Here is a 55508-nt window from a genome sequence, read left to right on the forward strand (position 1 = left end):
CGCAGCGAGAATCTTCTCGCGCGAGTTCGGTCTTTGGGCTTTCATGGCGCCTCCCATCGCAAGCTTAGGCCCAATTGACAAGACCGTCCAGACGGTACAGTAAGACCGCCACCATTGGAAATCGGGACCCGCAGTCGGTATGTGTCCCGATGTCCGTGCTACGCGCCGGATTTTCGACTGAGGGGACTTCCTTGTTCAAGCGCATACTCCGTATCTTTATCATTATTGTGGTCCTTGCCGTGCTCGTCATTGTGGTCGGCGGCATCGTCGGCTTCAACTTCCTGCGCGACAACGGCATCAAGCAGTATTTCGCCACCATGAAGCCGCCGGCGGCGACCGTGTCGACGACCATCGTCAAGCCGTCGAGCTGGACGCCCGGCGTCGAGGCGATCGGTACGGTGCGGGCCGTGCGCGGTGTCGACCTGACGGTCGAGACCGCCGGCATCGTCAAGGAAATCCCTTTCCATGCCAACCAGAAGGTGACGGCCAATGCGGTGCTGCTGCAACTCGACGACGCCGTCGAGCGCGCCGATCTGGATGCGCAGAAGGCGCAGGCGGCGCTCGATCAGACCACGCTGACCCGCGCCATCGAACTGACAAAGCGTGGTGTCGGCTCCGACTCGACGCTGGACACCGCGCGCGCGGCGGCGTCCGCTTCGGCGTCCCAGGTCACCAGGCTGCAGGCCGTGCTCGACCAGAAGCAGCTTACCGCGCCTTTCACCGGCACGGTCGGCATTCCGAAGATCGACCTCGGCCAGTACCTGTCGCCCGGCACCGCGGTGGTGACGCTGCAGGACCTCGACACGATGCGAGTCGACTTCTCGGTTCCCGAACAGCAGCTGCCGCTGCTCAAGATCGGCCAGACGGTCCGCCTGGGCCTTGGCGGCAGCGACAACATGCCCTTTGCCGGTGCCATTCGCGGCATCGACCCCAAGATCGACCCCTCCAGCCGGCTGGTGAACATCCGGGCGGAAGTCGCCAATCCCGACGGCAAGCTGACCCCCGGCCAGTTCGTACAGGTGCGCGTCGAACTGCCGGAGGAGCAGAACGTGCTGTCCCTGCCGCAGACGGCGCTGACCACCAGTCTCTATGGCGACTACATATTCGTGGTGCAGCCGGCGAAACCCGCCGGCGCTGCCCCGGCGCAGCCAGCCAAGCCGGAAGGAAAGCCAGCCGCGGCGGCCACCGACAAGCCGGCTGACGCCAAGCCTGCAGACGCTAAGCCTGCAGACGCAATGAAGCCGGCCGATGCCATGAAGCCGGCGGCTGATGCCACCAAGCCGGCAGACGCAGCCAAGCCAGCAGCGACCGATCCGGCCAAGCCGGCGGCGGAAGGCGACAAGCCCGTGTTGGTGCTGTCGCAGGTCTTCGTCAAGCCCGGCCGCCGCAATCAGGGCATGGTCGAGATCGTCGAAGGGCTGAAGGCCGGAGACGAGGTCGTCACCGCGGGCCAGAACCGCCTCTTCAACGGCATGACCGTCAACGTCGACAACACCATCGACCCGACCAAATCGGCGAACAAGCAGGCCGACCAGCAATGAGCTTTTCCGATCTCTTCATCCGCCGGCCCGTTCTTTCGACAGTCCTTGCCTGCATGATCCTGCTGCTCGGTTTCCAGGGCATCTTCAACCTGTCGATCCGGCAGTATCCGAAGGTCGACGAAACGGCGATCACCATCACGACGGCCTATCCGGGCGCCAGCGCCGACCTGATCCAGGGCTTCATTTCCGCCCCGATCGCGCGCGCCGTCGCCTCGACCGAGAACATCGACTACGTCACATCGTCCAGCCGTCCGTCCTCCAGCACCGTGACGGTGCAGATGAAGCTCGGCTCCAACCCTGACGTGGCGCTGACCGAAGTGCTGTCCAAGGTCCAGGGCGTGCGCGGCACCTTGCCGGACGCCTCCAAGGACCCGGTCATCGTCAAGGGTACGGGTCAGCAGTTCGCGATGATGTACATCTCGATGCAGAATCCGAACATGACCAAGGAGCAGCTGACCGAATATATCGAGCGCGTCATCAGGCCCCGCATGTCGACCGTCGAAGGCGTCGCCGATGTGCAGATCTTCGGCGCCCAGGAATACTCGATGCGCGTCTGGATCGACCCGGTCAGGCTTGCCGCGCGCGGCGTGACGGCAGCCGAAGTGCTGACGGCGATCAACAATTCCAACTTCCTGTCGGCGCCGGGCAACACCCAGAACGAATATGTTGTCTCTTCGATCACCGTGCGCTCGACGCTGCAGACACCGCAGGCCTTCGCCGAGCTGCCATTGCGCTCGACCGACGGCAATGTCGTGCGCCTGCGCGACGTGGCTCGTGTCGAACTGGCAGCCGCGAACACCGACACCAGGGTCTCCTTCAACGGCAAGCCGGGGACCTTCCTCGCCATCTTCCCGACCCCGGCGGCCAACCCGCTGACCACTGCGGCGGCGCTCACCAAGCTCGTCCCGCAGATCCAGGAAACGCTGCCCAAAGGCATGACGATCGAGGTCGTCTACGACGCGACCGGGCAGATCAGCGCCTCGATCGACGAGGTGTTCAAGACCATCGCCGAGGCGGTTGCCATCGTCGTCGTCGTCATCCTCCTGTTCCTCGGCTCGTTCCGCTCGGTGATGATGCCGATCATCACCATCCCGCTGTCGCTGATCGGCGTCTGCTTCCTTCTGTTCGCGGTGGGCTATTCGATCAACCTTCTGTCGCTGCTGGCCATGGTGCTGGCGATCGGTCTTGTCGTTGACGACGCCATCGTGGTGGTGGAAAACATCCATCGCCACATGGAAGAAGACAACATGCCGCCCATGCAGGCGGCCTTCAGCGGCATGCGTGAGATCGCGTCGGCCATCGTCGCCATGACCATGACGCTGGCGGCGGTGTTCGCGCCGCTGGCCTTCACCGGCGGCCTGACCGGCGCCCTGTTCCGCGAATTCGCGGTGACGCTTGCCGGGTCGGTGGTATTGTCGGGCGTCATTGCCATCACCATCACGCCGATGATGTCGGCGCGCCTGCTGAAGCCCGGCAATGCCGGTCGTTTCCAGCGTATCGTCGACGGCACCTTCTCGCGCGTCGAGCACGTCTATGAGCGCGCCGTCACCGGGTCTCTGAACTATCGCCCGCTGACGCTGCTCATCGTGCTGGCGCTTGTCGGCGTGACCGGCTTCATGTTCACCAAGACCTCGACGGAACTGGCGCCGGAAGAGGACCAGGGCTTCCTGCTCTCGCTCGTGACGGCGCCGCGCTATGCGACTTCCGATTACACCGAGACCTATGTCAACCAGATCCTGGGCCTGGTGAAGGATATTCCCGAAACCCGGGCGCAGTTCTCGGCCGTCGCGTTCGGCGGCACGACCAACAGCGCCTTCGTCGGTTTTGCCTTCAAGGATTGGGCGGAGCGGAAGCGCAATTCGAAGCAGCTGCAGGCCGACATCACGGCTCGCATCGCCAAGGTGGCGGGCGTCCAGGCGTTTGTCTTCGCGCCGCCGACGTTGCCGGGCTCCGGCGGTGGCTTGCCCATCTCCATGGTGGTGCGCTCGATCGGCGATTCCGCTCAGGTGTACGAGGAAGCCGAGAAGATCAAGAACAAGGCGCAAGCCTCGGGCCGCTTCATCGTCGTGCAGAATTCGATGGCCTATGACGCACCACAGGTAACGGTGACCATCGACCGCGACCGCGCCGCCGCGCTCAACCTGCCGATCGCCGATATCGGCCGGACGCTGACGCTTTTGGTCGGCGGCGCCGAAGTGGCGCAGTTTGACCGCGACTCCAACAGCTATGACATCATCCCGCAGGTGCCGCAGGAGTTCCGCGACAACCCCGAAAAGCTCGGCGAATACTTCGTGCGCAGCGTAACGGGCGAGATGGTGCCGCTGTCGGCCGTGGTGAAGATTTCGACCAATGCCTCGCCGGCGGCGATCGAGCAGTTCAACCAGTTGAACTCGTCGACGATCTCGGCGCTGCCATTGCCCGGCGTCACCACGGGCGACGGTTTGAAAGTCCTCGAGGACATTGCCAGGGAGAGCCTGCCCGATACCTTCTTCATCGACTATTCCGGCCAATCCCGGCAGGAGAAGGAACAGGGCAACACGATCCTGATTGCTTTCGGCGCGGCCGTCATCGTCATCTACCTGGTGCTGGCGGCGCAGTTTGAAAGCTTCCGCGATCCGCTGATCATCATGATGGCGGTGCCATTGTCGATCTTCGGCGCGATCGTGCCGCTCAATCTGGGCCTCGGCACGCTCAACATCTATACCCAGGTCGGCCTGATCACGCTGATCGGCCTGATCACCAAGCACGGCATCCTGCTGGTCGAATTCGCCAACCAGCAGCGCGAAATCCACGGCATGCGGCGGCGTGATGCCATCATCGCCTCGGCCAAGGTGCGCCTGCGGCCGATCCTGATGACGACGGCGGCGATGGCGCTGGGCGTGGTGCCGCTGATCGTTTCCAGCGGCGCCGGTGCCGCGGCCCGCTATTCGATGGGCCTGGTCATCTTCACCGGCATCCTGGTCGGCACCATGTTCACGCTCTTCGTCGTGCCCATGTTCTACACCTTCATCGCCAGCAAGGACCTGCCGAATCTGGCGGAAAAGCCGGATCCGAAGCTGATGCCGGCACTGCCGAGCTGAGGCGCAAGGCGCAAGAAACAAAAAGAGGCCGGGATTTTCCCGGCCTCTTTTTTTGGCGGTCGCTCCAGCAACTCCGGCACATGTCCGAATGCGGCAACCTGCCTGCTACTTGACGATGACGATGCTGGTGTTGGCTGGACCGAAGGTCTCGACGAGCTGGTAGAAATCGGCGGCATTGTCCGGATGCAGCCGTACGCAGCCATGCGAGGCCGGCTGGCCGAGACGCTTGATGGCATAGGTGGCGTGAACCGCGTAGCCGCCGCTGAAAAAGACCGAATGCGGCATCGGCGCGTTGTCGTACTTCTTCGAATACCACATCTCATGCATGCGCGTCGGCTTGAACGAGCCGGTCGGCGTGACATGCGCCCTGTCGCCGGTGGAAACCTTCCAGGCGAACGTCGGCCGGCCGTCGACCGAGACTTCCATGACCTGCTGCGACAGTGAAACGCGCGCCACGATGCTGTTGGCGGCACGAGCGGCGTTGGCGCCGAACAGAAGCGGGCTGCCCATGAGCGCCGCGGCGGTGATGTTGATTAGTTTTGCGGAAATGGTGGTGCGCATGACGTCCCTCTCTCTGCCGGCCGGCCGGCTCCAATTCGATGAGCGGCTTATCCATGCGGCATGTTTCGGAGGGATTTCGCGAAATGCTCGTTTGTGTTTCGAATTTGTTTCCTCTGGTTAACAAGCCGGCCCGCATCGTCGGCATTGCCCGCACCCCAAATAAGGGATCGAGAACGACGCACATAGGTATTCGCCCCGAAACGAAAGTTCGAACTCCCACCATATGAAAGGATCTAGGCCGGTTTCGAAACCAAACTGCAACAAAGCGCGGATTTGGCGGCATGATCCGGATACGGACCGGAGGCAAAAGTTGACGCAACGAAAACAGACGGCAACGACCATGGGAACGAAAACGAACACGCGGTCCTGGCTCTTCAGGATCAGCATCGCTGCGGCGACCATCGGCGGCGTCGGCACCATTGCCGGCGGGCAAGTGGCGAAGCGGGCGGCGATGAGTTCGAGTGAGATTTCGACCCTGCACGTCGCTCTGTTTTGCGCCACGGTCTGGATCGTTTCCAGCCTGCGCATCGCCCGGTTGAAGGCCCTCTGGCGGGTTGGCCTTCGGCTGCTGGCATTGCGCGGCCCCTCCGGCAACTTGCTGCCGAGAGGACCGAAGGCCCGCGCCGCGACGGGGGGCTCCGTGGGCGGCGCGGGCACTTCGGGAGTTTCCTGAAGCGACCCGCGACACAATCATCTTTTTGGGGAATTCCGATCATGAAAACAAGATTCGCAGCTTCCGTGCTTTCCGCGCTGCTCTACGCGCAGGGCCTGCTCGGCTTTGCCGCTCTCGCCAGCGTGCTCCTCAAGGAGCGCGCCCACGCAAGCGAGTTCGCCGCCGGCGGCGACATGGCCTCGGGCCCGTCATTGCTGGTGGTGCGCTGAACCTGGCGGGCATCGGCGCGGAAATGGAAAGTCCGATGCTGATCAGGGGAACCAGCTGGAAAAGACAGCCGTCAGTCGGCGAACTGCCGTGGCGGATCGAACCTGTAGCCGGCGCCGCGTATGGTGGTGATGGTCTCGGTGTCGAGCTTGCGGCGCAGCCGCACGATACGCGAGTCGATCGAGCGATCGAAGGCGTCGGCATTCTCGGCCGGCGCGGCGGCGATAATGTCGTCACGCGTCAGCACCTTGCGCGGGCTCGCCAGGAACAGCCTGAGCAGCGCCACCTGGCCGGGCGAGAGCTGCTCCTGCGTACCCGAGCGATGCATGACGATCGCCGATCTCAGATCGACGGTCGCGTTCTCCAGCACGATCAGTTCCTGGGTGCCCCTGCCGCGCCGCGAAAGCAGGCCGCCGACACGCGCGGCGAGTTCCCTGACATTGAGCGGACTTTCGACGACGTCGGCGGCGCCGAGTTCGAGCGCCAGCACCTTGTCGAGGAGATCGGCCGGCCGGCATATCAGGATGAAATCCGGTCCATGCTCGCCGCCCCCGCTTTGGCCGCCCCCACCTTGGCCGCCATAACGCCTGAGCAAATCCCGCCCTTCCGCCTGGCTGAGGCTGTCCCCGACGACGACGACATCGATGCCTCCGCCCGCCAGCAGCGATTCCGCCTCCCAGGGCTGCCGCGCCTGGCGCACGTCATGGCCGCGCCGCTCGAGATGGTCGGCAAGCTCGGTCGCCACGACGTCGGCGACGGAAACAAGCGCGATGACGGCTCGTGCGGCCATGTTTTCCAACCGTTCCCTGGCAACCGGATATGAGTGCTGGACATCATGTTTATACCCAATCTACTTTCCACTGAAAGTGGGAGCGAGAGCATCGTGCGGGCAAGAATTGTCATCGTCGAGGACGAGCCCGACCTGAGGGACGCGGTCGCCGAGTATCTCGGCGCCGCCGGCTATGACGTGGCGACCGCGGAAACCGCAGCCGCCGCGCGCAGCCTGATCGAGACGCAGCCCTTCCATCTGGCCATCCTCGACATCGCCATGCCGGGCGAGGATGGCCTGTCGCTCGGCCGCTGGCTGCGCTCGAAAATGCCGATCGGCATCATCTATGCGACCGCCGCCGGCACCGCGCTCGACCGCATCGTCGGGCTGGAGCTTGGCGCCGACGACTATATCGTCAAGCCGTATGAACTGCGCGAAGTGCTGGCCAGGGTGCGTAGCGTGCTGCGCCGTGTCCCGCAGCCGACGGAGCCGCAGGAAGGGAAAGCCAGGACCGACCGCCGCTCCGTCGCTTTCGGTTCCTTCCAGGCCGATCTCGACGGCAGGCTGGTCACCGGCGCCAACGGCACGGTGATCGACATGGCCAAGAGCGAGTTCGACGTGCTGGAGGTTTTCCTGACCCGCGCCAACCGGCTGCTGACCAGGGCCGCGATCTCCGAGGCGATCGGCTTCACCGAGGATCCGGAATCATCGCGCGCCGTCGATATCCGCATCATGCGGCTGCGCAAGAAGATCGAGACTGATCCGGCCAACCCGAAATTCCTGCGCACGGTGCGCGGCGAAGGCTATATCTTCTCGCTGCCGACCGGCGACGGCAACTGAGCGTCGGACCCACAGGGTTTGCACTCCGCAGCCGTCGCCAGCCGATCGAATTGACGTGACTCTGGAATGACGGCTGACAATGACGGGCGAGACAGCAAGCACGGATATGCAGGGCTTCAGGCAAGGCGCGGCCATGGCGGCCGTGCGTGTCGTGCGCCGGCTGCGCGAGGCCGGCGACTGGCAGCGCGAAATGGACGGCATACTGGCAACGCTGTGCGACGCCATGGAGTGCCAGCGCGGTATCCTGTTCCGCCTGCGCGAATTACCCGGCCAAGGTTTCGCCCAGTCGGTCGCCGCCTACTGGATCGACCCCGATTTCGGCGGCGAACTGGCCTCACCGACCGTCATCATGCAGTCGATCGTCAATTCGGATCCGCTGCTGGAGCGGCTGGCCGAGGATGAGCGACAGGGCAAGGTCTTCGCCGGGCACACGCGCGATCTCGAAGGGTTCCTGAGAGCCGATTTCGAAAAGCAGAACATCAAGTCGTTCCTGTCGGTATCCGTCTTCGCGCACGGCCATCTGTGGGGCACGCTCGCCGTCAATGATTGCGTCGAGGAGCGTGAATGGACCGACGAGGAAGAGGCGACGCTGCACATCATCGCGCTCGCCATCGGCGACGCCATCGAACACTCCCCCTCCGACGCCCACGCCAGCGAGGTGATCCGCCGCACCATGCTGCAGGCCTCGCTCGATGCCATCATCGTCATCGACGAGGCCGGGTCGATCATCGAATTCAATCCGGCCGCGGAAAAGATGTTCGGCTTCCAGCGCAGCGACATTCTCGGCAAGGACCTGCTCGACACCGTCGTTCCGGAATACTACCGCAAGGGTTATGCCTCGGGCGCCGACTACATGTCCGGCCGCGGAGCGCCGATGGTCGGCCAGCGGCTCGAGACGGTGACGCAGAATGCCGCCGGCGAGGTCTTCCCAATCGAGCTGACGGCGACCGAGATGCGGGTCGCCGACCGCCGGCTGATCTTCGGCTCCATCCGCGACTTGCGCGAGAGGCTGCGCGCCGAGGAGGAGATCAACCGGCAGCGCGAGAAGCTGCACCAGAACGAGAAGATGGCTGCGATGGGCTCGCTGCTCGCGGGCGTTTCGCACGAGCTCAACAACCCGCTGGCGGTTGTGGTCGCGCAATCGACGCTGCTGCATGAATTCGCCTCGGACCCGCAGACCAAGGTCCGTGCCGAAAAAGTGCGCGCCGCCGCCGAGCGCTGCGGGCGCATCGTCAAGAGCTTCCTGTCGATGGTCCGCCTCCATCCCGCGGCGCAGACCGAGACCGATCTCAACCAGATGATCCGCGCCGCTCTCGAGGTGACCGCCTACGGCGCGCGCTCGAGCGGCATCATCATCGACACCGATTTCGCGCCAGGTCCCCTGCTGGCCATGGCCGACGCCGACCACGTGACGCAGGTGGCGGCCAATTTCCTCATCAACAGCCAGCATGCCCTGGCTGGCATCGCCGGCGACCGGCTGATCAAGGTGCGGAGCTTCCGCGGCGACCGGGGCAATCCCTGCTTCTCGGTCGAGGACAACGGGCCCGGCATTCCCGAAGCCATCCGTTCGCGCATTTTCGAATCCTATTTCACCACCAAGCCGGTCGGTGTGGGCACCGGGATCGGCCTGTCGATTTCGAAATCCATCATCGAGCGGCACAACGGCAATGTCTGGTTCGAGGAAGTGCAGCCGAGAGGCGCGCGTTTCGTCGTCCAGTTGCCGGCCATCTCGGCGGGCATCGCCGCCGCTGGCGAAAGCCAGCCACGATCGAGCGGCCTGCGCCATGCCCTGATCATCGATGACGAGCCTGACGTCGCCGGTTCCTTGTCCGACATTCTCGAATTGATGGGCATCAAGTCGCGGATCGCGCCAGTGTGGGAATCGAGCGCCGCCACCTTGAGCGGCCACATGCCGCCGGACATCGTCTTTTCGGATCTGCGCATGCCCGGCACATCAGGCATTTCGATCTACCGCGAACTGCTCGCCGAGCGCCCCGACCTGGCGCGGCGCTTCGTGCTGGTCACCGGCGACCTCATCGGCGCGAAGGCGGAAATCGAAGCCTTGCCGGCGCAGCAGCGGCCACAGATCCTCGAAAAACCGTTCAGCACGCTGGATGTGCGTAGCGTGCTTTCGACCATTGCCGAGCAGGCCGCGTTGAAAGCTTAAAAAGAGGCCCCCGGCCGACATCGCGGCGGGAGCCGAAGGGAGCGCTGGAGGACGCTCGGGGAGGTCAGGGCATGATCCCCAAACGCGAACCGGCTTTCGGGATCATGCCAGGCAAATCCAGAGACAGAAATCAGAAGATGTTGGGCGTGCTGGTCAGCGGCGCGGCGTTGGCGATCATCCGGATCGCGCGGGCCTTGTGCGTTCCGGACTGCTCGGCAATGGCGCGCAAGCAATCCACGCTCTCGGCGCCCCAGGCCTGCCCCTTGCAGGCGAAATCGATCGCGGGCATCGGCAGGCGCGCCGTCGTGGTCGTGGTCGGCGCCCCATCGACGATGTTGGCGGGCGGGTTCAACGAAGCGAAGGCTGGGCCGACCGTCGGCGTGAACGCCATGCCGGCGAAGGCGCAAGCAGCCAACGCCATGAACATTGCCGTCGGGTGGTCGCTGGCACGCTGGCGAAGCGCCAGCTTCGGGCGGCGGTCAGCGCGCTCCGGAGCCTGAAAGCGGTTGCTGCTGGTGATCTGGACTTTCGCATGCATCATCATCCCCTTCGTTGATTTTTTTGCGATAAAACGAATTTAATCGCGCTTTGTAACGGTGCAAAGGTGACGAGAACCCGGCAATGTAACGGGATTGAAACATCGATACGGGCAAAAACGGTCAGAATCCGGCATCGACTATCTAGAGTCGAGATGGCGGTTGCCCTGCCTGCACCGCAGGCGGCCGACGCGAACGGCAGGGCTTTTTCTTGCCAGCGGAATACTTGTCCGAGGGGCGCGATTTGCAGCGTGAACGGGCGACGGGTGGAGGTTATGGAACTCTGGCTAACACCCGGATTTTCCGGGGTTTTCAAAGTCCGCGGCGCAGCAAGATTCCGCTGGAACCGGGGCTGACATTTTCGCCGCGAAACCTGCCAATTTCCACAAATCATTGCATTTCAACGCAAAATATGATTATATTGAATGCATATTCAATAAAAAGAAGAGACGTTTCATGAACCCGCACCTCCGTGACGTGGCAATCCCGAACGATTGGGACCGGCGGGGATTGCCAGGCTGGAGTTACCATTCCACCGCCCTTCTCGAACTGGAGAAGGAGCATGTCTTCCGCAATCATTGGCAGATCGCCGGGCATGTCTGCGACATACCTGGCGCTGGCGATTACCTCACCATGGATGTCATAGGCGAGCGCGCGCTGATCGTGCGCGGCAAGGACGGCGTCGTGCGCGGCTTCAACAACATGTGCCGCCACCGCGGCAGCCGCGTCGTGGCCGACAGCCAGGGCAATTGCAAGAACGCGCTGGTCTGCCCGTTCCATGGCTGGGTCTACAATCTCGACGGTACGCTGCGCGGCGCCGCCCGCCCGCGCTCCTTCCCCGATCTCGACAAGACCGAGTTCGGCTTGATGCCGCTCGATCTCGAAGTCTGGATGGGCTTCATCTTCATTCGCTTCCGCAATGGCGGGCCACAGCCTTCCGTCGCCGAACTGTTGAAGCCGATCGAACCCGAATTCGCGCATTACAAGGCCGCCGACATGGTGCCGTCCTGGGGTATCTGGACCCAGAAGACACCGGTCAACTGGAAGTCGGTGCGCGATGTCGACAATGAAGGCTATCATGTCGCCATGGCGCATCCGGCCCTGCAGGATCTCTACGGCGCCACCTATTTCGACGAGCCGTTCATCAACGGCGTCTCGCGCTCCTTCGCCACCTACAATCCGCATGCCGGCCGCCGCTGGAGCGTCAGGAACTACGTCAAGATCGCGCCGGAGCCGACGCACCTGCCGGACCACCTCAGGAAGGCCTGGGTCTATTACGGCATCTTCCCGAATGCCGTTCTGTCGGTGATGCCGGAATCGGTGCAGTTCTATCAGGAGTTTCCGCTGTCGACGGGTGAGACGCTGCTGCGTGGCGCCATCTATCGCTACCGCGACGAAAGTCGCGAGCAGGCAGCCGCCCGCTATCTCTCCTTCCGCATCGATCGTGACACCATGTCGGAAGATGTGCAGCTCTCGGTCTGGTCGAACGAATCCATGCTGTCCGAGGCCTTCGAGGGTTTCTACCTTTCCGACCTCGAATATGGCGTGCGCACCCACCACGACCATCTGCGCAAGCAGATTCCGGTGCTCGGCCTGGAAACAGCGCCGGAAGAAAAGGACATGTGGAACCTGAACGACGCGCTGCGGTCACGAGGGTAAGAACGCTGGTAATTGGCGAAGCCGCCGATGATAGCGCCCCTCTCCCCGTCTCTATACGGGAGAGGAGCCGGTCCACCCTCCGCAGCTGCAGCGCAGCTGCTGCGGAGGACGGGCAGGCAGGCAGGCAGGTGAGGGGCAGCGCCGGCTTGCGAGATTAGAAAATCATCTTGGAAGCAGATAACATGGCCAACCAGCAAGGCTGGCGCCGCCCCTCATCCGCCCTCCGGGCACCTTCTCCCCGTGAAACGGGGAGAAGGAGGAAACTCACCCCCGCCACACGCCCTCTTTCCTAAGATCATCCATGGTGCGCGAAATGCCTTCGCGCAAGATGCCGACCATGTCGTCGATCTGCTCTCGTGTAATGATCAGTGGCGGCGACATCACGCACATGTTGATCAGTGGCCGCACCAGCAGGCCAAGTTCGTGGCAGTGTGCATCGATGCGTTTGCCGACATCCTTGTCGAGCTGCAGTGGATCCCTGCTTTCGCGGTCGGCGACGCATTCGACGCAGCCCATCAGCCCCACGCCGCGCACTTCGCCGACCAGCGGCAGCTCTTCCAGCGTCTTCAGCTGCGCCTGGAAATAGGGCGCGACCTCGAGCGTATGGGCAAGCACGCTTTCCTCCAGCAGGTCGAGATTTTTCAGCGCCACCGCACAGCCGACGGGGTGGCTGGTGTAGGTCAGGCCATGGCCGAACATCGCATCGGGATGGTTGGAACGGCGCAATTCCTCCAGCAGCCGCTCGGAAATGATGACGCCGCCAAGCGGGAAATAGCCTGAGGTGATGCCCTTCGCGAAGGTGATCATGTCGGGGTCGATGCCGAACACGTCGCCCGAGGCAAAGACGTGGCCCAGGCGTCCAAAGCCCGTCACCACTTCGTCGGAGATATAGAGGATATCATTGTCGCGGCAGATCTCGCGGATGCGCCTGAGGTAGCCGTCGGGCGGAATGATGACGCCACCGGATGCTTGTATGGGTTCGCCGACGAACGCGCCTATTCTGTCGGCGCCGACGCGCGCGACCGTGTCGCGGAACTGGTCGACGAGGAGATCGGTGAAGGCGGCAAGGCTCATGCCTTGCGGGCGCCGGAACGGGTCGGGCGAGGAGAGCTTGACCACCAGTTCGTCGGCGCCGTCCATCCAGTCGCGGTCGCGCGGACGGCCATTGAGCGAGGCCGACAGATAGGTCGAGCCGTGATAGGCGCCGCCGCGGCTCAGGATCAGCTTCTTTTCCGGCCGGCCCCGCACATTGTTGTAGAACTGCATGAAACGCAGCGCCGTCTCGACGGCCGAGGAACCGCCGGTGGTGTAGAAGACGTGGCTGAGGTCGCCAGGCGCATGGCCGGCGATGCGTCTGGCTAGCTCCGCCGACGGCGCGTTCATCGTGTACCAGGGCGTGTTGTAGGACAGCGCCATCGCCTGGTCGTACATCACCCTGGCGAGTTCCTCGCGACGATGGCCGACATTGACGCACCACATGCCGGCAGGGCCGTCAATGAGCCGCTTGCCGGTATTGTCGGTGATGTAGATGCCATCGCCCTCGCCGATCAGCGCGCGTGCCTCGGTGCCGAGGGAACCGGCATAAGGCCAAGGCTGGATGAGATGACGCTTGGCCAGTTCGACCGCATCGTCGTCGCCAGGGCCAGCCGTTTCGCGTGCCTTCAGATCTCTCACAGCCGCCATCGTCGTCTCCACATCATCCCATCGAATTTGTCCGGGCATCAATCTGGTTCGCCACGGCGAAAATCGTCGCCCTGCTCACATGATTTTGAATGTCCGTTCAATCAATATTACAGAATTAGCGCTTGATTTCAATCCGCGGATGCGCGCATGATGAAAGAAAGCCGGCAAGGGGAACGAAAGCCGGCGCCAGTCCGATGGGATGCCGTATGGCGGGACAGTCCAGGCCAGCAACCGAGATCACACCCGGAGCCCTCCAATGACGGTGGCTGCGGAAGGGTCGCCCCCGTTGCGCATGACGCGGGTCAGACGAAATGCCCTTCTGCAATCAGAGCCCGTACAGGGCTTTGCCCTGATCAGCCCGACCTTCCTCTACGCGCTCATCCTGCTGGTCCTGCCGATCCTGGTGGTCATCGCCCACTCCTTCTGGACGCAGCACTACCTGACCATCGACCGCACCTTCACACTGGAAAACTACCGCGTCGCGCTGGCCGAGCCGATCTACCGCGATCTCCTATGGCGCTCGCTCTACATCTCGCTGACGGTCAGCCTGTTCACCGTCGTCCTCGCCTACCCGATCGCCTACTTCATTTCCTTCCATGGCGGTCGTCACAAGAGCCTGTGGCTGTTCCTCATCACCATCCCGTTCTGGACCAGCTATCTCTTGCGCGTGATGTCGTGGAAGGTCATCCTGGGCTATAATGGCGTCTTGAATTCCGGCCTGATGGGCCTCGGCATCATCGACGAACCGTCGACAGCCTTGCTCTACAATTCGAGCGCCGTCATCATCACGCTTACTCATGCCTGGGCGGCCTTCGCCATCCTGCCGATCTTCGTGTCCCTGGAGAAGGTCGACCGCACACTGGTCGAAGCCGCCACCGACCTTGGCGATGGTCCCTTGCGCTCGTTCCTGCGCGTGACCTTGCCGCTGTCGGCGCCGGGCGTCATTTCCGCGGCGTTGATCGTCATGATCCCGACGGTCGGCGACTATGTCACGCCAAAGCTCGTCGGCGGCAAGGACGGCGTCATGATCGCCAACGCCATCCAGGCGCAGTTCGGCAAGGCCGCCAACTGGCCGCTCGGTGCCGCACTTTCCGTCACCACCATGCTGATCGTCTCCCTGATGGCCGGCGCCACGGTGCTGGTCATCCGCACCTTGCAAAGGATGGCGCGATGAGGGCGCGGCGCTTCCTGCCGGGCGGCTGGCTGTCGGCCTATGCGTTCCTTTACATCGTCTTCCTCTATCTGCCCGTCATCTTCCTGCCGATCTTCTCGATCAACACGGCGGCGACGCCGAAATTCCCGCTGACCGGCTTCACCTTGCAATGGTACGAGGACCTGCCGCGCACGCCGGCGCTGCTCGACGCCGCCTGGAACAGCCTGATCGTCGGCGTCTCGGCTTCCTTGCTCGCCACCGTGCTCGGCATCCTCGCCGCCCGCTCGATCACCCGCTACCGCTATCCCGGCCGCCGCGCCATCAACGGTCTGATCATGGCCCCGCTCGTGTTGCCCGAAGTGATCGTTGCCATCTCCATGCTGCTGGTGATGCTGCAGCTTGGCTTGAGCCTGTCGCTGTTCACCGTCGTGCTCGGCCACGTCCTGATCTGCATTCCCTATTCGATGACGGTGCTGACTTCCGGGTTCGAGGGTTTCGACCGCAGCCTCGAGGAAGCCTCCGCCGATCTCGGCGAGAGCGCGTTCGGAACTTTCCGGCGCGTGACGTTGCCGATGGTGGCGCCGGCGATCATTTCCAGCCTGCTGGTCTGCTTCACCATCTCGCTGGACGAATTCATCATCGCCTTCTTCCTCACCGGCACCGAAGCGACGCTGCCGATCTACATCTGGGGCCAGTTGCGCTTCGCGTCGAAACTGCCCGGTGTGCTGGCGCTGGGCACGCTGCTGCTGGTTGCCTCTTTCCTGCTGATGACAATTGCCGAAATCCTGCGTCGCCGCGCGGCCAGACGCACCCAGAACGAGGGAGGCCTCTATGCCTGAGCAGCCGCGGATCGAGCGCCCTCACGCGGACAGGATCCAATCCGAAAGACCGATGATCGAGATCCGCAACGTCACGCGCAGCTACGGAGCGTTCAAGGCGCTGGACGACGCCTCCCTGACCATCAGGGAAGGCGAGTTCTTCTCGCTGCTTGGCCCGTCCGGCTGCGGCAAGACCACGCTTTTGCGCATGATCGCCGGCTTCGACAATCCGACCAGCGGTTCGATCGCGGTCGGCGGCCAGCCCATGGAAGGCATCGCGGCGAACCGCCGGCCGACCAACATGGTGTTCCAGAGCTACGCGATCTTCCCGCACCTCAATGTCGAGCAAAACGTCGCCTACGGGCTGAAGCGGCTGAAGCTGCAGGGCGGCGAGGAGAAGCGCCGGGTTGAGGAAGCACTGGCGCAGGTCTCGCTCACCGGCCTCGGCAAGCGGCTTGCCACCGAGCTTTCCGGCGGCCAGCGCCAGCGTGTCGCGCTTGCCCGCGCCCTGGTGATGCGGCCAAAAGTTCTGCTGCTCGACGAGCCGCTGTCGGCGCTTGACAAGAAGCTGCGTGAGCAGATGCAAGTCGAGTTGCGCCGCCTGCAGCAGGCGGTCGGCATCACCTTCGTATTGGTCACCCACGACCAGTACGAAGCGCTCGCCATGTCCGACCGTATCGCCGTGATGTTCGGCGGCAGGATCGCGCAGGTCGCCTCCCCCAAGGAGATCTACCAGCGCCCGGTCGACCGCCAGGTCGCCGACTTCCTTGGCGGCATGAATTTCGTCAAGGCAGAGATCGTCGAGGAGAACGGCGCCACGCTGATCGTCGACACGCTGGGATTCGGTCGCATCAAGACCGACAAGCCGAAGGCTTTCATTCGCAACGGCGGCGGCGCGACGCTCGGCATCAGGCCCGAGCGGCTGCGCGTACTATGGGACAATGCGACAGCCAAATTCGAGGTCGCCGGCAAGGTAGTCGAACGCCATTATTTCGGCGAGATCACCCATCTGATCGTCGAGATCCCCGGCCTGGAAAAGCCGCTGTCGGTGACAGAGACCAACGATTTCGGCGCCGACGATATCCCGGTCGGCACCTCGATCCGCCTCGCCTATGATCCCGAAGCCCTGGTCGCGATGGCCGACTGAACATCGGCGATGATCCTGCGCGCCGCGATGCGTCCGGCCACGATCGCGCCTTCGACATAGCCCGGGAATGACGGCGACAGTTCCGACGAAGCGAAATGCACCGGCGGCGCACCGGCAAGAATGGTGCGCTCGGCATCCCTCGCCGTCACATCGACGATCAGGTCGCTATAGGCACCGCCGCTCCAGCCGTCATGCGTCCAGTCGCGGTGGTTGAAATCGAGGCTATCCGCCGCTTCCGGACCGAGCGCCTCCACAAGCCTCGTCGTCACCTGCGCCCGGAGATCCGCCTCGCCGAGTTCGTGCCAGCGCAGCGCCAGCGGCCCGCCAACGAAGACGACAAGCGCCGCATGATCGGAATCCCTGCTGGCGTCACAGGCAAACAGCCCCGGCAGGTCCCGCCACATCACCATTCCGCTCAAATCCCGCTCGCGCCAGAACGGCTTGGGATAGCGCACCAGGATCTTGATCACCGCGCCGCTTTCCCAGGCGCCGAGCGCCGTTTCCAGGGCTGCCGGCAAAGCGGGCGTAAAATCGAGCTTCGCGGCTGTCGCCGGCGGCACGGCGACCAGAACTTCGCGCGCTTCGATCACGCCATTGCTCGAGACGACACGAACCCTTGGCGGACCGCATTCGATGCGGGTGACCGGTTCACCAAGCCTCACCCGGCCGCCGAGGTCCTCGGCCAGATCATCGGCCACCGACTGCATGGTCTCGCGCAGGGAATATTGCAGCTCCGGCACCTCGTTGGTGATGCGCCGGTCATTGTCGATCAGATACCAGAGTGGCACTTTTTCCAACGCCAGGCACCACAGGCCTTCGATCATCGACCGGAAGACCGTCTTTGCCTCGCCCGCGTCATCCTGCCTCTCCAGCCACTCGGCAACGGTCAATCCCGCAATGGCAGGATCGTAGGGCTCGATCCTGTTCATGCGTTCGCGGATTGCCATCGAGGCGTGATAGGTCCGCTCGGCCCGGCCGACCGACATTGACGGGTAGGTGATGAAATCACCCTCGACGTAAGTCTCGACGAAGGTCTTGCCGCGAGCCCGCGCCAGTTCCATCAGCTGCGGCATGTCCTCGCACAGGAACTGGCCACCGCTGTCGATGCGCTCGCCAAGCCCGTTTCGCTTGGCCTCGACGCGGCCGCCGACACGATCGCGGGCTTCCACCACCACGAAATCTACGCCGGCGCGCTTCAATTCAATCGCGGCCGACAGACCGGTGAAGCCGGCCCCGACGATGACGACGTCGGTCCTTTCGGTCTTGTCGTTCAATAGCCAGCCTTGATCTTCTCGAACTCGTCGATCATGCGCTTCTTCAGCTCCGGCGGTACCGGCTGCTGGAACAGGGTCTTGTCGAGGAACTTGTCGAGATTGTCGAAGCCGCGGTCGGCCAGCACCTTGTGGTCGATATCAGCCATCCCGGCGCCATTGCCGTGGCCGTAGCCGAAGGTCTTGACCAAATAGTCCGACACGCCGGGCGCATTGACGGCGCTGAGGAAATCATAGGCCTCGTCGAGCTTGCCTGGCGCATCCTTCATCAGCACATAGCCGCACACCCATGTTGAAATCCCTTCCTTGGTCTCGCGGTTCATGGCGATCGGCAGGCCCTGTCCCTTCAGCGTCACGAAGGTCTCGTTCCAGCCCCAGACGAGATCGACCTCGTTGCCGATAAAGGCCTGATTGAGGTCGGTGTCGTCGGTCCAGTAGAAACGGATGTTCTTGTGCACGTCGCGCAGGAAAGCGGAAGCCTGCTTGAACTGGTCGTCGGTCATCCTGGTCCAGTCCTTGAGACCGATGACCAGGCTCGCCAGCGCATAGGCGTCGTCGACATTGTCGCCGATGGTGACGCGGCCCTTGAACCGCGGATCGGCGAAAATCCTGAGCGACTGTGCCTGTTCGGCCGTCACCTTGTCGGTACGGTAGAGCAGCGAGGGGTTGCCCCAGTCGAATGGCATGAACCAAGCCTCGCCGTCGGCGGTGACCGCGAGATCCTTCATCGCCATGATCCCGGGATTGAGGTCCTTCCAGCCGGCGATCCTGGATGTGTCGAGCGGCTGCAGCATGCCGGCCTCGCGCCACTTCACCACGCTTTGCGAGCAGGGGTGCGCGATATCGGCTTTGAAGCCCGCCCGCATCTTCTCGAAGGCCTCATCCTCGTCGCCGAAAAAGGCGAAGGTCGGCTCGGCGCCGTATTTGCTCGTGTAGGCCGGGTGGAGCAGCGGATCCTCATAGCCCGACCAGTCGAACACCACGAGGTCGCCGCCGCCTTCGGCGAGTGCGTAAACCGCGCCGGCGCCGAGCGTGCAGGCAGTGGCGATGACGAGGCGGCGAAGCACGGATTTCATGGCGCGAAAAACTCCCCCATCGCGAAAGATGTCGGGAGGGAGGTTAGGCAAATTCACGCGCTTTGGCGAGCCCATCCGCCGCCGCAGCGGCGCACGGACGGGCTCGACAGGCAGAGACTTAATAGCCCGCCTTGATCTTCTCGAACTCGGCGATCATCTTGAGCTTGAGATCGGACGGCAGCGGCTGCTGGAACAGCGTCTTGTCGAGGAATTTCTGCACGTCGTCATAGCCCTTTTCCTTCAGGACGGCCTGATCGACGCCGGCCATGCCCTTGGCATTGGCCTGGCCGTAGCCCCAGTCCTTGACAAGCACCTTGGCGATCTCCGGATCGTTGACCGCATTGAGATAGTCATAGGCCTTGTCGGTATTGCCGGGCGCATCCTTGAACAGCACATAGCCGCAGACCCAGGTCGAGATGCCTTCGGCCGTGTCCTTCTTCGACTTGATCGGCACGCCGGCGGCGACCGACTGCACGGTCGCATCGTTCCAGGCCCAGGCGAGGTCGACTTCGCCGCCGCTCAGAAGCTGGACGACGTCGGTGGTGTCGGTCCAGTAGGAGCGGACATTCTTGTGCACCTGGCGCAGGAAGTCGGACGCCTGTTTGAACTGGTCGTCGGTCATCTTGGTCCAGTCCTTCAGGCCGATAGCGAGGCTCGCCAGCGCATAGGCATCATCGACATTGTCGCCGATCGACACCCGGCCCTTGAACTTCGGATCGGCAAACGCCTTCAGCGACTGCACGTCCTTCTCGTCGACCTTGGAGGAATTGTAGGTTAGCTGTGTGTTGCCCCAGTCCCAGGGCATGAACCAGGCTTTTCCGTCATCGGTCGTTGCGAGATTTTTCATCGCCATGATGCCGGGATTGAGGTCCTTCCAGCCCGTGATCCTGGAGGTGTCGAGCGGCTGCAGCAGGCCAGCCTCGCGCCACTTCGTCACGCTCTGCGAGCAGGGATGGCCTAGGTCGGCCTTGAAGCCGGAACGGACCTTCTCGAACGCCTCGTCCTCGTCACCGAAGAAGGCGAAGGTCGGCGAATCGCCGTTCTTCTCGACATATTTCGGGTGGAAGCCCGGGGCCTCATACCCGGACCAGTCGAACACGATCAGGTCCTTGTCGGCGGCGATCGCCAGTGCCGCGGCCGAAGCCGCCAGTGCACCAGTCAGCGCAAGCGTCAGTGTCAGGCGTCTTGCCAGTGTCTTCATTGCTGTTCCATCCTCTGCGGTTTTCTTATGGCTTCGTCTTTTCTTATGATTTTGTTGGCCCGGCCGCCTTCCGCGGGTAGTGCTTCGGGAAAGCCACCGACAGGAATTCGTTCGCCGCCTGCAAAGAGGTCTCGCGGGTCGTGTTCTCGGTCCCCATCATCAGCCGCAGCCAAAGCCCTTCCAGCATGGCGCTAAGCGCCAATGCCATGACCTGCGGCTCATAGCCGTAGCCGCCGCTCTGCTTGAGCGTCGCGCAGAGTTCGATGAAGATGTCCTGATAGACAATATCGCGGGCGCTGCTCAACGCCTGGTAGGTCGGCCGCGACTTGGCCTCGCCCCAGAAGGCGCACCAGGCGGCAAGCTTGCGCTTGTTGCAGATCGAGCGGTCGAAATCTGCCGCGACCAGCGCCTGAAGCTGGTCGGCAGGATCATCGCCCGCCTTCTGCAGGGCATTGCGCCAATGCGCCGAGTATTCGTCATACATGTACTGCAAGGTCGCGATGAGCAGCTTTTCCTTGCTCTCGAAATGGAAGTTGACGATGCCGCGCGACAGGCCGGCGCCATCGGCGACATCGGCCATCGTCGTTTCCGAATAGCCGCGCTTGGCCAGCGAATCGATCGTCGCCTCGATGAGCTGAAGCTGCCTGACCTCCTTCGAGGCCTTCCGCCCGCGCTTCTCGGATTCGGCTTTCCGCGCCGATTCAAGGAGCGCGTCCCTGGCGTCTGCCGTTTTCATGCGTGTGATGGTCTCCAGCATCGCCGGCTATCCCTCTGCATCCGGCTTCCACCCGCGAAGATGAGTGGGACGGTGCTCGCCACTGTCAAGCACCTTCTGCATGGCTTCCCAGGTTCGAATGTTCTTGTCGACGTAGGCCGCGCCCACCACCGCGGCAGCGGCCGGATAGAGCGGTCCCTTCAGCCTTTCGAGCTCCCCGCGCGCGACCTCGCGGTACCAGGGATTGCGGTCCCTGGCGCTGACATCGGCGAAACCCGCCCGGCGCATGGCCATGATGTAACGTGACGGCGAGGCCATGGCGAACGACAGCCCCTCGGCGGCGACATACGCCTTCATCTCGGCCGACGGTTCGCCGTCATGCGAGATCATCCAGTTGGAGGCGGCAAAGACCCCGCCCGGTTTCAGCACGCGGAAAATCTCGGCGAACAAGGCGTCCTTGTCACGTACATGCAACAGCGCGTCCTTGGAAAAGACGACATCGAAGGAGCGATCGGTAAAGGGCAGCGGCCCCGGCGGCCCTTGGATGAAGCTCGTCCTCTCCGCCAGCGCACGCGCCGTGGCACGCTGTCTGGCCGCCACGATCACCGGGTGTTCGACATCAAAACCGGTGGCGTGGGCAGCGCCATGCCGTTCGACCAGATGCTGCGCGATGCCGCCGGTGCCACAGCCGATATCGAGGACGGTCTTGCCCTTGAGAGAAAGACCCTCGACCACCCGGTCGACCTCTTCAGGCCCGCCCGGCGACAGGTAGCCATCGCCCCACAGCGCTTCGAGGAAGCGGATGGCAGTGTCGTCATATTCCGGCTCGGCTTCCACCGTTTCGATCATCAGCCCTCGGCCCCAATCGACGAATGCCTGTTTCGAACGCCGGCAAAGCGTAACCCAAGTTCAAAAAAACGCAATATCATTTGTTGAACATTCATTCAGTACGGGTGGACAGAACGGCTGGTGCCATGCCAAATTCCACGCATTCGGGAACAGATCACGCAAAAATGAAAAGCGGATCGCCTAAGCAATTCCAGGACAAGTGTGAGCGGTTTTCCGTCCGGAATTGCGCAAAACAGGGAAGACTGAGCCAAAATGAAAGCTTGGGATGCGGTCATCATCGGCGGAGGACACAACGGCCTGGTCAACGCCTGTTACCTGCAGCGCGCCGGTCTCGACGTGCTGGTGGTGGAGAAGAACGACTGGGTCGGCGGTGCCGCCACCAGTCGTGAGCTGACGCCTGGCTTCCTCTATTCCAACTGCTCGTATGTTTGCTCGCTGTTCCGCCCCGAGATCATGCGCGATCTCGAGCTGCCGCGCTTCGGCCTGCAGGTGATTTCCTATGAGGGCGGCGCGGTGTTCACCCGCGACGGCGACTATCTCGCCAACTACCGCGACCACGACGGGCACCGGCGCGAATTCGCCCGCTTCTCCAAAAAGGATGCCGAGGCCTATGACCGTTACTCTCGCGACGTGACGCGGCAGTGCCGCTTCATCCAGCCACTGTTGATGCGCACCGCGCCCGACCCCACCAGTCTCAAGCCGCGCGACCTTGGCGAGCTGCTCTATCTCGGCAAGAAATTCGCTGGTCTCTCCGCCGAGGAAATGGCGCTGACGTTGCGCTTCTGGACCATGTCGATCTCGGAATTCCTCGACGAATATTTCGAGACCGACGTCATCAAGGCGAATTTCGCGCTGTCCGGCATCATCGGCACGGCACTCGGGCCGATGTCGCCAGGCACGGCTTACGTCCTGCTCCACCACTATATGGGCGAGGTCGACGGTTCGGTCGGCGCCTGGGGTTATGCGCGCGGTGGCATGGGCGCGGTAACCAAGGCGCTGGCAGCCTCCTTCAAGGCGTCCGGCGGCACGATCCGCACCGGCGCCGAGGTCGACCATGTGCTGGTGAGCCGTGGCAAGGCCAAGGGCGTCGTGCTGGCCGGCGGCGAGGAGATTTACGGCAAGCTGGTCGTCTCCAATGCCGACGTGAAACGCACCTTCCTGAAGCTGGTCGAGGAGAAGGAACTGCCCGACATCTTCCTGCGCCGGGTCAAGAACTTCAAGATCCGTGGCTCCTCAGGCAAGGTCAACATAGCGCTCGATTCGTTGCCGGAATTCCCGGCGCTGCCTAAGGATTCGCCGGTCTATCGCGGCGACATGCATTTCACCGATTCGATGGAGCGCATGGAGCGCGCCTATGATGACTGGAAGGCCGGCCGCTGGTCCGCCGATCCGTTCCTCGACATGGTCATGCCGACGACGCTCGATCCGACCATGGCGCCGCCGGGGAAACATTTCATGAGCTGTTTTGTCCAATACGCGCCGCCCAGGATCGCTGGTCGCGAGTGGACGGACGCCGATCGCGACGGTTTTGCTGAAAGCGTGATTGCGCAGATATCAGAATACTCTCCGGGGTTCCGCGACCGCATCGTACACATGGAGGTGCGCACGCCGCGCGAAATCGAGGCCGAGGTCGGCCTCACCGAAGGCAACATCTTCCAGGGCGAACTCACCTTCGACCAGCTGCTGTTCAACCGCCCGGTGCCGGGCTACTCGCAGTATCGTTCACCGGTCGGTGGGCTCTATATGTGCGGCTCCTCGACCCATCCCGGCGGCGGCGTCATGGGGGCGCCCGGCCGCAACGCCGCCGCTGAAATTCTGCGCGATCTCGCAAAATCCACCTCGTATATGAGCCCGGCCCATGACGTCATTTGATGCGCCAAAATGGGATGTGCTTGTCGTTGGCGGCGGCCACAACGGGCTTGTCGCCGCGACCACGCTGGCGAAGGCCGGCCGCAAGGTACTGGTGCTGGAGGCCGGAGCCGAAGTCGGCGGCGCCGCGCGCACCGAGGAATTCGCGCCCGGCTTTCGCGTCTCGTCGGTCGCGCATGCGCTGAACCGGCTGCATCCCGATGTCATGAAGACGCTGGAGCTGGAAAGGCACGGGCTGCAAATCGCTCGCACCGACTTCATCCCGTCGGTCGCATTGTCTAAAGATGGACCGCCGCTTGTCCTGCATGGCGCCTATGGCGAGGTGCTGACCGGCGCCAGTTCGTCGCAACAGTCCGCCTGGAAGGAATTGCGCGCGCAACTGCTGCGCTATGCAGGCATCCTGAAACCCTTCCTCTCTCGACGCCCGCCCGATCTCGGCGGCATGTCGCTGTTCGAATGCGCGGCAATTGGCCAGACCGCGCTGGCGCTGAAGAAGCTCGGCAAGGAAGACATGCGCGACTTCCTGCGCGTGCTTTTGATGAACGTCGCCGACCTGCTTGACGAGCAGCTTACCGACGACAGGCTGAAGGGCCTGCTCGCCTTCGACGCAACCCTCGGCAGCCATCTTGGCCCGCGCTCGCCGACCTCGCTGCTCGGCCTTTACTATCGTCTGGCTGGAGAGATTGGCGGTGCGGCCGGAGCGCAATTGCTGCCGCAGGGCGGCATGGGCGCGGTGGTCGCCGCCATCCGCGCTGCTGCCGAAAGGGCTGGCGTCACGATCCGCACATCGGTGCCTGTCGCAAGGATCGTTGTCGAGAAGGGCCGCGCCGTCGGCGTCGTCCTCGACAATGGCGAGGAGCTTCGTGCCAGGACGATCGTCTCCGCCATCAACCCGGCGACCACCTTCCTCGATCTTGTCGGACCGCGCGCGATCGACACCGGCTTCATGCGCAAGGTCAGAAATATCCGCATGAAGGGCGATGCCGCCAAGCTCCATTTGGCGCTCGACCGGCCGCCGCAATTTGTCGGCGTCGATGCCGCCGGCAATAAGGGCCGGCTCGTCATTGCGCCCTCCCCCGACCATGTCGAGCGCGCCTTCAATCCATCCAAATATGGCGCGTTCTCGCCCGAGCCGGTGATGGAGATCACCCTGCCCAGCCTTGCGGACCCGTCGCTGGCGCCAGGCGGCGCCTGCGTGCTGTCGGCCGTGGTGCAATACGCGCCCTATCAGTTGAAAGAGGGTTGGGATGCCGGCAAGCCGAAATTCCTCGAGGCAATCATGGCTCAGTTGGAAGCCTACGCGGCTGGCATCGGCAAGACGGTGGTTCACGCCGAACTGCTCACCCCTGCCGACATCGAGAAGCGCTACCGCATGCCGGGCGGTCATTGGCACCATGGTGAATTGCAGGCCGATCAGATGCTGATCTCGCGCCCCGTCTCCGGCTGGTCGGGTTACGACACGCCACTCGACGGGCTGTTCCTGGCTGGCGCCGGTTCGCATCCCGGTGGCGGCGTCTCGGGTGCGCCCGGCTTGAACGCCGCGCGGCGCATCATCGCGATGAAAGGGTGACGTGATGCTTCAGCTTACCGACACCGCATTCTCCGGCGAAGGAACGCTGCCATGACCGGTCAGCTCGACAACGCGGCCCGCACCCTGGCGCAATCCCACTTCCGCACGCTGCGCCTCGGCACGCCGTTCCAGCCGCGCCTCGATGCGCTGGCCAAGACCCAGGACTGGTACAATTGGGCCGGCTACCGCGCACCACATTCGCTCTGGGACGAAGAACTCGAATATTTCGCCATCCGCAGCCAGGCGGCGCTGTTCGACATCTCGCCGATGACCAAATACTGGATCGAGGGACCGGATGCCGAAGCCTTCCTCGACCGTGTCACCTTGCGCGATGTCACCAGGCTCAGGCCCGGCCGCGTTCATTACACCGCCTGGTGTGACGACGAAGGTTTTGTGCTGGACGACGGCACGCTGTTTCGACTTTCGCCGACACGCTTTCGGCTGTGTTCGCAGGAACGGCATCTGCCGTGGCTGCTGGACAGTGCCCTTGGTTTCGACGTCATTGTCGAGGAAGAGACCGAGGCTGTCGCCGGGCTCGCCCTGCAGGGCCCAACCGCCTTCGCCGTGCTGCGCGATGCCGGTTTCACCGGTGTCGAGAAGCTGAAAATATTCGACCTTGCGGAGTTCCCGCATGACGGCGGCACGGTCATCATTTCACGCACCGGCTTTACCGGCGATCTCGGTTACGAGCTGTTCGTTCCGGCCGATAAGGCGCTGAGCCTGTGGGATCGGCTGACGACTGCGGGCGAACTGCGCGGCATCCGCGCCATCGGCTATACCGCGCTCAACCGTGCCCGGCTCGAGGCCGGGCTGATTGTCGCCAATGCCGATTTCACCACCGCCGAACACGCCATCCGCGCCGACCGCCGGCGCATGCCCGACGAGATCGGGCTCGGCTTCATGATCGATCTGGAGAAGGAGCATTTCAACGGCCGTCGCGCCATCCTCGAAGCGAGGGCGAAACGCAAGCTGCGCCATGTGTTGGTCGGGCTGGAGATCGAGGGCAACATCCCCGCCGAACACGCGATCGTCTACTACAGGAAGAGCCAGGAGGTCGGCCTGGTCAGCGCCGCCATGTGGTCGCCGATGGCCAAGCGCAACATCGCCATCGCCTCGCTGGCGCGGCCCTATGGTGATATTGTCGTGGAGGACCTCTGGGTCGAGATCTACGCCATGCGCGAGCTGCAGTACCAGAAGCTGATGAAACGGGCCAAGGTCGTGGCGCGACCCTTCATAAAGCTCGACCGCCGCACCGCCAACCCGCCGGCGGATTTTTGAGCATGGCCGAGGAAGCGGACAAGCAGCAGGAAGATGGCGAAGCCGCCGAACAGTGGCAACTGGTCAACACGCCGCTCGGCGAGAAATGGTCGGGCCGCACGCGTTATGCCGCCGCCATGTTCTTCTACAAGCAGGGCGAGATGAGCGCCGAGACGCTCGAAGTCTATCGCATCTGCGCGCGGTTGGATGCGGAAAACCCCTTGCCGATCATTCGCGATCGTGGCGTTGGCAAGGACTGGCTGAAGCGCATGGGCTTCGAATAAGCCACTTTAGACCGGTTCAGCGATTGGTGGAATCGCTGAACCGGTCTAACTCTTTGTTTTACGCAATTCCGGACGGAAAACCGCTACGCACTTTTCCTGGAACTGCTCTAACCTATCGTTCTTTCCAGCATGCTCAGCCAGTTGCGGTAGGCGATCTTTTCGATCAGCGCCCGGCCGAAACCGCGCGCCGCCAGCGCATCGATAAGTTTCGGCAGGCCGGCGACGTCGCCGATGACGGCCGGGATCATGGCGCCATCGAAATCCGAACCGAGACCGACGCCGTCCTCGCCCAAGGCCTGCAACAGGGAATCGATATGGCGCACCATGATGTCGAGGCTGGTGTCGGCATTCATGCGGCCGTCCTCGCGCAGGAAGCCGGTGGCGAAGTTGAGGCCGACCATGCCGCCGGTTTCGCGGATCGCCCCGAGCTGCCAGTCGGTCAGATTGCGCGAATGGCCGCAGATCTCGTGCACGTTGGAGTGGGTGGCGACCAGCGGTGCTTCGCTGAGCGCTGCAACATCGCGAAAGCCCTTCTCGTTGAGATGCGAGAGGTCGATCATGATCTTCAGTTCATTGCAGGCCTTGACCAGCGCCTTGCCGGCATCGGTCAGGCCAAGTCCCGTGTCGGGCGAGGACGGAAAGCGGAACGGCACGCCGTGGCCAAACGCATTCGGCCGGCTCCAGACGATGCCGAGCGAGCGCAGGCCCGCGGCATGCAGCACATCGAGCATGGTGAGTTCGGGATCGATCGCCTCGACGCCCTCGATGTGGAACACCGCGGCAATCGTGCCTTGCGCCATGGCGTTGCCCACATCGTCGGCACTGCGGCAGATCGCCAATGCGCCGGCGCGCTCCAGCCGAAACAGGATGGACGCCATGGCGATCGTCGAGTTGAGCGCATCGGCGCGCGGAACCTCGGGCGGCAGCGGCTCACTAGCGCTCGGCGCCGAAGGCACGGCGCTGCGCCGCGCTTTCTCGACCGGCGGCGGGAAGATGGCGAACATGCCTCCGGCGAATCCGCCGGCCCTGGCGCGCGGCAGGTCGATATGGCCGCCCGATTTCCCTTCGATGAACAGCTCTTCGACGTCGCTGTCCTTGGACTGATAGAGCCTCAGCAGCGTATCATTGTGGCCGTCGAAGACGGGGACGAGGTCGGATTCGGTCATCGGGGGGTCATTCGGTTCGTTCATCGGCGCGGGAGCGATATATCATACCCACTTAGGCAGGATGTGCCACCCGCGCAAATGACAAAGCCAGTCCAACCTATTGCTTCAGCACGTCGGCCCACTCCGGATGGCGGCGAAACTGGGCGTTGGCGAACGGGCAGAGCGGGATGATCTTCTTGCCAGCCGCCCTCGCGTCCTCGACGGCGCGGGTGACGAGCCGAAGCCCGGCGCCTTGGCCGCGAAAGGCGTCCGGCACTTCCGTGTGGTCGATGATGAGCTGGTGCTCGCCGATCTTGGTGAAGGTCATCTCGGCCTCGGTGCCGCCGGGGCCGCGCAGGACGTAGCGACCCTTGGAGCCGCGATCTTCAAGTTCGATCTCTGGCAGTTGATCGGGCATCCCTAGACTCCTTGGGCGACACCGGCAAAAAGCCGCCGCGCCGCCTCGATTTCGTTTGGCCGCACCTCGTGCCCGCCTTCGTGCCACTCCACTGTGACATCGGCACCATCGGCACGCAAATAGGCTTCGAGCCGCGCCGTCAGGTTCGGCGGGCAGATCGGATCGCGCCTGCCGGCGGTCACCAGGATGTGACGGCCGGCAAGGCTGCCCTTCACCTCCGGCTCGAACGGAATCAGCGGATGCATCAGCACCGTGGCGTCGAACACGTCAGGGACTTCGAACACCAGCGAGGCCAGGATATTGGCGCCGTTGGAATAGCCGAGGCCCAGCACGGCCGATGGCGTCGCCGCCTCGACATGGGCCTTGACGAATTCAGCCATCTTGGCCGTCGCCCGCGCCAGGTCGTCCATGTCGTAGACGCCCTCGCCGGTGCGGCGGAAGAAACGCGCGGCACCTTGTTCGGAGACATCGCCGCGCGGCGAGATGATGGTCGCCTGGGGCGCGAGATCGCGCCCCAGCGATACAAGCTGGCTCTCGTCGCCGCCCGTGCCATGGAAGACGAAGAGCAGCGGGCCACCCGGCGAACCGGGTAGCACTTTGTGGATGAAAGCGTCCTTGCTCATCGCCTCAGCCCTCCAGCTTTTGCAGATGCTGTTCGAGATAGGGCCGCAGGTGCTGATGCTGCGTGGGCAGCTTCAGCGCCTCGCCGAGATGAGCGGTGTCCTCATCACGGTCGAAGCCCGGCTCGTTGGTGGCCACTTCGAACAGCACGCCGCCCGGCGTGCGGAAATAGATCGCCCAGAAATAGTCGCGGTCGATCACCGGCGTCACGCCATAGCCCGTATCCATCAGCGCCTTGCGCACTTCGAGCTGCCTGGCACGGTTCTCGACGGCAAAGGCGACATGGTGGACGGAGCCGGCGCCGAGATCGGCGAAGGGCGCGGTCGGCAGCGATTCGATGTCGACGACATCGGCGCCGTTGCCGTTCTTGACGGCGAGCCGCCTGACATTGCCTGATTTGTCGACCTCCTCGTAGCCCATGAACTTCAGCAGCTCCTCGGTGGCGCCACCATCTTTCAGCCTGAGCGAAACCGAGTGAAAACCGCGGATCGCCTCGTCTGCCGGAATGCCGCCCTTCACCCAGGGCGCTCTGCTGTCGGCCTTGTCCTCGACAAGGGCAAAGCCGTCGCCGTCCGGACCGGCAAATCCGAGCCGCTTCTCGCCAAAGCTTTCCTCGCGGGAGACATTGGTTACGCCTTCGTCGGTGAAGCGTTTTTCCCAATAGGCGAGCGTGCCTTCGGGCACGGAGTAGACCGTGGTGCCGACTTCGCCGACGCCATGACGGCCCTTACCGATGTTGGGAAACGGAAAATAGGTCATCACCGAACCCGGCGTTCCGACCTCGTCGCCGTAATAGAGGTGATAGACGTCCGGCGCGTCGAAATTGACCGTCTTCTTGACCCGGCGTAGGCCGATCTTGTGGGTGAAGAAATCATTGTTCTGCCGTGCATCCCTGGCCATCGAGGTGACGTGATGCAGGCCCTTGATCTGGTCGAGCATGGTCTTTGCTCCTTCCCTTGGTGTTTGTGCGGCCCTCGCCGCTGTCCACGCCAATATGAGGATACCTGCATCCACGGCAAAGGCGGCAAACACAGAATGGACTGTGCTGTATAAGTGAACAATAATCGGATTCTTGTTCACCATCCGGTCAACAGCCTGGTCTTGCGCGGTTGATGGAAATCGGTTCCATGTGCTCACCGAACGTACTGGAGGGGGAGCGCAAAGTGACTGGAAAAGGCAGGCGGCCAAATGTCCTCCTCATCACCTGCGACCAGTGGCGCGGCGATTGCCTGTCGGCTGCCGGCCATCCCCAGGTGAAGACGCCGAATGCCGATGCGCTGGCCGCCGAAGGTGTCCTGTTCAAGCGCCATTACGGCGGCTCGGCTCCATGCTCGCCGGCGCGTGCCTGCCTCTACACAGGCCTCTACCAGATGAACAACCGCGTCTGCCGCAACGGCACGCCGCTCGATGCCCGCCATGGCAATATTGCGCTTGCGGCGCGCAGCGTGGGCTACGATCCGACCTTGTTCGGCTATACCGATGTGTCGCTCGACCCGCGCCAGCTTGCACCGGCCGATCCACGGCTGCACAGCTATGAAGGCGTGCTGCCTGGCTTCACGGTGCGCCAATTGCTGCCCGAACATCAGAAGCAGTGGTTGTCCTGGCTGAAGCAGCAGGGCATCGATGCCGGCGCTGGAAGTCCTGATATCCATCGTCCCGTGGGCGAGGCGGACGGCGCGGTGACTGAAGCGCCGCCCGTCTACTCGAAGGACCAGACGCCGACCGCCTTCCTTGCCGGCGAATTCATCCGCTGGCTGGGCGAGCAAGAGGAGGCCGCGCCATGGTTTGCGCATCTTTCCTTTATCAGCCCGCATCCGCCCTTCATCGTGCCGGAACCGTACAACACCCGATACGATCCGGCGGACGGCCCCGCTTTTCACCGTGCGGAAAGTTGGCGAGCCGAATCTCAGGGCCACCCCTACATCGCCTATGATCTCGGCCGGCAAAACCGCGCGAAGTTCCGCCCCGGCGCCACGGGCAAGGTACAGGACTGGAGCGAGGATGATTTCCGCCGCATCCGAGCAATCTACTACGGTATGATCTCGGAGGTCGACGCGCAGCTCGGCCGCCTATGGCAAGCGCTGAAGGCCGAAGGCGCTTGGGACAACACCATCATCGTGCTCACCTCCGACCACGCCGAAATGATGGGCGACCATTTCATGCTGGGCAAGGGCGGCTATTTCGACGGCAGCTACCACATCCCACTGGTCGTCCACGACCCACGCCATCGCAAGGCCGCCGGCAGCACTGTCGATTGCTTCACCGAAGCGGTCGACATTTTGCCGACGCTCATCGACCTGCTCGGCGCGGCTCCCGAACCGCATCTTGACGGGTGCTCGCTCAAACCCTTCCTGAGCGGCGGAACTCCCGCCGTTTGGCGCGACGCCGCGCACTGGGAGTTCGACTTTCGCTCGATCGCGGACGGAGAAGCCGAACGGCACTTCGGCATTACCTCGCGCCAGTGCAACCTCGCTGTCATCCGCACACGGAAATTCAAATACGTGCATTTTGGCGGCGGCTTGCCGCCTCTGCTTTTCGACATGGAGGACGACCCTGGCGAATTGAAGAACCTCGCCAACAGTCCGGCACATCGTTCCACCCGGCTGGAATTCGCCGAAAGGCTGCTTGCCTGGCGGGCCGAACATCTCGACCAGTCGCTTGCCCTCTCGGAGCTGACGGACAATGGATTGGTTGGATATGCCAGGTCGCATACGGGGCGGTAGGGATTTCCCTACCGCCCCATTTCCTTAGCTGTCGAAGTATCCTTGCCTACCGAACCATCAGACGCTGCTCGTCGCGCTTCTGGGCGTAGGTGCCCTTGTCGTAAGCTGCTTGCTTCTCGAGCTGCTCCTTGGTGAAGGTCGTATAAAGGTACTTCTTGCCGCTCTTGTCGGTCATGAACTTCAAATTATCCATGCCAACCGCGACCTCCTTCGAGCCGATGCCGAGGAAGCCGCCGACATCGACGATCACGGCATCGGTTTTCTTGTCGGGCGTCAGCACGACATCCCCGATCTCGCCAACCTTGGCGTCATTGGCGCCATAGACTGTCGTGCCCTTCAGATCGTTAGCCCTGATCTCGCCAATCGGCATCTCCGTCAGCTTCGACTTATCGATGGCTGAGGTCTTTGTCTGGTCGGGAGCCGTGGCGTCAGCTGGCGCCGCCGCCGTCTTGTCTGCCGGAGCGGCGGCGGGAGCTGTCGTGGCGGAAGGTGCCGCGGCTGGCGCGGTTGCCGCCGGCGCGTTGGATGCCGTCGTTGCCGGCACCGGATCATAGGGCTGCGCCTGCAGTTCTTCCTTGGTGGTCTGCGCCACCAGCCAGCGGTTGCCGTTCTTCTGCGCCCACTTCGCCTTGGCGAAATCATAGGCGACGTTCTTCTCGCCCATGCCAAGGAAGCCGCCGACGCCTATAATCAGCGATTGCGCCTTGCCTTCCTTGGTCAGCACGATGTCGTTAACGTCGCCGATCTTCTGGGCGTCATCGCCTGTCCCGTTGTAGACATTTTCACCGATGATGTTCGTAGCCAGATTGCCATCAGCCTGTTTCACCGGCTGCGCATTCATGTCGGCGGGCTTCTGCGCGGTGTCGGTCGACGTGGCTGGCGCCTGGGCAGTTGTCGATGCCGCCGGGGCCGGCGCATAAGCCTTGCTGTCAAACGCCGGATGCGCCTTCAGTTCGTCCTTGGTCGTCTGCGCCACCAGCCAGCGGTTACCGTTCTTCTCGGCCCATTGCAGCTTGTCATAGTCGAAGGCGACGTTTTTGGTTCCGACGCCAAGGAAGCCGCCGACGCCGATGACGACGGATTTCGCCATGCCGTCCTTGTCAAAGACGACGTCAGTGACCTTGCCGATATTCTCGGCATTGTCGCCAGTGCCATTATAGACCGATGCACCGATAATATTGGTGACGATGCTACCTTCCGCCCGCACCACCGGCGCAGCCGGTTGTTGGGCGGCTGGCGGGTTAGCCGGGGCTGGGGTTGCAGCGCTCTGCGCGAAGGCCCCGGTTGCGACCATTGTCGCAAGGGCAGTCGTCGCTAAAAGGGTCCGGATCATGATAATCTCTCCTCGTGCCTGATTTCGTGCGCCGCGTGCGGTCGACCCATCGGGGGAGATTGGACGCGGCATCTCTACAGGTTCACAACGTCGTGACCATGCTGTTGTTCCGACAAAAAACCGCGGCGTTCGAGACCAAGACCCACCAAACGGATGCGTATCCGCCAGCTGACGCAACCCTGGATTCCGGGCTTGGGTTCTGGCCTTGGATTGCGGCGCAACCGGAACCTTTCCTGGTCCGCTGCGTTCCAGCCTTCGGCTTGGGCGCCCGGGCCAGGTTTTGAGCGGAGCGGGGCATGAAGTTTGCAGCGGTGCTGAACCGGGACGGTGGCACCTTGCGCACCGTGGATCTCGCGGCTTTTTCGGACCGGATGCGTCAGACGCTGGAATCGGCGGGCCACTCTCTCAGCATCGACATCGTTGCCGGCAAGGACATCGTGGAAACCCTCGACAGCGCCGCGTCGCGCCGCGCCGTCGATGTTGTGCTTGCCGGCGGCGGTGACGGAACCATCTCAGCCGCGGCCGCAAGGCTGATGGGCAAGAAAAAGGCGCTTGCCATATTGCCGGCCGGCACGATGAACTTGTTCGCGCGCGGTCTGGGCATTCCGCAGTCGCTCGATGCCGCGTTGGACGCCTTCGCCGACGGCGAAATCATCGCGGTCGACATGGCCACGGCCAATGGCCAGCCATTCGTCCATCAGTTCTCGATCGGCATGCATGCCAAGATGGTGCAGCTACGCCAGGGGATGGAATTCGGATCGCGCCTGGGCAAGATCGGTGCTTCGGCCAAGGCCGCTTGGGCGACGATCAAGAACCCGCCGGCGATGAACGTCACGCTCGGCATTGGCGACGCCGAGGTGACGGCGCGCATATCGGGCATCGGCGTCACCAACAATCTGTTCGGCGAAGGCCATTTGCCTTATGCCGACAACCCTGCGGGCGGCGTGCTAGGCGTCTATGTCACGGTGGCGCAGCAGCGCGCCGAACTGGTCAAGTTCTTCTTCAACATGGCGCGCGGCAAGTGGCGCGACAATGAGCATGTCGAAATCCACCAGGCCGACCGTGCGGTGCTGAAAATCCATTCCGGCGGCAGAAAGTTTCGCGCTGTCATGGATGGCGAACTGGTCAGGCTCGATCGGGAGACGACCATCGAAATCCGGCCCGGAGCGCTCAACGTCCTGGTGCCGGCCAGCATCGCCAAGGCAAAGGCAGCCTGATGTGGCCTCCGGCCCTGACGCGGTCTTTGGCGATGACGCAATCTCTGGCGATGGCGGCCGAAACTCTAACCGCCGCTCGGCCCACTTCCTTGCTCCGTGGCTGGAGTCTTGGCCGTTTCGCCATATATTTCGGCGACACCCCATGCCACGAATGCCAGAAGCAGCGCCGCGATCAGGATGCGCAACCCGTGCCAACCCCAACGCCCCTGGCGTGCCTTGTTTTCAGGAATGATCTTGGGCATGGTCGGCCCTCGTCTCGTTCTGCGCCAACCCGCGCACTCGATAAATCACGGTCGGGTAACGGGTTCTTTGCTAGGATGGTTCCGGGGAGCCGGGTCCGGAAGGGTGGCGCTGGAAGATCTGTCGAAGTGACACGAGGCGGGCCGCCCGGCGCTGCTACCCCTCGCCGGCCTCCGGATGGTCGGTGTCGGACTTCACGTTCTCGCGGTAGATGGCGTAGGCCGCGAGTGCCACGGCCGGACCGAGAATAAGCCCGAGCCCACCTTTTCCCTTGAGCAATGTCGGCAGTACAGCGAGCGCGGCGGCAATGCCGATCGCCTTCATGTCGGCCTTGCGCCGCCTTGCCTCGCGGCGGACCCGCGCGCCCAACATCAGCCTGTGGGTCAAAAGAACAAGGCCCGCGATCACCAGGAAGCCGACACCGAAACCAACCGCGGCAGCCAGCGATCCATAGCGCGCCGATGTCCAGATATAGGCTGCCCCGACAAGGAAGCCGAAGCCGCAGAATGCCGCCAGCGCGGCAAGCGCGTAGACGATGGCCGCCGTGCGTGCGCGCCGCACCGCAGCCATTGTTTCACCCGAGGCAAAACCCGAGAGTAGGGAAGCCAGCAATCCCATCTCAGCGGAACTAGCGACGCGCGAGCAGCGCGAACAGGAAGCCGACGCCAGCGGCGATTGCCAGCGACGTCACCGGCTTTTCGCGTACACTTGCCACCATCTGCGCCTCGATATCCCTGGCATTGCCGCGCAGGCTGTCGAAGGCCGCTTCCCCTTGGGCGCGCAACTGCTCGACGCCTTCGGCCGCAGCCCGGCGCGCTGTGCCGTAGCCGTGTTCACCGGTCTTGGCCAGTTGCTTGGTGAGCTTGTCGATATCGGCCTTCAACTGCCTGATATCGGCTTCAAGATCCGAATTCGTCCGGGCTTCGTTGGCGGTTTTCCCTGCGGCGGTTGCCATTGCTTAACTCCTTGTGATTGCTCGATTTCAAACGCGCCGTGTGTCTCAAGGTTCCGATGCGGGGACAAACTACCCCAAAACCCGGTTACGTGCATCCTCCGGCGCCCCTGGCGAGAAGCGCCGCGTCAGATCGGCGGGTGGCGGCGTTCGCCCAGAAGCTCCGGTCTCTCGAAACCCCGCGACACCGGCAGGAGCCGCAACGACATTGCTCGCTGGGGTATTGCCGGCTTGAAAAGCATGCCCGATCTGGCTTGGCATTTCCTCCTTGCAAAGGCCTGCCGCCAGCAGGTCCGCTTTCCGCGATTGTCCAAGGTCGGCCTTTCATCGCGGGCGCACGGCTTTTTTAAATGACAACACACCAAATTGCGATCATGACTCCCGACGTTTCAAGGAGCAATCGCCCGTGCCCCAATTACTTGACGGATTGCGCATTCTTGTCTTGGAGGATGAATTCCTCATAGCCATGGATGTCGAGCAACTCTGCCGCGACCACGGTGCGGGCGAGGTGGTGGTTGCCCGCGACCTGGCCGAAATTGATGGCCGGAAGATCGCGACGCATTTCGACGCGGCCATTGTCGATCTGATGCTGGGTGGCGCCTCGACGCTCGAATTCGCCGCGGGCCTGCGTGAGACCGGCGTCCCGTTCGTGTTTGCATCCGGTCATTCCGATGCGGGCGAGATCAAGGCATCCTTCCCCGGAGTGAGGCTGGTCACCAAGCCGTATTCAGGCGAAGACCTCGTCGAAGCCGTGGCGCTGGCCTACGGTCGCGGCTCCCTTGGCTGAGACCGACGCAACGACATTCGAATTGCCGTTATCCGGCCCGCATTTCAATGCGCTGCCGTCCCTGTGACCTGGGCCGAGATCGCATCGGGACCATACTCGTCCTCGCCGGAGATTTTCAGGATTTCCTGCAGGCGTGTGCGGGCCCTGCTGACCCGACTCTTGATCGTTCCGACCGCGCAACCGCAGATTTCGGCGGCCTCCTCATAGGAGAAGCCCGATGCACCGATCAGGATGATGGCTTCGCGCTGGTCCTCCGGCAATTGCTCGAGAGCGCCACGAAAATCCTTGAGGTCGAGCTGGCCATGCTGGGCCGGATGCACCGCAAGCCGGGCCGTCATGATGCCGTCGCTGTCCTGCACCTCGCGGCCGCGCTTGCGCATCTGCGAATAGAACTCGTTGCGCAGGATCGTGAAAAGCCATGCCTTGAGATTGGTGCCGGGCTGAAAGCTCTCATGCTTGTCCCAGGCCTTGACCAGCGTCTCCTGCACGAGGTCGTCGGCCTTGTCGGCATTCTGTGTCAGCGACACGGCAAAAGCCCGCAAGCTCGGGATTGCCCCAAGCAGATCGGTCTTGAAGCCTTGGGAGACGGCTGCCATGCCTCAGTCCTTCTTCTGTGCGGGTTCGGCCTGTTCCAGTTGTCTGAGCAACTGGGCGAAGCGATCCGGCACATTGTCGGAGACCAGCTCGTCATAATATTGTTTGAGTTTGCGTCCGATTTCGGAGTTCGGCCCCAGAGGGTCGCCGACGCCGTCCCGGCGCCTGCCCGCGGCACCAGCCAGAATATCTTTCGTCATATCCTTCATTTCGCCCTTATATTCCCAGAACTCAAGCCGCTCGTATCCAACGCAACACAAGGCAAGCGGCACCCTCGTCTGGTTGCCCATCCCGACGCCCAAACGCCATTGCCACGGATTTGTTCCATATCGGTGGAACTTTTTCGGAAAAGCGCCGTTATTTCCGCGGGGCGCGCAATTGGCGTGAGCTGCAATCCGTCCAACAGCGTCATCTGAGGGAGACGTCCATCATGAGCTTGTCCGCTACCATCGCTCCGCATCTGCCGTTCTTGCGGCGCTTCTCGCGTGCCGTCTCGGGATCGCAGGAGAGCGGCGACGCGCTGGTCGCCGCGATGCTTGAGGCCATCATCGCCGATGTCGACATCTTCCCGGAGGCGTCGAGTGACCGGATCGCCTTGTACAAGGTTTTCGCCAAGCTCTTCACATCCGTTGCCATCCGCGTTCCGCAGGAGCAGTCACAATCGGCCTGGGAGCAGCGCGCCGCCGCAAATCTCAATGCGATCGCGCCGCTTCCCCGCCAGGCCTTCCTGCTGGTTGCCGTCGAAGGTTTCAGCGAGGACGAGGCAGCCGAAATCCTCGATGTCGGCGACCAGCAGTTCTCTGAGTTGCTCGCCGAGGCAAGCAATGAGATTTCCCGTCAGGTGGCGACCGACGTGCTGATCATCGAGGATGAACCGCTGATCGCCATGGATATAGAGGAGATGGTCGAGAGCCTCGGTCATCGGGTCGTGGGAACGGCGCGCACCCATGCCGAAGCGGTGACGATGTTCGGCAAGACCCGACCGAAGATGGTGCTCGCAGACATTCAGCTCGCCGACGGCAGCTCGGGCATCGAGGCCGTGAACGAAATCTTGTCGTCGACATCCGTGCCGGTAATCTTCATCACCGCCTTCCCCGAGCGTCTCCTGACCGGAGAGCGCCCCGAGCCCGCCTTTCTCGTGACCAAGCCGTTCAATCCCGACATGGTGAAGGCGCTGATCAGCCAGGCTCTGTTCTTCGACCGGCAGGCCAAGGCTGCCGCATAGATCGCGGGCTCCGGAAGCCGGACGAGGGACATCAAAAGGCCGTTGGATGCGATTCATCCGGCGGCCCTTTTGACAAGCCGGATCGGCCACCGGCGAATTTCCCAGCCCGCGCTGCCCGGAACGATTTGCAAGCACCGTCTTTTTCGGCGAATGGTGGAACAAACCGCATCCACCCACGTTTTTGCCGTATCATTCGAAGGAGATGGACCATGCTTTACTGGGCGCTCGTATTTCTCGTCGTGGCGATTATTGCCGGCGCGCTTGGTTTCGGCGGCATTGCCGGCACATCCGCCGGTATCGCGCAGATATTGTTCTTCATCTTCCTGGCTTTCCTGATTATTTCGCTTCTGGCCGGCCTGTTCAGGCGGGCGTGAGCCTGGCGGCTCATGAGGCGAACACTGGAAGCCGCACCCCTCAAACGGTTTCCAGCCACCGCCGGGCGGCGTCCTTCAAGGATACCGTCCGGCGGACCGCTTTCAGGGGAACCCATTCGACAGTGAGCCGTTCAGCCCGAGTTGGATGGACGAATTGACCGATGCGCTCCAGGACTTCAGACAGAACGGAAGGCGCACCGCGCGATGAAGTCATCGCCATGCACCCCGCCGAAAGCGGCATGCAGCTTGGCCGAGCCCTTCTCCACGCATTGCACAATGCCGGCATTTCCGTCCTCTATCAGGATCGCGAAATGAAGACCGTATGGGCCCGCAACATGCGCGCGCCCTGGGCCTCCGACGATGTCGACGGGAACGGCATCCTGCCAACGGCGCAGGCCGACCGCATCGGCGCCGCCAAGCGCGATGTGGTTGCGACCGGCGATCCTCAGCGCCTTGAAATCAGTGTTCCAGTCGAGAATGGCGTTCGCTGGTTTCAGATCTGGGTCGATGCCGACCGAGGCGACAATGGCGATGTCCAAGGCGTCGTCACCACCATGGTCGAGACGACCGAGCAGAAGCGGCGCGAACAGACATTGACGACGCTGCTGCGTGAAGTCAGCCACCGCTCGAAGAACCTGCTGGCGATCATCCAGAGCATCGCGACCCAGACCGGTCGTTATTCCGACGGCGTCGGCGACTTCCTGAAGCGCTTCCGCGGCCGGCTGCAGTCGCTGGCGTCCTCCCAGGATCTGGTGACATCCTCCAACTGGCGAGGGGCAGCCCTTCATGAGCTGGTGGCGAGCCAGGTCGGCCGCTACGGAGCGAATCCGTCACATAGCCTTCGCTTCCGTGGCGCCAATCCCTACCTCAATCCCAACGCCGCGCTGCATATTGGCCTGGCGATGCATGAACTCGCCGTCAACTCCGTCAGCTACGGCGCCCTGTCCCGGCCGGATGGTTTCGTCGAGGTCACCGCCGACCTCAACGCCGCCGACACGGGGGAGCTCACCCTGTCCTTGACATGGGCCGAAACGATAGGGACCAAAGACGATGGGGGCGGTCAGAAGCGATTCGGCAGCGTCGCGTTGGAGCGGGTGGTGCCAGCGTCCCTGAACGGAACCGCGAACCTCGATATCGGCGACGGCCATCTCGAATACCGCCTCGTCGTTCCGCACAACAATTTCGAGACGCAGTGAAAGCCTCGGCAAGCAGCGATTCTTAACCGGCTGTTCACCATGAGGGCGGATGCTGTTTTTCCCAGATACCGCCGGAACCTGCCCCGCTTTCGGACATTGTTGGCAGGCTTGCAGCGCGGTACGGGAGGAGTGTCTTGACGGTTGCCGAAATGAACAGATTGGAACAAGCCGCCCGGATTTCGATGGGCGAATTTCTGGAATCCGAATCCTCCGCGGAAACACACCCTGAGGCAGGCAGGGGTTCGATGAAGGGGCTCATTCTTGCCTTGACCGCGATCATGTTGCTGGCCGTTCTTTGGCAGCTGACCTGACTTGGGTCCTGCTCTCCGTTGAAATCGCCGGTCGATCAACGCCGCCGCGCCTCCGATCGCGAGGGGCCGCAGTTTTTTTGCGTAACCCGTTGGAAATGACAGGAACTTTTTGACGATGTCGGCCGTTATTGCGGCCAGAGGACATCCGTCATGGAACACATAGCCGCGTTGTTGCTGGTGATCGGCTGCTCGAACACGATGGCCGAATGCCGGGAATTGCAGGTCCCAGTCAGTGTTTTTGCGACTGCCGACGAGTGCACCGCCGAGCGCCCCTTCGCGATGGGCCACGTGCAGGGGCAGGCGCAGCATGTCGTCGCCGAATGCCTCGCGGTCGATCCCGCCTTGGAGGACGACTACGATCAGATTGTCTGGAAGGTGCGGCCAGACGGTAACCTTGACGCTTCGTTGGCCATTTCCAACCTCGTCATGGCATCGAACACGATCCGCCCAGAAAAAGACGACCTTAGTCAACAATAAATTGCAGCAGCAAAGGCCGTCGTTTCATGCTAAATGGCGGTTGGAGCTTACTAAAGTGTGGACACAAGTGAGGAGCGACTCTATGCGGAAAATACTTATTGCCATGGTTGCGGTGGTTGCTGTCAGCGGCTGCACCAGCACGGAGAAGGACGTCGTCGGCGGCGGCTTGATCGGCGCCGGTATCGGCGGCTTGGTCGGCGGCGGCAAGGGCGCGCTGGTCGGTGCGGCTGTCGGCGCCGGATCCGGCCTGCTGGTTCGCAAGTTGCAGAACGGCTACTGCCAGTATCGCGATCATCGCGGCCGGATCTACACGGCCCGCTGCAACTAATTCAGCGATTGGAGCAATCCAGGATCGGCTCGGCAATTTCTATCAAACGCTGAACCGTTCTAATGGAATACAGATCCGGGGGCCATGTGCGACCTCCGGATTTTCTTGGTTGCCGATCGGCAGGATTTCAGCCGACCAACGGAATTCTGATTTCCACCTTCAGGCCGTCAGCCTGGAAATCGCGCTTGATCGTGCCGCGCAATTCGCGCGTGACATTGAGGTCGATCAGTTTGGTGCCGAATCCGGTCGCGGCCGGCGCCTCGACCTTCTTCTTTCCGGCCTCCCGCCAGTTCAGCGCCAGCGTCCGCTCGCGCCCGCGCCCTTCCAGCGACCAGTCCACCTTGAGAGCGCCGACGAAATTGCCGGCCTCGCCGTATTTCAGCGCATTGGTTGCCAGTTCGTGGAAGGTCAGGCCAAGCGCCTGCGTCGTGGTTTCGTCAAGCAGCACCTCTGGGCCTGACAGCAGCCCATCCGGCAGCTCCTTGCCGAACACCTGGCCGAGCTCGATGCGCAGCAGATCGGCAAGGTCGGCTTTCTGCCAGCGTGAGCGCGTCAACATGTCTTGCGAAGCGGCCATCGCCTGCAGCCTGGCCGAGAAGGAGGCGGAGAACTCGCTGACGTCGGTCGCCCGTGAGGCCGTCTGCCGCGCGATCGCCAGCACCCTGGTGATCGAGTTCTTGATGCGATGCTTCATCTCCTGCAGCATCAGGTCCTTTTCGAGCAGGCTCTTTTCCGTCGTTTCGTGCAAGGCCGACACCGCGTCATAGGCTCGCTCCTGATAGCGCGCCACCAGCGCAATGGCGCCGGCCAGGAGTAGGCCGAACAGCCCCAGCATTACGGGGATGGCGCGCGACGAGGGTTGCGAGAAGGCGCTGGTCGGTCTGAACAACACGGTCCAAGGGCGTCCCGCCACGGTCATCTTGCGGGTGACCAGCAGCCGGTCTCCCAGGGATGAAGCCGGTGGCGTCTCCGAGCGGAACAACAGATTGTCGCCGTTCACCGCTCCGTCATAAATCTCTGTGTTGACCGGCAGCAGCGGCGCACGGCTCAGCGCGATCTGGAACAGGTCCCGGGCCCGGAAGGCGGCATAGAGAAAGCCGGCGGTCGAGGACCGCGATGCGTTGATGACCTCCGGCGCCGTTTCGACGTTGAGCCGCACGAAGACCAGGAAGCCGGTGAAGGTCTGCGCGGCGCCCGTGCCCTGGCCGAGTTGCACCAGCCCGCTTGCGTGCTGCTGGTCGTCGGCCATCGCTTTTTCGATTGCCGCGCGCCGCACCGGCTCGCTGAACATGTCGTAACCGATGCTGGCCTGGCTGGACGGATCCAGCGGCTCGAAAAGCACTATCGGCGTGCGCCAGGGCTGCGTCGTATCCGGATAGACCGGGTGGCTGGCGCCGAAATCGTGGAGAATGTCGCGTTCCACCGCTGCCTCGTCGCCTGTCTTGACCAGCCGCAGGAAGCCGATGCCGCGCAGGCCGGCGAAATTGTTGTCGACATCCAGCGCCTTGAAGAAGGCCTGGAACTCGTTCTGGGAAATATCGCCGTTGCGCGCGTCGAACAGGGCCTGCATCGAGCGCAGCAGCGACAGATGCAGGTCGATGCGGCTCTCGATCCGGTTGAGGGCGTCATCGGCCGCCCCTTCGAACTTGATGCGGGCGGCTTCCTGCGTCGCGAAATAAGCGAATCCCGCCATGGTCATGCTGATCAATGCAACGGCAATGAACGCGACGATTGGAAAAAGCTTCTTCAATGGATGATGCGGTCCCTGAGCAAAACAGGACCTTTATGGGCAAGTCGACGGGCCAACACAATGGTCAGGCCAAGCCATCGTGATCACTGGCATATCACGTGAACGGCAACGGGGCGTACACGCAGCCTGGCTGGCCTCAGGCGGCGATCTTCAGCGCACCCGGCCCCGGTATGGCACCTGGGGGACATTTGCCCAGAATGATCATGCCCAGCACCTCGTCCTGGGTGACATCCGTGGTGCGTGCCGTGCCGACGACCTGGCCGTTCTTCATCACGCAGACCCGGTCGGCCAGCTCGAACACGTCGTGGATGTCGTGGCTGATCAGGAAGATGCCGATGCCGTCGGACTTGAGCTGCCTGACCAGTTCGCCGACCTGCGCCGTTTCCTGGGGCCCGAGAGCCGCCGTCGGCTCGTCCATGATGAGGATACGGGCGTTGAACAGGATGGCGCGTGCGATCGCCACCGATTGCCGCTGTCCGCCCGACAGTTTGATCACCGGCTCCTTGAAGCGCTGGAAGCGGGGATTGAGCCGCCCCATCACCTTGCGCGCCTCGGCCTCCATGGCGACGTCGTCGAGCGTGCCCCAGGCGGTCATCAGCTCGCGGCCGAGGAACAGATTGGCGGCCGCATCGACATTGTCGGCCAGCGCCAGCGTCTGGTAGATCGTCTCGATGCCGTATTTCTTGGCGTCGCGCGGGTTGGAGATCGCTGCCTCCTCGCCATTGACGAAAATCTGGCCGGAGTCGCGCTTGTAGGCGCCGGACAGGATCTTGATCAGCGTCGACTTGCCGGCGCCGTTGTGGCCGAGCAGCGCCACGACCTCGCCGGGGAAAAGATCGATCGAGGCGTCGTCGACGGCGCGGATGCCGCCGAAGGCGATCGAGATGTTGCGCATATCGACCAGCGGCGTGCCCATGGGGGCGGTTGCGGGAGCGGTCTTGTCAGCCATGATCGTACCCCTAAACCCGCTTGCGATAGACTGTGTCGAGCCACACCGCGATGACCAGCACGGCGCCGACGACGATGCTCTGCAGCGGCGAGTCGACGCCGAGGAGCACCATGCCCGACTGCAGCGACTGCATCAGCAACGCGCCGAGCATGGCGCCGATGATCGTTCCCGAGCCGCCGGCGAGCGACGTGCCGCCGATGACGGCCGCGGCAATGACGAGCAGCTCGTCCAATGTGCCAAGCACATTGGTGGCCGAGTTCTGCCGTGCCGACGAAATGGCGGCTGCGATGGTGGCCAGCACGCCCATGATCATGAACACCTTCATGGTGATCCAGCGCGTGTTGATGCCGGCGAGGTTGGCCGCTTCCGGATTGCCGCCGATGGCAAAGACATAACGGCCGAAACGGGTGCGTTTGGTGATGAAGGTCATGACCAGACCGACGGCGACCGCCATCAGTACCGGTATGGCGATGCCGTGGGCGATGAACAGGCCGCCCTCGGGCACGGTGATGTTGTTGGCGGCCGCGTAGCGCTTCACGATGCCGATCGGCCACGGATAGGAGTTGGCGAGCCACACCGCGCCCATGATGACGGCGCAGGTGACGACGCCGAGCAGCGTCTCGGCCCAGATCGGGCGCAGCGGGAACCGGAAACGCTTGCGCTGCACCCTTCCGTTGAACAGCGCAAACACGACGGCCAGGCAGGCAACGATGCCCACGACCCAGCTCCAGGTGGCGCCGATCGATCCGGCCGGTCCGCCGCCCATCAGCTGGAAGGTGGCGTCGAGCGGTGCCACCGTCTGGCCTGACGTGACCCACCAGGCGGCACCGCGCCAGACCAGCAGGCCGCCCAGCGTGACGATGAAGGCCGGCACTTCGAGATAGGCGATCACGAAGCCCTGGAACGCGCCGATCAAAAGGCCGAGCGCCAGGCCGATGACCAGCGCCAGCACCCAGATCCACGGATTGCCGAGTTCAAGCCCCACGAACCGGACCAGGAAATGCACCTGGGCAAAGCCCATGACCATGCCGATCAAGCCCTCGGCGGAACCGACGGACAGGTCGATGTTGCGCATGACGATGACCAGCACCATGCCGCAGGCCATGATGGCGACCGCCGACGTCTGGACCGACAGGTTCCACAGGTTGCGCGGCGTGAGAAACGTGCGGCTGTCGAAATCGAGCGGATTGACGCCAAGACGCAGGCTCGAAATCACATGCAGCGCGATCCAGATCAGCAGCAGGGCGCCGATCATGCCCAGCATGCGGGTGTCGATCTCGGTCGCTTTCAGGAACCGGGCGACCGCGCCGAGTTCCGAGGCTCGCGCGGTGTCGGCCTGCAGGTCGGACGTCGTGTCGGTCATGATTTCCTCCAACCGGCTGGCCGTCTGACGCGGATGCCGAACCCAGCCTAGAAAGCTATCCGCGCGACGCGGAAACACAAATCTTTTTGAGAAAACGCCGCGGCTTTGGGGCCGCGGCGCCTTCACTTCTGCAAGCGGTCAAACTCAGTTGCAGGCCGCGACGCTGCCGGCGGCGACGCCAGCGCAGACTTCGTCCTTCTTGATCCAGCCGGCGTCGATGACGAGGTTGAGATTGTCCTTGGTGATGGCGACCGGGGTCAGGAACAGCGACTTGACGGTGTTGCCGCCAGGCGTCGTGAAATCCTTCGCGCCGGCGATGTCGGTCATCTTCTTGCCGTCGGCGAGCTGCGAGGCGATCTCGGCGGCGTTCTTGCCGAGTTCACGCGCGTCCTTCCACACCGACACGGTCTGGGTGCCGAGCGCGATGCGGTTGAGCGCGGCGTGGTCGCCGTCCTGGCCAGAGACCGGCACGGTGCCGGCGAGCCCCTGCGCCGTCAACGCCGCGACGACGCCGCCGGCGGTGCCGTCATTGGCCGCGACCACCGCGTCGATCTTGTTGTCGTTGGCGGTGAGGAACTGCTCCATGTTCTTCTGGGCGTTGGCGGGCAGCCAGCCGTCCGTATAGGCTTCGCCAACATTCTTGATCTTGCCGCTGTCGATGGCTTCCTTCAGCACTTCCATCGAGCCCGAGAACAGGAAGTCGGCGTTCGGGTCGGCGCCCGAGCCCTTGATGAAGACGTAGTTGCCTTCAGGCTTCACCTTGAACACCTCGCGGGCCTGCATGCGGCCGACTTCCTTGTTGTCGAAGGTCAGGTAGAAGACGTCCTTGTTCTCGATCAGGCGGTCATAGCCGACGACCGGAATGCCCTCGTCGAGCGCCTTCTGTACCGCCGGGCCAATGGCCGACGCATCCTGCGCCAGGATGATCAGCGAATTGGCGCCCTGCGAAATCAGGCTTTCGACATCGGTCAGCTGCTTGCCGGGATTGGACTGCGCATCGGCGGAAATGTATTTGTCGCCCGCGGCCTCGATCGCCTTCTTCATGGCGGCTTCGTCAGTCTTCCAGCGCTCTTCCTGGAAATTCGACCACGAAACGCCGATGACCTTGTCCTTCGCCTGCGCGACCGACGCCAGTGTCAGCGACATGGCGACACCCGCCAGAATGGCGACTGTGAATCTCTTCATGTTATCCTCCCTGCGCCGCGTATGGCGCGACCAAACTGGCCCGAAGGCCGGCACAGAGGCCCTATTTTTTCGAGCCCCGAAAAAATACTGGTCCATCGTCGGAACGCTGTCAACATCGATTCTGATGCATTTTGAGGTGCCGGGAACCTTTTTTCGAGTCCCGCAATAAATAAATGACAGCACCAGCCGCTTCTGCCAGTATTCGACGCGTTGCCGGAGGTGTCGAGGGGCGTCAGGAACCACGGCGACGGGGAGGATGTGGGAAAGCATGTCGGTCGGAATCCGTCACGACGATCTGCGCCGGCGCAACCGCGCAATGGTGATTGCAGCCGTGCGCCAGGGTGGCCAGCCCTCGCGCACCGAGATCGCCGCGACCACGGCCCTCAGCCACTCGACCATATCGGCGATATCAGCCGACCTGATCGCAGAGGGTATCCTGACCGAAGGCAAGCCCAACGAGGCCGGCTCACTGAAACGCGGCCGGCCACAGGTCGGCCTTGGCCTCAACCCCGAGGCCGCGGCTGTGATGACCGTGGTGCTGTCGCTGAATTTCCTCTCTGTCGCCGTCATCGATTATGCCGGCCAGGTGGTCGCCGAGGAACAGCGCCGGCTGGACACGCTGACCATGTCGCGCGAGGCGCTGATCGGCGAATGCACGGCAATAGTACGACGTCGCCTCGAGGATCCCGATCTCGATGTCCGCAGTGTGGCCCGCATCGCGTTGGCGATCCAGGGCATCACCGACACCGAGGCGCGCGCCATGCTGTGGTCGCCGATCACGCCGCAGACGGACATAGCCTTCGCCGACATACTCGAAGCCGAATTCGGCATCCCCGCCACCGTGGAGAACGACTGCAACATGATGGCGGTGGCGCTGCGCTGGCGCGACCCCGAACGCTACCGCGACGACTTCATCGCCATCCTGCTCTCGCACGGCATCGGCATGGGCCTTGTGCTGAAGGGCGAGCTGTTCACCGGCACGCATTCGTCGGGTGGCGAGTTCGGCCACATGATCCATCGCCCCGGCGGCGCGCTCTGCCGCTGCGGGCGGCGCGGCTGTGTCGAGGCCTATGCCGGCAACTACGCCATCTGGCGTAACGCCAGGCAGCTTGGCGAGGACACCGAGCCGGTCGCCGATGTCAGCGACGCGCAAATGCGGACACTCGCCGCGACGGCAAGGGAGAAGGACGGACCGGAGCGCGAAGCCTATCGCAAGGCCGGCGAGGCGCTGGGCTATGGCCTCGGTAGTCTTTTCGCGCTGATCGATCCGGCACCGGTTGCGATGGTCGGCGTCAGCGCCGCCGCCTTCGACCTGATCGAGCCGGCCTTGCGCGAGGCCATCGCCCAGACTGCCGGCGGCCAGCATTCGGAATCGATTTCCTTCGACACCGAGCCGAACGAGCTGCCGCTCATCCGCGAAGGCTGCGCCATGCGCGCATTGACCTTCGTCGACCAGGAGATTTTCGCGCCTGGCGTGCAGGCAAGGGCGGGCGCGGGAAAGAACGTTGCCTGAGACCAAGATCGAACCCAATCACTCCGACGGGGCATGACATACTACCCGCCAGATTTCGAGCCTCCTGCTAGAGCATGATGTCGAAAAGTGTGAAGCGGTTTTCGGACGACATCATGCTCTATCTCTTCGATTTAGAGAAGGATTCAGATTTCAGGTCGATTCGACCTAAAATCATCCGGCTCTAAGCCCCCGTCGGGCGGCGGTGCGGTCCGCCGTGCGCCAGTACCCACAACCGGCGTTCAGGCCGGGTAGAGCGCCGCAGCCCAGCGGCAGAAGGTCTGCACCGCGTCATTGCGTCCCGCCCCGTCGGCCTGCACCATGTAATGCGCGCCACTTATGGGCACGCGGTGCGGCAAGGGCGCGACCAGTTGGCCGGAATCGAGAAACGGCCTGGCGAAACTCTCCAGAACGATCATGGCGCCGCCGCCCGTGGTCATCGCCCAGAGCGCGAGCAGCGATGAATCGTAGCGGGCACGCTGCGGCGGGGCCGGGAGGGCGAGGCCGAAATGATCCGACAGGCGCTGCCACTCGGTCTCAAACCCGATCACATGGTGCAGGCAGGCAAAGGGGAAGTCGCCGATGTCCCGGCGCCCCGCCAACCAGGCGGTGTCGGCAGGATGGCAGACGACGATCGCGGATTCATGGGCCAGCAGTTGAACCGCACCCTCGGGCCAGTCGCCGTGCCCCCAGCGGATGTCGACATCGCTGTTGCCGGCTTCAAAACGATCGGACCAGACGAAGGTGGAGAGTTGGATTTCGATCTCTGGATGGGCCTGCCGAAAATCGGCCAGCCGGGGCGCGAGGATCAACGCCGCCCAAGTGATCGAGGCGCGCACCCGCACCACCCGCCGCGATGGGCGCGCGAAGAGACCGTCCGTCGCCCGCTGCAACTCGGCGAAGGACTGGCGCACCGGCTGGGCATAGGCCTGGCCGATATCCGTCAGCGCAACGCCGCGCGGCAGCCGCTCGAACAGCCGCGCGCCGACATGCTTTTCCAGCAGGCGGATATGCTGGCTGACGGCCGCTGCGGTCAGGTTCAGCTCAGCGGCCGCGGCGGTGAAACTGCCATACCGCGCCGCCGCCTCGAAGGCGAGCAGCCAGGTCGGGTGCGGTGTTTTCATGAGATCTTACCATCAATTAAAATGACCCCAATACCTGAAAAGATATTCTTTGTGTTGTCAATTTCCGAGCAATACCCTGCGCATGAACCACGGCCGGAAAAGAGCGACATCGATGTCAGACCGGAAGGAATGGAACCACGTCCCCGACAGCCTGCCCATTGAGATTGCGCCGGTCTGGCGCTGGCCGCTGAACCTCGCAGCGATCTTTCGCTGGTATGTCGGAAGCTGGCTGCCTGTCTCAATCAATCTCGTCATCGTGGGGCTGGCCTTCGCGGCTTATGCCTTGGCCAGCCCCACGCTTGCCCAGGCGAAGGAGCCAGGGCTATGGATCGGGGTGATCTGGCTACGAGACTTCGGCCTGACGGTAGTTGTAGCGCAGGGGCTGCATCTTGTTTTTCACCGCCACCAGTTGCAGGGCACCGACAAGAAGTTTGATCCGCGCCCCTACCCGCGCAAGGGGCGCGCGTTCAGTTTCGACAGCCAACTGGCCGACAACGTGTTCTGGTCGCTGGCTTCGGGCGTAACGATCTGGTCGGCATACGAGGCGCTGGTCTGGTGGGCGATGGCCAATGGCTATGCGCCGACTCTAACATGGTCCGGCCACCCGGTCTGGTTCGTCGGCCTCTTCCTGTTGATCCCGATCTGGGAGAGTTTCTACTTCTACTGGATTCACCGGCTGCTCCATACGAAGCTCCTTTACCGCATCCACGCGCTGCATCACCGCAATATTGATGTGGGGCCGTGGTCGGGCCTTGCGATGCACCCGGTTGAACACATTTTCTATTTCGGAACCGCGCTGGTCCATTTCGTTGTTCCGTCCAGCCCGGTGCATCTTATCTGCCACCTGATGTTCTATGGCCTTTACGCCATTACCACCCATACCGGGTTCGAAGGGCTCTGGCTGGCCGGGCGCAAGCGCGTCGACCTGGGCACCTTCCACCACCAGCTTCATCATCGCTACTTTGAGGTGAACTACGGCACGCTGGAAGTGCCATGGGACAAGTGGTTCGACACCTTCCACGATGGCACTGAATCGGCAAAGGCACGGATGAAGGCGCGTCTTGCCGCGCGGCGCCGGCTATAGGTCACGCCGGCGGAAGGGGCACGTGATATAAGTCCTCAGGCAGGTTTACGCCGCAGACCGCCCTAGCCCCCGATCTCTTTACCGCAAGGCCGGCGAAGCGCTCGGATACGGGCTTGGCAGCCTGTTCGCGCTGATCGATCCCGCACCCGTCGCCATGGTCGGCGTCTGCGCGGCGGCCTTCGACCTGATCGAGCCGGCACTGCGCGAGGCGATCGCCCACACCGCCGGCGGCCAGCATTCGAAATCGATCTCCTTCGACATCGGGATTTGTTTTTCTTCCATGTGATCGGCGCGGCATGCATGATTGTTTTGCTCTGGAAGGTGCACAATCATACACGTGGGCGCTCCCCATTCCGATCTCACCGAGATGGGACAGACGTCTAGTCTTCCCTGATCGCGTAGCCCGCGCCGCGGATGGTGCGGATGACGTCGGGCATGCGGCCATTGTTGACCGCCTTGCGCAGCCGTCCGACATGCACGTCCACGGTGCGCTCGTCGATATAGATCGTCTCGCCCCAGACATTGTCGAGCAACTGGCTGCGCGAGAACACGCGGCCGGGATGGCGCATCATGAATTCCAGCAGGCGGAACTCGGTCGGTCCGAGCCGGATCTCACTCTTCTTGCGATAGACCCGGTGCGATTCGCGGTCGAGCACGATGTCGCCGACCTTGAGCACGCTGGACAGCACTTCCGGCTTGGCGCGGCGCAGCAGCGCCTTGACCCGGGCCATGAATTCCGGCGTCGAGAACGGCTTGACTAGATAATCGTCGGCGCCGGTCGAAAGGCCGCGCACGCGGTCGCTCTCCTCGCCGCGCGCCGTCAGCATGATGATCGGCAGCCTCTCGGTCTCGGGCCGCATTCGCAGGCGCCGACAGAGCTCGATGCCGGAAATCGCCGGCACCATCCAGTCGAGCACCAGGAGGTCGGGCACGTTCTCCTGGAGGCGGATCTCGGCTTCGTCGCCGCGTGTCACCACCTCGACCTGGTAACCTTCCGATTCCAGATTGTAGCGGAGGAGCACGCCGAGCGGCTCCTCGTCCTCCACCACCATGATGCGTGGCGCGATCATCGATTGATCATCCCTGCCGTCAAGCCGCCGGCACCGACATCGCCGTCTCGTCCTGCTTCGGACGGTTGGCGGGCAGTTGCGTGCCGGTCAGCACATAATACGCATTCTCGGCGATGTTGGTCACATGGTCGCCGATGCGTTCGAGGTTCTTGGCGCAGAACAAGAGATGCGTGCAAGCCGTGATGTTGCGCGGATCCTCCATCATGTAGGTCAGGAGTTCGCGGAACACCGAGGTGTATTTGACGTCGATGCGTTCGTCGTCGTTCCTGAGCTTGGCGAGTGCGGCGGCATCGCCGGCCGCATATTCCTCGACCACGCCCTGCACCTGGATCAGCACCAGCTGCGCCATGGAGTCGATCGAATGCGACAGGTCGCGCGGCGTGGCGGTGAGGCCGACGGAGCCGACGCGCTTGGCGATGTTCTTGGCAAGGTCGCCGATGCGCTCGAGATCGCCCGCCATGCGGATCGAGCCGACGACATGGCGCAGATCGTCGGCCATCGGCTGGCGCTTGGCGATCAGGGTGATGGCGCGGTCGTCGAGTTCGCGCTGGCGCGCGTCCATGATGGCGTCGTCGGAGACGACGCGCTGTGCCAGCGCGTTGTCCGAATTCAGCAACGCCTTGGTGGCGCCGCCGACCATCGTGCCGGCGAGATCGCCCATGTCGCTGATCAGCCTGCTGATCTGTCCGAGATCCTCGTCGAAGGCTGCGACTGTGTGTTCGGCCATGATCCTGGTCCTCGTATGCGTGATATCAGCCGAAGCGGCCGGTGATGTAGTCCTGCGTGCGCTTCTCGCGAGGCGACGTGAAGATCTTCTCGGTCTTGTCGAATTCGACCAGTTCGCCCAGATACATGAAAGCCGTCTGCTTCGAGACGCGCGCGGCCTGCTGCATGTTGTGGGTGACGATGACAATCGTGTAGTCGGCCTGCAACTCGTCGATCAGTTCCTCGATCTTGGCGGTCGACAATGGGTCGAGCGCCGAGGCCGGCTCGTCGAGCAGGATGACTTCCGGCTTGACCGCCACGGTGCGGGCGATGCAAAGCCGCTGCTGCTGGCCGCCCGACAGGCTGAGGCCGCTGGCGTTCAGCTTGTCCTTGACCTCGGTCCACAGTGCCGCGCGCTTCAGCGCCTGTTCGACACGGCCGTCCATCTCGGCCTTGCTGATCTTCTCGTAGAGCCTGACACCGAAGGCGATGTTCTCATAGATCGACATCGGGAACGGCGTCGGCTTCTGGAACACCATGCCGATCTTGGTGCGCAGCAGGTTGAGATCCTGCGAGCGGTCGAGAACGTTTTGGCCGTCGAGCAGCACCTGACCCTCGGCGGTCTGCTTGGGGTATAGTTCGTAGATGCGGTTGAAGACGCGCAGCAGCGTCGACTTTCCGCAGCCCGACGGTCCGATGAAGGCCGTCACGCTGCGCTCGGGCAGCGACAACGTGATGTCCTTCAGCGCCTTCGACTGGCCGTAGTAGAAATTGAGGTTCTTGACCTCGATCTTCGCCTTGGCGGCTGCCTCGGTGGCAATCGTCATGTCTGGAGACAACATCTGGCTCATTTGTCCTCTCTGCGTCCGGTCAGGCTGCGCGCAAAGATGCTGAGCGCGAGAACCGTCAATGTGATTATGAGTGCGCCGGTCCAGGCCAGCTGCTGCCATTCCTCATAGGGGCTGAGAGCGAACTGGAAGATGGTGACCGGCAGGCTGGCCATCGGCGCGTTGAGATTGCTCGACCAGAACTGGTTGTTCAGCGCGGTGAAGAGCAGCGGCGCCGTCTCGCCGGAGATGCGGGCGATCGACAGCAATATGCCGGTGACGATGCCGGAAAGTGCGGCACGGTAAGCCACTGATTTGATGACCACCCAGCGCGGCGCGCCGATCGCGGTGCCGGCTTCGCGCAAGGCGTTCGGCACCAGGTTGAGCATGTCCTCGGTGGTGCGCACGACCACGGGGATGACCAGGATGGCCAGCGCGACGGCGCCGGCGATCGCCGAGAAATGCCCCATCGGCCGCACCATCAATTCGTAGACGAACAGGCCGATGATGATCGACGGCGCCGACAGCAGGATGTCGTTGATGAAGCGCACCACGGTGGTGAGTTTCGAGAAGCGGCCGTATTCGGCCATGTAGGTGCCGGCCAGAACACCGATTGGCGTGCCGACGATAACGGCGATGACCGTCATCACCACGCTGCCATAGATAGCGTTCAGCAGGCCGCCGGCATCGCCGGGCGGCGGCGTCATCTGCGTGAACACATCAAGCGAGAGCCCAGCTGCGCCTTTGTAGATCAACGCGCCGAGGATCAGTGCCAGCCAGGCAAGCCCGATGCCCGCGGCGGCGACGCACAGCGTCATCATCACCGAGTTTCTGGCCTTGCGGCGGCTGTGAAGCGACGAGGCTGTCGACATCGGTCAGGCTCCGGTGCGGGCGTCGATGCGCATCAGCATGTAGCGTGCGATCGCAAGGATGAGGAAGGTGATGACGAACAGGATGAGGCCGAGCGCCACCAGCGAGGACGTGTAGAGATCGCCAACGGCTTCGGTGAATTCATTGGCGATGGTCGCCGAGATTGTCGTTGCCGGCGCGAACAGCGAGGTCGAGATGCGGTGCGCGTTGCCGATCACGAAGGTCACCGCCATGGTTTCGCCAAGCGCGCGGCCAAGGCCGAGCATGACACCGCCCATGATGCCGATGCGGGTGTAAGGGATGACGACGCGACGTGTCACTTCCCAGGTCGTGCAGCCAATGCCGTAGGCGGACTCCTTCAGCACCGGCGGCACCGTGTCGAACACGTCCTTGGTGATCGAGGTGATGAAGGGCAGCACCATGATGGCGAGAATCAGCGACGAGGTCAGCAGGCCGATGCCGTAGGGGGGACCGGCAAACAGGCTGCCAAGGCCGGGAATGCCGTGGAAAACGCTGATGATGAAGGGCTGCACTGTCGTCTGCAGGAACGGCGCCAGGACGAACAGGCCCCAGATACCATAGATGATCGAAGGAATGCCGGCCAGAAGTTCCACCGCCATGCCGATTGGGCGCCGAAGGGGGCGCGGGCAAAGCTCGGTGAGAAAAATGGCAATGCCGATGCCGAGCGGCACGGCGATCAGGATGGCGATGGCCGATGTGACAATGGTGCCGTAGATAGGCGCCAGGGCGCCGAATTTCTCCGTCACCGGGTTCCAGCTCTCGCTGGTCAGAAACGAGAAGCCGAAGGTCGACAGTGCCTGCCAGGAACCGGCAAACAACGAGATGGCAACGCCGCCAAGCAGCACCAGCACGAGAATGGCGGCGGCGCGGGTCAGCCCATGGAAGATCGAATCGGTTAACGCAAAACGTCTGACGATGGCGTCGCGCGAGCCCTTGATGGCTGGCAAGGCTTCCTGGACAGCACTCATGTCAAGCTCGGCTCTTTGTGTTGAGAAAAAGGAGCGCCGCGTGAAGCGGCGCTCCTTCGGGTGATGTTACTCGCCTGCGTAGACGGGCTTGCCGTCAGCCTGGATGTCGGCCTTCCAAGAAGCCTTGATCAGGTCGACGACGCTGTCGGGGATCGACACGTAGTCGAGCGCCTTGGCGGTTTCCTTGCCGTCCTTATAGGCCCAGGCAAAGAACTTCAGCGCTTCGCCGGTGGCGGCGGCATCGCTCGGAGCCTTGTGGATCAGAACCCAGGTGGAAGCCGCGATCGGCCAGGTGGTGTCGCCAGGCTCGTTGGTGATGATGACGTTGAAGTTCTTCGCGCCCTTGAAGTCGGCATTCGAAGCGGCGGCGCCGAAGGATTCGAGCGACGGCTCGACCACCTTGCCGGCCGCATTCAGCATCTTGGAGTAGGAGAGGTTGTTCTGCTTGGCATAGGCGTACTCGACGTAGCCGATGCCGCCGTCGGTCTGCTTGACGGTGTTGGCAACGCCTTCGCTGCCCTTGGCGCCGACGCCGGTGGGCCATTCCACGGCAGTGTCCGAACCAACCTTGTCCTTCCAGTCGGGCGAGAGCTTCACCAGATAGTCGGTGAAGTTGAAGGTGGTGCCCGAGCCGTCCGAACGATGCACGACGGCGATCGCGGTCGACGGCAGGGTGAGCGAGGGGTTCAGCGCCTTGATCGCGGCGTCGTCCCAGGTGGTGATCTTGCCCATGTAGATGTCGGCCAGCGCCTTGCCGTCAAGCACCAGTTCGCCCGGCTTGATGCCGGTGAGGTTGACGATCGGCACGATGCCGCCCATCACCATCGGGAACTGCACGAGGCCGTTCTTTTGGAGGTCGGCGTCGGACATCGGCTTGTCGGTGGCGCCGAAGGTCACGGTCTTGGCGATGACCTGCTTGATGCCGCCGCCGGAACCGATCGACTGATAGTTGAGGCCGATGCCGGTGTCCTTCTTGTAGGTGTCGGCCCACTTGGCGAACACCGGATAGATGAAAGTGGAACCGGCGCCGGAAAGGTCAGCTGCCATTGCCGCGGAAAGGGTGATGGTGGACGCCGCAGCCATTGCAATCGCAACGGCCGCCGAGCGGATGAAATGTCTCATGTGGCCTGCTCCTGTTCGGAAGATGGTCTCTCGGCGCCATTTCCTCCGGCGCCCGCTGAGGCCAATAGCCTTCGATTATAACAGTCGCATGAC

General features: G+C 63.1%; 56 protein-coding genes and 1 pseudogene (1 of these 57 only partly in view). 26 read left to right on the top strand and 31 right to left on the bottom strand.

Annotation, left to right across the window (positions count from 1 at the left end; genetic code table 11):
- Positions 1-45, bottom strand: the beginning of a protein-coding gene (locus FJW08_RS05915) for a TetR/AcrR family transcriptional regulator (protein ID WP_140809583.1). It extends 489 nt beyond the left edge of the window; only the first 45 of its 534 coding nucleotides appear in the window; the start codon lies at positions 43-45; its stop codon lies off the left edge, out of view.
- A gap of 146 nt (positions 46-191) precedes the next feature.
- Between FJW08_RS05915 and FJW08_RS05920 the strand changes: the two genes are divergently transcribed.
- Positions 192-1541, top strand: a complete 1350-nt coding sequence (locus tag FJW08_RS05920; protein ID WP_140809585.1) for an efflux RND transporter periplasmic adaptor subunit — start codon at positions 192-194, stop codon at positions 1539-1541.
- Positions 1538-4621: an efflux RND transporter permease subunit gene (locus FJW08_RS05925; protein ID WP_140809587.1), complete on the top strand. Its 3084-nt coding sequence runs from the start codon at positions 1538-1540 to the stop codon at positions 4619-4621. Before FJW08_RS05920 ends, FJW08_RS05925 begins: the two co-directional genes overlap by 4 nt.
- A 105-nt stretch (positions 4622-4726) precedes the next feature.
- Here FJW08_RS05925 and FJW08_RS05930 read toward each other — a convergent pair whose 3' ends face one another.
- A complete protein-coding gene (locus FJW08_RS05930) occupies positions 4727-5182 on the bottom strand; it encodes a L,D-transpeptidase family protein (RefSeq protein WP_140809589.1) in 456 nt (151 codons plus the stop codon).
- A 340-nt stretch (positions 5183-5522) separates the two neighbouring features.
- On the opposite strand from FJW08_RS05930, the gene FJW08_RS05935 reads away from it, so the two are divergent.
- Both FJW08_RS05935 and FJW08_RS05940 read left to right on the top strand, forming a co-directional pair.
- Positions 5523-5855, top strand: a complete 333-nt coding sequence (locus FJW08_RS05935) for a hypothetical protein (protein ID WP_140809591.1) — start codon at positions 5523-5525, stop codon at positions 5853-5855.
- Between the two features lie 41 nt (positions 5856-5896).
- Entirely contained in the window at positions 5897-6064 is a 168-nt protein-coding gene (locus FJW08_RS05940) for a hypothetical protein (RefSeq protein ID WP_140754471.1), read from the top strand.
- A gap of 71 nt (positions 6065-6135) precedes the next feature.
- Here FJW08_RS05940 and FJW08_RS05945 read toward each other — a convergent pair whose 3' ends face one another.
- Positions 6136-6852 carry a response regulator transcription factor gene (locus FJW08_RS05945; RefSeq protein ID WP_140809593.1) on the bottom strand — a complete coding sequence of 239 codons (717 nt, stop codon included), beginning with the start codon at positions 6850-6852 and terminating at the stop codon, positions 6136-6138.
- A 45-nt stretch (positions 6853-6897) separates the two neighbouring features.
- On the opposite strand from FJW08_RS05945, the gene FJW08_RS05950 reads away from it, so the two are divergent.
- Together FJW08_RS05950 and FJW08_RS05955 are read left to right on the top strand one after the other, a co-directional pair.
- On the top strand, positions 6898-7671 hold the full coding sequence (locus tag FJW08_RS05950) for a response regulator transcription factor (RefSeq protein WP_181178208.1): 774 nt from the start codon (positions 6898-6900) through the stop codon (positions 7669-7671).
- A gap of 79 nt (positions 7672-7750) precedes the next feature.
- The gene (locus tag FJW08_RS05955; protein ID WP_181182847.1) at positions 7751-9838 is read left to right on the top strand and encodes a PAS domain S-box protein; all 2088 of its coding nucleotides are present in this window, start codon (positions 7751-7753) and stop codon (positions 9836-9838) included.
- Positions 9839-9968: 130 nt separating this feature from the next.
- On the opposite strand, the gene FJW08_RS05960 is transcribed toward FJW08_RS05955, so the two are convergent.
- Positions 9969-10376: a hypothetical protein gene (locus tag FJW08_RS05960; protein WP_140809595.1), complete on the bottom strand. Its 408-nt coding sequence runs from the start codon at positions 10374-10376 to the stop codon at positions 9969-9971.
- Between the two features lie 454 nt (positions 10377-10830).
- On the opposite strand from FJW08_RS05960, the gene FJW08_RS05965 reads away from it, so the two are divergent.
- A complete protein-coding gene (locus FJW08_RS05965; RefSeq protein ID WP_140809597.1) occupies positions 10831-12033 on the top strand; it encodes an aromatic ring-hydroxylating dioxygenase subunit alpha in 1203 nt (400 codons plus the stop codon).
- Positions 12034-12297: 264 nt separating this feature from the next.
- Here FJW08_RS05965 and FJW08_RS05970 read toward each other — a convergent pair whose 3' ends face one another.
- A complete protein-coding gene (locus tag FJW08_RS05970; protein ID WP_140809599.1) occupies positions 12298-13716 on the bottom strand; it encodes an aminotransferase in 1419 nt (472 codons plus the stop codon).
- A gap of 256 nt (positions 13717-13972) precedes the next feature.
- Between FJW08_RS05970 and FJW08_RS05975 the strand changes: the two genes are divergently transcribed.
- The 3 genes from FJW08_RS05975 to FJW08_RS05985 are packed head-to-tail and all read left to right on the top strand — an operon-like array spanning position 13973 to position 16834.
- A complete protein-coding gene (locus FJW08_RS05975; RefSeq protein WP_140809601.1) occupies positions 13973-14890 on the top strand; it encodes an ABC transporter permease in 918 nt (305 codons plus the stop codon).
- Positions 14887-15708: an ABC transporter permease gene (locus FJW08_RS05980; protein ID WP_140754483.1), complete on the top strand. Its 822-nt coding sequence runs from the start codon at positions 14887-14889 to the stop codon at positions 15706-15708. The genes FJW08_RS05975 and FJW08_RS05980 overlap by 4 nt, the downstream gene beginning before the upstream one ends.
- A gap of 52 nt (positions 15709-15760) precedes the next feature.
- Positions 15761-16834, top strand: a complete 1074-nt coding sequence (locus FJW08_RS05985) for an ABC transporter ATP-binding protein (protein ID WP_140809603.1) — start codon at positions 15761-15763, stop codon at positions 16832-16834.
- On the opposite strand, the gene FJW08_RS05990 is transcribed toward FJW08_RS05985, so the two are convergent.
- From FJW08_RS05990 to FJW08_RS06010, 5 genes are all read right to left on the bottom strand, one after another.
- Positions 16798-18108 (bottom strand): flavin monoamine oxidase family protein, encoded by a 1311-nt coding sequence (locus FJW08_RS05990; RefSeq protein WP_140809605.1) that lies wholly within the window; start codon positions 18106-18108, stop codon positions 16798-16800. The two genes, FJW08_RS05985 and FJW08_RS05990, sit on opposite strands and share 37 nt — an antisense overlap.
- Positions 18105-19181, bottom strand: coding sequence for an extracellular solute-binding protein (locus tag FJW08_RS05995; RefSeq protein WP_140809607.1), 1077 nt, complete (start codon positions 19179-19181; stop codon positions 18105-18107). The genes FJW08_RS05990 and FJW08_RS05995 overlap by 4 nt, the downstream gene beginning before the upstream one ends.
- A gap of 118 nt (positions 19182-19299) precedes the next feature.
- Entirely contained in the window at positions 19300-20382 is a 1083-nt protein-coding gene (locus FJW08_RS06000; protein WP_140809609.1) for an ABC transporter substrate-binding protein, read from the bottom strand.
- A gap of 43 nt (positions 20383-20425) precedes the next feature.
- Entirely contained in the window at positions 20426-21118 is a 693-nt protein-coding gene (gene betI / locus FJW08_RS06005) for a transcriptional regulator BetI (protein ID WP_246682218.1), read from the bottom strand.
- A gap of 27 nt (positions 21119-21145) precedes the next feature.
- Complete coding sequence (locus FJW08_RS06010; RefSeq protein WP_140809613.1) at positions 21146-21946, bottom strand: methyltransferase domain-containing protein; 801 nt, start codon at positions 21944-21946, stop codon at positions 21146-21148.
- Between the two features lie 252 nt (positions 21947-22198).
- Between FJW08_RS06010 and FJW08_RS06015 the strand changes: the two genes are divergently transcribed.
- The 4 genes from FJW08_RS06015 to FJW08_RS06030 are packed head-to-tail and all read left to right on the top strand — an operon-like array spanning position 22199 to position 26926.
- On the top strand, positions 22199-23818 hold the full coding sequence (locus FJW08_RS06015; protein WP_140809615.1) for an NAD(P)/FAD-dependent oxidoreductase: 1620 nt from the start codon (positions 22199-22201) through the stop codon (positions 23816-23818).
- Entirely contained in the window at positions 23805-25385 is a 1581-nt protein-coding gene (locus FJW08_RS06020; protein WP_140809616.1) for an NAD(P)/FAD-dependent oxidoreductase, read from the top strand. The genes FJW08_RS06015 and FJW08_RS06020 overlap by 14 nt, the downstream gene beginning before the upstream one ends.
- 51 nt (positions 25386-25436) lie before the next feature.
- Positions 25437-26663, top strand: a complete 1227-nt coding sequence (locus FJW08_RS06025) for an aminomethyltransferase family protein (protein WP_140809618.1) — start codon at positions 25437-25439, stop codon at positions 26661-26663.
- 2 nt (positions 26664-26665) lie between these two features.
- On the top strand, positions 26666-26926 hold the full coding sequence (locus FJW08_RS06030; protein ID WP_140809620.1) for a hypothetical protein: 261 nt from the start codon (positions 26666-26668) through the stop codon (positions 26924-26926).
- Between the two features lie 107 nt (positions 26927-27033).
- Here FJW08_RS06030 and FJW08_RS06035 read toward each other — a convergent pair whose 3' ends face one another.
- From FJW08_RS06035 to FJW08_RS06050, 4 genes are all read right to left on the bottom strand, one after another.
- Positions 27034-28092, bottom strand: a complete 1059-nt coding sequence (locus FJW08_RS06035; RefSeq protein ID WP_140809622.1) for a dipeptidase — start codon at positions 28090-28092, stop codon at positions 27034-27036.
- A gap of 97 nt (positions 28093-28189) precedes the next feature.
- Entirely contained in the window at positions 28190-28489 is a 300-nt protein-coding gene (locus FJW08_RS06040) for a GNAT family N-acetyltransferase (protein ID WP_140809624.1), read from the bottom strand.
- A gap of 2 nt (positions 28490-28491) precedes the next feature.
- Positions 28492-29112 carry an alpha/beta hydrolase gene (locus FJW08_RS06045; protein ID WP_140809626.1) on the bottom strand — a complete coding sequence of 207 codons (621 nt, stop codon included), beginning with the start codon at positions 29110-29112 and terminating at the stop codon, positions 28492-28494.
- Positions 29113-29116: 4 nt separating this feature from the next.
- Positions 29117-30049, bottom strand: coding sequence for a VOC family protein (locus FJW08_RS06050; protein WP_140809628.1), 933 nt, complete (start codon positions 30047-30049; stop codon positions 29117-29119).
- A 224-nt stretch (positions 30050-30273) separates the two neighbouring features.
- Between FJW08_RS06050 and FJW08_RS06055 the strand changes: the two genes are divergently transcribed.
- Positions 30274-31833, top strand: a complete 1560-nt coding sequence (locus FJW08_RS06055) for an alkaline phosphatase family protein (protein ID WP_140754511.1) — start codon at positions 30274-30276, stop codon at positions 31831-31833.
- A 46-nt stretch (positions 31834-31879) separates the two neighbouring features.
- Here the strand turns inward: FJW08_RS06055 and FJW08_RS06060 are convergent, their stop codons facing one another.
- Positions 31880-33166, bottom strand: coding sequence for a PRC-barrel domain-containing protein (locus tag FJW08_RS06060; RefSeq protein ID WP_140809630.1), 1287 nt, complete (start codon positions 33164-33166; stop codon positions 31880-31882).
- 296 nt (positions 33167-33462) lie between these two features.
- Here FJW08_RS06060 and FJW08_RS06065 point away from each other — a divergent pair, with 296 nt between their 5' ends.
- Positions 33463-34383 carry a diacylglycerol kinase family protein gene (locus FJW08_RS06065; protein ID WP_140809632.1) on the top strand — a complete coding sequence of 307 codons (921 nt, stop codon included), beginning with the start codon at positions 33463-33465 and terminating at the stop codon, positions 34381-34383.
- A gap of 65 nt (positions 34384-34448) precedes the next feature.
- Here FJW08_RS06065 and FJW08_RS32315 read toward each other — a convergent pair whose 3' ends face one another.
- The 3 genes from FJW08_RS32315 to FJW08_RS06075 all read right to left on the bottom strand — a co-directional run bounded on the left by FJW08_RS32315 (position 34449) and on the right by FJW08_RS06075 (position 35578).
- Positions 34449-34625: a hypothetical protein gene (locus FJW08_RS32315; protein ID WP_181178211.1), complete on the bottom strand. Its 177-nt coding sequence runs from the start codon at positions 34623-34625 to the stop codon at positions 34449-34451.
- A 154-nt stretch (positions 34626-34779) separates the two neighbouring features.
- Entirely contained in the window at positions 34780-35241 is a 462-nt protein-coding gene (locus FJW08_RS06070; RefSeq protein WP_140809633.1) for a hypothetical protein, read from the bottom strand.
- 10 nt (positions 35242-35251) lie between these two features.
- Positions 35252-35578, bottom strand: coding sequence for a DUF883 family protein (locus tag FJW08_RS06075; RefSeq protein WP_140754519.1), 327 nt, complete (start codon positions 35576-35578; stop codon positions 35252-35254).
- A gap of 403 nt (positions 35579-35981) precedes the next feature.
- Here FJW08_RS06075 and FJW08_RS06080 point away from each other — a divergent pair, with 403 nt between their 5' ends.
- Entirely contained in the window at positions 35982-36362 is a 381-nt protein-coding gene (locus FJW08_RS06080) for a response regulator (protein ID WP_224591352.1), read from the top strand.
- A 44-nt stretch (positions 36363-36406) separates the two neighbouring features.
- On the opposite strand, the gene FJW08_RS06085 is transcribed toward FJW08_RS06080, so the two are convergent.
- Complete coding sequence (locus FJW08_RS06085) at positions 36407-36958, bottom strand: RNA polymerase sigma factor (protein WP_010911883.1); 552 nt, start codon at positions 36956-36958, stop codon at positions 36407-36409.
- A gap of 3 nt (positions 36959-36961) precedes the next feature.
- Positions 36962-37165, bottom strand: coding sequence for a NepR family anti-sigma factor (locus FJW08_RS06090; RefSeq protein WP_140809753.1), 204 nt, complete (start codon positions 37163-37165; stop codon positions 36962-36964).
- Positions 37166-37386: 221 nt separating this feature from the next.
- Here FJW08_RS06090 and FJW08_RS06095 point away from each other — a divergent pair, with 221 nt between their 5' ends.
- The 6 genes from FJW08_RS06095 to FJW08_RS06115 all read left to right on the top strand — a co-directional run bounded on the left by FJW08_RS06095 (position 37387) and on the right by FJW08_RS06115 (position 40867).
- A complete protein-coding gene (locus FJW08_RS06095; protein ID WP_140809635.1) occupies positions 37387-38181 on the top strand; it encodes a response regulator in 795 nt (264 codons plus the stop codon).
- Between the two features lie 209 nt (positions 38182-38390).
- Positions 38391-38555 carry a DUF1328 domain-containing protein gene (locus tag FJW08_RS06100; RefSeq protein ID WP_006203859.1) on the top strand — a complete coding sequence of 55 codons (165 nt, stop codon included), beginning with the start codon at positions 38391-38393 and terminating at the stop codon, positions 38553-38555.
- 161 nt (positions 38556-38716) lie between these two features.
- A complete protein-coding gene (locus FJW08_RS06105) occupies positions 38717-39751 on the top strand; it encodes a PAS domain-containing sensor histidine kinase (RefSeq protein WP_140809637.1) in 1035 nt (344 codons plus the stop codon).
- 134 nt (positions 39752-39885) lie between these two features.
- Entirely contained in the window at positions 39886-40062 is a 177-nt protein-coding gene (locus FJW08_RS32320) for a hypothetical protein (RefSeq protein ID WP_181182848.1), read from the top strand.
- Positions 40063-40212: 150 nt separating this feature from the next.
- Positions 40213-40539, top strand: coding sequence for a hypothetical protein (locus FJW08_RS06110; protein ID WP_140754525.1), 327 nt, complete (start codon positions 40213-40215; stop codon positions 40537-40539).
- A gap of 82 nt (positions 40540-40621) precedes the next feature.
- A complete protein-coding gene (locus FJW08_RS06115; protein WP_140754527.1) occupies positions 40622-40867 on the top strand; it encodes a YMGG-like glycine zipper-containing protein in 246 nt (81 codons plus the stop codon).
- Between the two features lie 127 nt (positions 40868-40994).
- Here FJW08_RS06115 and FJW08_RS06120 read toward each other — a convergent pair whose 3' ends face one another.
- The 4 genes from FJW08_RS06120 to xylF form a co-directional block, all read right to left on the bottom strand.
- Positions 40995-42617 carry a CHASE domain-containing protein gene (locus tag FJW08_RS06120; protein WP_140809639.1) on the bottom strand — a complete coding sequence of 541 codons (1623 nt, stop codon included), beginning with the start codon at positions 42615-42617 and terminating at the stop codon, positions 40995-40997.
- Between the two features lie 136 nt (positions 42618-42753).
- Positions 42754-43566 (bottom strand): ATP-binding cassette domain-containing protein, encoded by an 813-nt coding sequence (locus FJW08_RS06125; RefSeq protein WP_140809641.1) that lies wholly within the window; start codon positions 43564-43566, stop codon positions 42754-42756.
- Positions 43567-43576: 10 nt separating this feature from the next.
- On the bottom strand, positions 43577-44929 hold the full coding sequence (locus FJW08_RS06130; protein ID WP_140754533.1) for a sugar ABC transporter permease: 1353 nt from the start codon (positions 44927-44929) through the stop codon (positions 43577-43579).
- 144 nt (positions 44930-45073) lie between these two features.
- Positions 45074-46114, bottom strand: a complete 1041-nt coding sequence (xylF, locus tag FJW08_RS06135; protein ID WP_140809643.1) for a D-xylose ABC transporter substrate-binding protein — start codon at positions 46112-46114, stop codon at positions 45074-45076.
- Between the two features lie 268 nt (positions 46115-46382).
- Between xylF and FJW08_RS06140 the strand changes: the two genes are divergently transcribed.
- Positions 46383-47627 (top strand): ROK family protein, encoded by a 1245-nt coding sequence (locus FJW08_RS06140; protein WP_140754537.1) that lies wholly within the window; start codon positions 46383-46385, stop codon positions 47625-47627.
- Between the two features lie 239 nt (positions 47628-47866).
- Here the strand turns inward: FJW08_RS06140 and FJW08_RS06145 are convergent, their stop codons facing one another.
- The gene (locus FJW08_RS06145; RefSeq protein ID WP_140809644.1) at positions 47867-48748 is read right to left on the bottom strand and encodes a LysR family transcriptional regulator; all 882 of its coding nucleotides are present in this window, start codon (positions 48746-48748) and stop codon (positions 47867-47869) included.
- Positions 48749-48860: 112 nt separating this feature from the next.
- Between FJW08_RS06145 and FJW08_RS06150 the strand changes: the two genes are divergently transcribed.
- Both FJW08_RS06150 and FJW08_RS06155 read left to right on the top strand, forming a co-directional pair.
- A complete protein-coding gene (locus tag FJW08_RS06150; RefSeq protein WP_140809646.1) occupies positions 48861-49832 on the top strand; it encodes a sterol desaturase family protein in 972 nt (323 codons plus the stop codon).
- 79 nt (positions 49833-49911) lie between these two features.
- Positions 49912-50091: pseudogene (locus tag FJW08_RS06155) on the top strand (sugar kinase); the annotation flags it as partial.
- A gap of 121 nt (positions 50092-50212) precedes the next feature.
- On the opposite strand, the gene phoB reads toward FJW08_RS06155, so the two are convergent.
- From phoB to pstS, 6 genes are all read right to left on the bottom strand, one after another.
- On the bottom strand, positions 50213-50902 hold the full coding sequence (gene phoB, locus FJW08_RS06160) for a phosphate regulon transcriptional regulator PhoB (protein ID WP_140809648.1): 690 nt from the start codon (positions 50900-50902) through the stop codon (positions 50213-50215).
- Between the two features lie 19 nt (positions 50903-50921).
- Positions 50922-51629 (bottom strand): phosphate signaling complex protein PhoU, encoded by a 708-nt coding sequence (gene phoU, locus FJW08_RS06165; protein WP_015315387.1) that lies wholly within the window; start codon positions 51627-51629, stop codon positions 50922-50924.
- A 25-nt stretch (positions 51630-51654) separates the two neighbouring features.
- Positions 51655-52458 carry a phosphate ABC transporter ATP-binding protein PstB gene (gene pstB / locus FJW08_RS06170; protein WP_140809650.1) on the bottom strand — a complete coding sequence of 268 codons (804 nt, stop codon included), beginning with the start codon at positions 52456-52458 and terminating at the stop codon, positions 51655-51657.
- Positions 52455-53306 (bottom strand): phosphate ABC transporter permease PstA, encoded by an 852-nt coding sequence (pstA, locus tag FJW08_RS06175; RefSeq protein WP_140809652.1) that lies wholly within the window; start codon positions 53304-53306, stop codon positions 52455-52457. Before pstA ends, pstB begins: the two co-directional genes overlap by 4 nt.
- Positions 53307-53309: 3 nt before the next feature.
- Entirely contained in the window at positions 53310-54293 is a 984-nt protein-coding gene (pstC, locus tag FJW08_RS06180) for a phosphate ABC transporter permease subunit PstC (RefSeq protein ID WP_140754549.1), read from the bottom strand.
- A gap of 66 nt (positions 54294-54359) precedes the next feature.
- On the bottom strand, positions 54360-55415 hold the full coding sequence (gene pstS / locus FJW08_RS06185) for a phosphate ABC transporter substrate-binding protein PstS (RefSeq protein ID WP_140809654.1): 1056 nt from the start codon (positions 55413-55415) through the stop codon (positions 54360-54362).
- Between the last annotated feature and the right edge of the window lie 93 nt (positions 55416-55508).

The organism is Mesorhizobium sp. B3-2-1 (genome assembly GCF_006439515.1).
Classification (GTDB): domain Bacteria; phylum Pseudomonadota; class Alphaproteobacteria; order Rhizobiales; family Rhizobiaceae; genus Mesorhizobium.

What these genes read in the sequence shown, in the direction of transcription:
- FJW08_RS05925 (WP_140809587.1), top strand. Translation starts at nt 1,538, where the DNA reads ATGAGCTTTTCCGATCTCTTCATCCGCCGGCCCGTTCTTTCGACAGTC.
- FJW08_RS05930 (WP_140809589.1), bottom strand. Translation starts at nt 5,182, where the DNA reads ATGCGCACCACCATTTCCGCAAAACTAATCAACATCACCGCCGCGGCG.
- FJW08_RS05935 (WP_140809591.1), top strand. Translation starts at nt 5,523, where the DNA reads ATGGGAACGAAAACGAACACGCGGTCCTGGCTCTTCAGGATCAGCATC.
- FJW08_RS05940 (WP_140754471.1), top strand. Translation starts at nt 5,897, where the DNA reads ATGAAAACAAGATTCGCAGCTTCCGTGCTTTCCGCGCTGCTCTACGCG.
- FJW08_RS05945 (WP_140809593.1), bottom strand. Translation starts at nt 6,852, where the DNA reads ATGGCCGCACGAGCCGTCATCGCGCTTGTTTCCGTCGCCGACGTCGTG.
- FJW08_RS05950 (WP_181178208.1), top strand. Translation starts at nt 6,898, where the DNA reads ATGTTTATACCCAATCTACTTTCCACTGAAAGTGGGAGCGAGAGCATC.
- FJW08_RS05955 (WP_181182847.1), top strand. Translation starts at nt 7,751, where the DNA reads ATGACGGGCGAGACAGCAAGCACGGATATGCAGGGCTTCAGGCAAGGC.
- FJW08_RS05960 (WP_140809595.1), bottom strand. Translation starts at nt 10,376, where the DNA reads ATGCATGCGAAAGTCCAGATCACCAGCAGCAACCGCTTTCAGGCTCCG.
- FJW08_RS05965 (WP_140809597.1), top strand. Translation starts at nt 10,831, where the DNA reads ATGAACCCGCACCTCCGTGACGTGGCAATCCCGAACGATTGGGACCGG.
- FJW08_RS05970 (WP_140809599.1), bottom strand. Translation starts at nt 13,716, where the DNA reads ATGGCGGCTGTGAGAGATCTGAAGGCACGCGAAACGGCTGGCCCTGGC.
- FJW08_RS05975 (WP_140809601.1), top strand. Translation starts at nt 13,973, where the DNA reads ATGACGGTGGCTGCGGAAGGGTCGCCCCCGTTGCGCATGACGCGGGTC.
- FJW08_RS05980 (WP_140754483.1), top strand. Translation starts at nt 14,887, where the DNA reads ATGAGGGCGCGGCGCTTCCTGCCGGGCGGCTGGCTGTCGGCCTATGCG.
- FJW08_RS05985 (WP_140809603.1), top strand. Translation starts at nt 15,761, where the DNA reads ATGATCGAGATCCGCAACGTCACGCGCAGCTACGGAGCGTTCAAGGCG.
- FJW08_RS05995 (WP_140809607.1), bottom strand. Translation starts at nt 19,181, where the DNA reads ATGAAATCCGTGCTTCGCCGCCTCGTCATCGCCACTGCCTGCACGCTC.
- FJW08_RS06000 (WP_140809609.1), bottom strand. Translation starts at nt 20,382, where the DNA reads ATGAAGACACTGGCAAGACGCCTGACACTGACGCTTGCGCTGACTGGT.
- betI (WP_246682218.1), bottom strand. Translation starts at nt 21,118, where the DNA reads ATGAAAACGGCAGACGCCAGGGACGCGCTCCTTGAATCGGCGCGGAAA.
- FJW08_RS06010 (WP_140809613.1), bottom strand. Translation starts at nt 21,946, where the DNA reads ATGATCGAAACGGTGGAAGCCGAGCCGGAATATGACGACACTGCCATC.
- FJW08_RS06015 (WP_140809615.1), top strand. Translation starts at nt 22,199, where the DNA reads ATGAAAGCTTGGGATGCGGTCATCATCGGCGGAGGACACAACGGCCTG.
- FJW08_RS06020 (WP_140809616.1), top strand. Translation starts at nt 23,805, where the DNA reads ATGACGTCATTTGATGCGCCAAAATGGGATGTGCTTGTCGTTGGCGGC.
- FJW08_RS06025 (WP_140809618.1), top strand. Translation starts at nt 25,437, where the DNA reads ATGACCGGTCAGCTCGACAACGCGGCCCGCACCCTGGCGCAATCCCAC.
- FJW08_RS06030 (WP_140809620.1), top strand. Translation starts at nt 26,666, where the DNA reads ATGGCCGAGGAAGCGGACAAGCAGCAGGAAGATGGCGAAGCCGCCGAA.
- FJW08_RS06035 (WP_140809622.1), bottom strand. Translation starts at nt 28,092, where the DNA reads ATGACCGAATCCGACCTCGTCCCCGTCTTCGACGGCCACAATGATACG.
- FJW08_RS06040 (WP_140809624.1), bottom strand. Translation starts at nt 28,489, where the DNA reads ATGCCCGATCAACTGCCAGAGATCGAACTTGAAGATCGCGGCTCCAAG.
- FJW08_RS06045 (WP_140809626.1), bottom strand. Translation starts at nt 29,112, where the DNA reads ATGAGCAAGGACGCTTTCATCCACAAAGTGCTACCCGGTTCGCCGGGT.
- FJW08_RS06050 (WP_140809628.1), bottom strand. Translation starts at nt 30,049, where the DNA reads ATGCTCGACCAGATCAAGGGCCTGCATCACGTCACCTCGATGGCCAGG.
- FJW08_RS06060 (WP_140809630.1), bottom strand. Translation starts at nt 33,166, where the DNA reads ATGATCCGGACCCTTTTAGCGACGACTGCCCTTGCGACAATGGTCGCA.
- FJW08_RS06065 (WP_140809632.1), top strand. Translation starts at nt 33,463, where the DNA reads ATGAAGTTTGCAGCGGTGCTGAACCGGGACGGTGGCACCTTGCGCACC.
- FJW08_RS32315 (WP_181178211.1), bottom strand. Translation starts at nt 34,625, where the DNA reads ATGCCCAAGATCATTCCTGAAAACAAGGCACGCCAGGGGCGTTGGGGT.
- FJW08_RS06070 (WP_140809633.1), bottom strand. Translation starts at nt 35,241, where the DNA reads ATGGGATTGCTGGCTTCCCTACTCTCGGGTTTTGCCTCGGGTGAAACA.
- FJW08_RS06075 (WP_140754519.1), bottom strand. Translation starts at nt 35,578, where the DNA reads ATGGCAACCGCCGCAGGGAAAACCGCCAACGAAGCCCGGACGAATTCG.
- FJW08_RS06085 (WP_010911883.1), bottom strand. Translation starts at nt 36,958, where the DNA reads ATGGCAGCCGTCTCCCAAGGCTTCAAGACCGATCTGCTTGGGGCAATC.
- FJW08_RS06090 (WP_140809753.1), bottom strand. Translation starts at nt 37,165, where the DNA reads ATGAAGGATATGACGAAAGATATTCTGGCTGGTGCCGCGGGCAGGCGC.
- FJW08_RS06095 (WP_140809635.1), top strand. Translation starts at nt 37,387, where the DNA reads ATGAGCTTGTCCGCTACCATCGCTCCGCATCTGCCGTTCTTGCGGCGC.
- FJW08_RS06100 (WP_006203859.1), top strand. Translation starts at nt 38,391, where the DNA reads ATGCTTTACTGGGCGCTCGTATTTCTCGTCGTGGCGATTATTGCCGGC.
- FJW08_RS06105 (WP_140809637.1), top strand. Translation starts at nt 38,717, where the DNA reads ATGCGCTCCAGGACTTCAGACAGAACGGAAGGCGCACCGCGCGATGAA.
- FJW08_RS06110 (WP_140754525.1), top strand. Translation starts at nt 40,213, where the DNA reads ATGGAACACATAGCCGCGTTGTTGCTGGTGATCGGCTGCTCGAACACG.
- FJW08_RS06115 (WP_140754527.1), top strand. Translation starts at nt 40,622, where the DNA reads ATGCGGAAAATACTTATTGCCATGGTTGCGGTGGTTGCTGTCAGCGGC.
- FJW08_RS06125 (WP_140809641.1), bottom strand. Translation starts at nt 43,566, where the DNA reads ATGGCTGACAAGACCGCTCCCGCAACCGCCCCCATGGGCACGCCGCTG.
- FJW08_RS06130 (WP_140754533.1), bottom strand. Translation starts at nt 44,929, where the DNA reads ATGACCGACACGACGTCCGACCTGCAGGCCGACACCGCGCGAGCCTCG.
- xylF (WP_140809643.1), bottom strand. Translation starts at nt 46,114, where the DNA reads ATGAAGAGATTCACAGTCGCCATTCTGGCGGGTGTCGCCATGTCGCTG.
- FJW08_RS06140 (WP_140754537.1), top strand. Translation starts at nt 46,383, where the DNA reads ATGTCGGTCGGAATCCGTCACGACGATCTGCGCCGGCGCAACCGCGCA.
- FJW08_RS06145 (WP_140809644.1), bottom strand. Translation starts at nt 48,748, where the DNA reads ATGAAAACACCGCACCCGACCTGGCTGCTCGCCTTCGAGGCGGCGGCG.
- FJW08_RS06150 (WP_140809646.1), top strand. Translation starts at nt 48,861, where the DNA reads ATGTCAGACCGGAAGGAATGGAACCACGTCCCCGACAGCCTGCCCATT.
- phoB (WP_140809648.1), bottom strand. Translation starts at nt 50,902, where the DNA reads ATGATCGCGCCACGCATCATGGTGGTGGAGGACGAGGAGCCGCTCGGC.
- phoU (WP_015315387.1), bottom strand. Translation starts at nt 51,629, where the DNA reads ATGGCCGAACACACAGTCGCAGCCTTCGACGAGGATCTCGGACAGATC.
- pstB (WP_140809650.1), bottom strand. Translation starts at nt 52,458, where the DNA reads ATGAGCCAGATGTTGTCTCCAGACATGACGATTGCCACCGAGGCAGCC.
- pstA (WP_140809652.1), bottom strand. Translation starts at nt 53,306, where the DNA reads ATGTCGACAGCCTCGTCGCTTCACAGCCGCCGCAAGGCCAGAAACTCG.
- pstC (WP_140754549.1), bottom strand. Translation starts at nt 54,293, where the DNA reads ATGAGTGCTGTCCAGGAAGCCTTGCCAGCCATCAAGGGCTCGCGCGAC.
- pstS (WP_140809654.1), bottom strand. Translation starts at nt 55,415, where the DNA reads ATGAGACATTTCATCCGCTCGGCGGCCGTTGCGATTGCAATGGCTGCG.